The sequence below is a fragment of the Domibacillus robiginosus genome, from assembly GCF_000966195.1.
Lineage (GTDB): Bacteria > Bacillota > Bacilli > Bacillales > Domibacillaceae > Domibacillus > Domibacillus robiginosus.
Genome location: NZ_LAHL01000023.1, coordinates 1 through 57,671, shown reverse-complemented (window position 1 = coordinate 57,671; position 57,671 = coordinate 1). Strand labels below are relative to the sequence as shown.

Below are 57,671 nucleotides of genomic sequence, written 5' to 3'. Positions count from 1 at the left end.
ATGGTCTTTTCCGAAATTGATAAATTACGCAATTGACGGAGTTGTTTCTTTTAACCATAAACCTCTTCGGGCCTGCTTTTACACAGGCGCGCTTGTTTTACTTTTGTCACTTGTTTATATATCCATTACATTTGTTCAAATTATGCAGACAGGTGTAGCTGTCCCAGGTTACTTTACGCTTATCTCGGCTGTTCTGTTTTTAGGCGGTGTTCAGCTTGTATGCATGGGGATCATTGGAGAATATATTGGAAGAATTTACAATGAAACAAAAAAACGGCCGCATTATTTAATTCAGCATACTAGTATTGGTGCACCGAAAGAAAAGAGAGAAAAACATGCCATCTATTCCTAATGAATTTTTGAAATTTATCATTGTTGGTGTCATTAACACTGGTCATTACTATGCGGTGTACATACTCATGCTTCATGTATGGGGGCTGAACTTTTTTGCCGCGCATATGATTGGGTTTACCAGCAGTTTAATCGGTTCTTTTTTCTTGAATACACTTTACACGTACAAAGTAAAGCCAACATGGTCTGCTTTTGTTCGCTTTCCATTAACGCAGCTGTTTAATACAGGAATGACAGCTGTGTTATTATATCTTTTTGTTGAACAGTTCCATATGAATAGCAGCATTGCACCGCTTGCGGCTGTTTTCTTTACACTGCCCGTTACGTTTATTCTGACAGGGAGAATTTTAAAAAAACCATGCAAAAAAGAGAAGCCACCCGTACATTCTTACATAAAATAAGCTCTTCAAGAAACAAGAATTCTTTTTTCTTTTTGTTTTTGGGAAGCTTATTCATTGCTCTTTTAAGCCACCTGTATTTTATTATACATTGGTTTGACGGACAATATATGACAGGCATAAACGATGGCCTGTCACAAATGCAGCCATTTAAAGAGCTGCTTTATAACGAGTTTAAAAAGGGGGAGTTTTTTTATTCTCCTGATCTTGGATTTGGTGGGAGTATATACACACAGCTTAGTTACTACTTTTTTAACTCAATCATTTTCCTGGTTACAGTAGGTGTCACGTTTGGATTGGAGAATTTAGGGGTTATTGGAAAGCCGGATGTTTTTTATTGGGCAGAGGCGATTTTAGTTGTTAGTATACTGCGGTTAACAGCTATTTTAATGATTACAACATTTTACTTTCGGTATATGACACTTCCAGCGTTGCCTGCTTTTGTCGGTGCAGTCGTATATGGTACAAGCATTATTTACTTTCGGTATGTAACCTATTGGGAATTTTTTTCAGATGCGATGATTTGGCTTCCACTGCTTTTAATTGGTATTGAAAAAGTGGTGCGGGAAGCAAAGCCCTGGATGTTTCTTTTAGCTGTTTCCATTAGTTTATTTGATAATTTCTATTTTGCTTATGTGAACTTTTTGCTTGCAGGGATTTATATCTTGTTTCGCTGGCTATTCAAGCTTGATGAGCAGGAAACACCGGTTAAAAAACAAATTACATTATTTTTGTCAAGCGGTATTGCAGGGTTTGGTATTAGTGCTTTTTCTTTTGTACCGGCTGTTTATGGATTTCTGAACAATTATCGGCCTCCCTATACCGAATCAGTCCCTCTTATCGGTTTTACGGATAATTTTTTAATTAACGGCTTAATTGTTTATATACCAGCATTTGTTGTTTTTTGTCTTATGCTTGTTTCCTTGTATCAAAACCCGCTGTTCCGCTTTTTTGCTTTTATAACCATGCTTCTTATTCTTTTGCACATGAGTCCATTCGCTGCCAGTGTTTTTAATGGATTTTCGGCTCCACAATATCGGTGGGAACATCTTTTATCTCTTACGGCAGGTGGTACAGCAGCAGCTTCACTTTCCATGTCGATTCAAATCAAACGAAAAAAGCTGATGGTTGCTTTTGCATGTGCAGTTGTTTTGTACGTTCTTTTTTATGTGCTGGATCCTGTATTAACTTTTCAACGCGTAAAAGATGCCTGGATGGGTGTTTCTGCTTTTGTGATTGTGGCAGCTTTTTTCATTCTTGTCTTACGAAAAAGCCGGCATACAAAACTGATAATGGCTTTGCTTATTCTCGTCACAAGTATTGGGATTGCTAATGCTTATCAAGAAAATCGCTTGTCGTCTACAGGAGCGGATAGTAAAGTATCGAAAGAATTTATGGAGAGCAATGGATATCGTGGTGCCGATCAACAAAAGGTGATTACTTCCATTCAAGAGCAGGAAAAGGACCCGCTTGCTCGTATTGATTGGACAATTAAGCGGCGGAATAATACCCCAATCGTTCATGGATTTAAAGGAATGAGCGCTTATTCAAGTATTTTAAATGAACACCTTTTATTTTTTTACTTACAGGATTTACATATTGATATGGGATGGGAAAGTGTCAGCCGGTATGGAACGCTTGGTGATCGCGCCAATTTACACAGCATGCTAATGGGGAAGTACTACGTTATGGAAAAGGGAGAGAGAAACGTACCGTACGGCTTTAAAAAATCAGCTTCTGCAGGAGAATACGCGGGTTATCGGAATGACAACATGCTTCCGTTTGTTCGTACGACCAGTACAGTGTTTTCAGAACGAGAATTACAGCATGCTTCGTCTTTATCAAAAGAGCACGCTATGCTTTCGGGTATTGTCCTTGATCGTAAAGAGCCAGGAGCTCCTATACCAGAAAGTGTTTCAATCATGAAACAGACCTCGCTTGAACTTGTTCAAGCTGATTACCATGGCGGTGTACTCGAAGTAAAAGAGAAAAGAGGCGGCATTGATATAGTGGTCGAGCAAGCGAACCCGGCGGCGAAGGATTACTATCTCTCCTTTTCTTTAAAAGGCTTGAACAACAAAGATCCGTATGTGCTTGAAGTAAATGATTACAAAACAACCCGAAAAGCAGCTGACTCTATATATAAGACGAATGTAGATCAGCTGGTTATCAGAGTAGAAGCGGAAAATCGTCTTTCTCTTCGGGTTCCTAAAGGCACGTATGAACTAAAGAATCTCAAGTTGTATGAAGAAACCTATGACGTGCTTCAAAGAGCAAAAGAAGAAAGTGCTCAGTTATCTGTTAAAGGACTACGCTGGGAAGGTAACCAGCTTTCTTTTACACTCGAGAATACAAAAAACGATCAATACGCGGCCATTCCGCTCCCTTATGAAAAAGGCTGGCAATTAACTGTAAATGGGCAAAAACAGGATATTGAGCAAGCTAACTATGCATTTACAGGGTTTAAACTGGAAAAAGGTAAAAACGTGGTTAAGCTCGTTTATTATCCGCCATTCTTTTTTCCTCTACTGTTTTTATCAGGCTTCACAATGTTTATTGTTGTTTTTTTGTGGAAACGAAAAAAACGATCTGCCTTTTAAATGGGTGGATCGTTTTTTCGTATAAAAGAAAGAACGAATGGCAATGAACAAGAATGAAGATTTATTAAAGAAGGGGAGAAGGAGATGAAACTACTTAGCCTGGCACTGGCTATTGGCTTTGCCATTATACACTTTTGGGCAAAATATATGTCTTTTCCAAAGCGTATTTCAAAAAGCCGTTTTTTATCGTTTGCAGGCGGCATCGCGGTATCTTACGTGTTTGTGCACCTTCTTCCGGATTTAAGCACGCATCAGCAAGTATTAGAGGAGGCTGATAACGGTATACTTCGGTTTGTTGAAAATCACGCATATTTAATGGCATTGGTGGGGCTTGCTCTTTTTTATGGCTTGGAAGAAGCAGTAGCGCATTCGACCCGAAAAAAACAATCAAAAGCAAGCTCAGGCATTTTTTGGCTGCACATAGGTGTTTTCTTTTTTTACAACATGCTGATCGGCTATTTGCTTGTTCAAGAGAACTTTAACCAGGTAATAGGGATGTTATTATATTTTCTAGCCCTAGCTGTACATTTTCTAACAGTTGATCAAAGCATGCGGGAAGCTCATCAGCATGTGTATGACCAATATGGACGCTGGCTTTTAATTTTTGCTGTATTAATAGGCTGGGTAATAGGCGTTTTTACAGAATTCAAAGAAACCATACTTTCTGCCATGGTCGCTTTTCTGTCAGGTGCTCTTATTTTAAATGTATTAAAGGAAGAGCTGCCGAAGGAAAGTGAAAGCAGCTTTGGGGCGTTTGCTGCCGGACTGATTATTTATTCAGCTCTCCTGCTGGCCGTTTAATGTATGTTTTACAAAGTCGAGTCGGCTCTCAACTGTTTAAAAAAAGAAGTAAAGGGAAAGATAAACAAAAAGAAAAGTGGGATGAGTATGCCAAGTATTGTATCCGCTAGTACGTATCACCCGCCGCATATTGTTGAGCAAGGTCAAACCGCAGCTTTTGCCCGGGAATTATTTAAGGATGACTTTCGGGACATTGAACGGCTTTTAACTGTTTTTCAAAATGGTCAAATTCAAAAACGGCATTTTGCTATGCCGTTACATTGGTTTAAGCATGATCATACTTTGCAGGAGCGCAACGATTTATATATTGAAAAAGCGGTCGAATATGGAACGGAAGCAGTTAAGCAGTGCTTAAAGGATGATCGTTTTTTACGATATTCACAGCCGGCGGAAGAAATTGATGCGATTTTTTTTGTGTCCAGCTCGGGTATGGCGACGCCTAGTATCGAAGCGAGAATTATGAACCAGCTGCCGTTTTCTGATGGAGCAAAACGAATACCGATTTGGGGGCTCGGATGTGCTGGCGGGGCAGCGGGGATCAGCCGTGCTTATGAGTACTGCCTTGCTTTCCCGAAAGCAAAGGTTCTCGTATTAGCAGTTGAATTGTGCAGCTTAACGTTTCAACGGAATGACCGTTCCAAAAGTAATTTGGTCGGGACTTCATTATTTGCTGATGGGATCGCCTGTGTATTAATGGTGGGGGATGATGCACAGGTAGAAACGAAGCGGCCAGTACCATCTATTTTAAAATCGGCATCCAAGTTAATGCCTGATTCAGAGGATGTAATGGGCTGGGAGATGAAAAACAGTGGACTTCATGTTGTATTCTCACGAGATATTCCAGTTATTGTCCGTACGTGGCTCGGAGAATTTGTAGATGCTTTTTTGGGGAAAGAAGGAATATCTATGAAAGAAATTAACCATTTTGTTGCCCACCCAGGTGGAAAAAAAGTGCTGGATGCCTACGAGGAAACATTAAACATATCCTCAGAAAAAACGGTTCATGCAAGGGAAATTCTTTCATCATTCGGTAATATGTCATCTCCAACTGTTTTGTATGTGTTAGAGCAGTTTATGCTGGACGATGTGAAAAAAGGGGATTATGGATTAATGACTGCATTAGGCCCCGGGTTTTCGGGAGAATTAGTGCTTTTAAAATGGGGGGAAACAGCGTGACTAACCTTTTTTGGATATTCATTCTTTTTCTTTGCGTGCAGCGGGTATCGGAACTCTTTATTGCTAAACGAAATGAAAAATGGATGCTCAGCCAGGGGGCATATGAAGCGGGAGAACGTCACTATCCCTTTATTGTTGCTCTTCATATTCTTTTTTTCATTAGCTTCATTGCCGAGGTAACGATCATGGAGAAGTCTCTCAGTTCGGACTGGCCGCTTTGGCTGACATTGTTTTTCGTTACACAGCTTGGCCGAATTTGGACGCTTCGCTCGCTGGGCTCTTTTTGGAATACAAAAATCATCGTACTTCCTGGAGCGAAAGTCGTTAAAAAAGGACCATATCGATGGGTCCGGCATCCAAATTATATGATTGTGACAATCGAATTTATTGTCATTCCTTTGCTGTTTCAAGCGTACTATACAGCAGTTATTTTTACACTTTTGAATGCATGGATGCTTTCTGTACGCATTGCAGCTGAAGAACAAGCATTAATGCATGCAACTGATTTTAAGAAAGAGTATTGAGAGGCGGGTGGACCGTTAATCGGCTCCACCACCACCTCCTCCGCCATCGCCTCCGCCTCCATCACTGCTGCTATCCCCAAAAAAGCCGCTGCTGTCAGATGAGGAAGCAGAAGAACTTGCCGGAGGATTGGTCCATTTCCAAGTTTGCGCCATGTAATGAACAGGTTCTTGATCAGTCAATATTAAATAAGCCAGCGGAAAGGCAGCCGACATTGCAAGTTCGTGTGCTTTCTTGGAATCTGGCAGCCTGGCCCGCAGCAGCAGCATACGCAGCAGCCGCTTTTCTATATGCTCATCTGCAGCAAACTTCATTTTCCGAAATTTCTTTATATCTGATTTTACAATAGCCGCTTCGCTTGAAAGCAAAAAGCGCGGTGTCAGTGCATACAGCAAGGCATTCATCATAATAAATAAGAAAAGACTGTGTGCTGCATCCGTATCGTATAACATCGCAACAGAAAGAATGGATAAGATATAAAAAAGAACAGCCGGCCAGCGCTTTTTTTGCTTTCGCCATATGACTAGAAGAAGAACAAAGCCAATCGCCCCGTAAGCAATTATTGTTGAAACATCTAAAGAGTCTATAGTGTAAGTATATAAAATAAAAGCGTAGGCGGATAAGAGCATAAGTATTTTTAAAAACGAATTGAAGCCACTGCTGAAAAAACCTTCGTTTTTCATTTCCTCTGTAACGCTGTTTATCCATTCTTCTTGCTGCTTCTGATAATAATGAACTCTTCTATATAAATGAGTACCTCTTTTTGATTTTTTTTCAAGGCGCGTTACACCGGCTAGATCATGCATAGTAAATGTTTTTCGATCTTTAAACACTAGCTCTATCAATTGCTGATCATATGACAGCACTTTTCTTCGCTTAATAGTCAAAGTAAATTGAAGTGTTTCTTTCGGTGCATCAGGGTCTTTTTTAAAACGGCCTGTTGACTGTACGGTCTGTACGGTAACCATCCCTCGTTCTACGAGTGAATAAAGACCGGCCAATAAAGCATATTCATCTGTTCTTCCACTGCGGTCAATCATGTATAAATGAAGGGGGTCGTGCTGCATCGCAGAGGAAGCATCGCCTAGTCCTCCGCGAAAACGAAGCAGAAAAACGGCGAGAATACCAAGAGCTGTAGCAACGGATAGAACGACCAAAATCGTTTTAAGCTGCTGTTTTTGATCTTCTTTTTTATCTAAAGACTGAGCCAACTTGTTTTCCTCTTTCACCGCCTCAGTCAATACCATAGGTGCAGCTTGTTTTTCCTGTAAGGTCATAACAGAGGAGGGAAACAAGACACGTATCTCTGTTAAAGAATAAAGAGGGGACTCAGGTGTTGTAAATCGAACTACCTCTGCCCCTTTTTCTGTTACAGCACCGAGCCGATCGTGCATAAATGCATAATAACGGGAAGGTTCAACAGGCTCTGGAAAAACAACATCAATTGTGACGTTTTGGAGCGTCTTGTCATGGTGTCCGTCCGTTCCAAAAAAAGGAATAGTCAAATCACTATACATTTCATAAGAACGAACCGCATTTGTAAGTTCGTACGTATAAAAAATAGCTCTTTTTTCATTTTTCGATCCAAGATCCGCACTGTATGTGTTTTCATCCTGGCTGACAGTGAGTGGCTGCAAATCATTTCGATTGATGAATCCAGGCTCTGCTAATTTGTTCGTCAGCTCATAAGCTTCAAAATTTCGCACGCCGCTATGTCCATCTGTATGAATGGAACGAATCACATGATCATATTGACCGTTAAATGTATAATGAAAGGTTTCGTTTACCTGCACGTCGCCATCTGCTTCAATCCAAGTGCGAATGTGCACATCATCAATGCTGTAAGATCGCGCCAAAGCGGGTGCTGCAAAAGAAAAAAAGAAAAAAAGCAACAGGACTACTTGTTTTTTCATCGTAGCACCTCCTTGCTCTTCCATACGAGTGGAAAAAGGAAAAGATTCGGAAAATAGAAAAATCATACAAAAGACCCGCCGTTTATCGAATAACGGCGAGTCTCTCATAAACTTGAGATAGGGTAGTAATGTTCATCGCTTGAAGCTTTTCGACATAAACAGCCCAAAGTGCTGCGGTCAAGCGTGCATCACCGAGTGCATGGTGACGGCCAGTAATGGGTATTTGATGATGTTCGCAGCAATCTTCAAGGCGGACATAAGGGTTGTCCGGGTCGGCAATCCGGTACATAAATGATGTATCGATCAGCCGGTGGGCAAATGGAGTGCGAAAGTATTTTCGGCTTGCATAGGTCATAAATGCTTTTTCGTGGCTCGCATGATGAGCAACGAGCGGAGAAGCACCACTAAATTTAAAAAATTGCTCAAGTGCTTCGGCGGGATCGGGTGCCTCGATCAGCTGAGCTTCCTCAAGTCCGGTCAATTCTTTGACAAGAGGCGGAAGCGGTTCAGTAAAGCGGACCAGTGAGTAAAATTCATCTTCAACATGGCGGCCGGTTACTTTGACAGCACCAATCGATAAAATTTTATCCCCTTTATCCGGATGAAATCCTGTTGTCTCTAAGTCAAAGACAATGACCTGCAATTCGTCTAATGGAATAGACGTTGCTTGCTTTGTTTTTAAATCCCGCTGCAGACTTCTCATAAAAGCCATGTCCTGCCGACCGCCTTGAAGTCCGGTAAATCGGTTTCCGCTTAAATTTTTCATAAAATCATTAAAGCCCATTATGCATCATCCTTTTGCAGTAAATCGCTGTACGTAATGATGAAGAGAATCTGCGGTTTTTAAAATGTGGCGCAGTTCCCGCTTGCGGACCGGCCCTAGTGAATCAATGTTTATATAATGGGAGCTGTCATAATCGGGTGCATTTTTAAGTGCGCGAAGCCTGAATTCAAGCAGCATCCGGAATGCTTCTTCATATTCCTGAATGCGGCTATTATGAGCAGGCACATCCATTAAAGCTTTCATACGTAGCAATGTAGAAGAAGCAACAATATCTTCTTTGATTGCAAGTACTCGAATCGCATTTACATATGGAAGAAAAGCAGACTGTTTTAAATTTAGGGACCCAGCATGCGAGCCGTTTTGCTCGGTGAAGATTTGACCAAACAGACCGACCGATTTTTTCATAAATTGAATGTTCTCAAAAAAGCGCTTCAGTTTATGGGGGTCCTTTTTCATGCTAGCGGAAATTTGTTTCTTTAATGAGATAACAGGTGTTTTTTTTCCGTGAAGAACACGGGCGTCGCATATCATATGAACAGAGCGCATTGTGTCAAGTGTTTCTGAATCAATCCAGGAAGCGATCTGCTGCTTCCAGTTTTCTGCGGAACGGCACCAGACAGGATTGGAGCTCATCACATTTCCCTCGCAATACGGATAACCGGCCGCGTTTAATCCCTCTGAAAAAGTACGGCCCAAGGTTAAAAAATATTCAGTGGCTTCCTCTGTATCTGCCTGAAACACGATTCCGTGATCCTGGTCACTAATGGTACCTTGCTCAGAACGACCGGCACTGCCGAGTAAAAAAAGAGAATAAGGGCATGGAGGAGATCCATATTGATGTTCATGAATATGCAGAGCGATCGTGAGGACCTGTTTCATAATCTCATCGTGAAAAGCGTTTAGGCGTTGTGTTGAATGAAGATGCTTCTCCATCATTTTTTCTTTTTCATGACGAATATTTGCGTAGGATTGCGCTCTTGTTGTCATGGTTTCTCACATCCTTTTAAACAATAATACGCAAAGCGCCGCCGCTTTGCGTATTATTTATCTTATTTATCTCCTACAGCTTTTGATTTTGTATCAGCAAATACTTCTGGATAACCGTACGATCCGTGTTCGCTAATATCAAGACCCATAATTTCTTCTTCTTCAGAAACGCGAAGTCCGCCGAGTAGCTTTTTGATAACAAAAAGAATAGCGAAGGATACGACAAATGCGAATGCGCCAGAAACGAATACCCCCATTGCCTGAACACCAAGCTGTTCAAAACCGCCACCGTAGAAAAGGCCCGGACGTCCAACTGTTGCAAGTTCAGGTGTAGCGAAGAATCCTGTTGATAATGTACCCCAAATACCTGGAATACCGTGAACAGAAAGAGCGAAAATCGGATCATCTATGCCCATTTTTTCCATCCATTTCGCTCCATAGAATACAAGGACGCCGGCAATCAATCCAATGACAACAGCTGCCCACGTATTAACGAACGCACAGGATGCTGTAATAGCTACGAGGCCTGCTAGAGCTCCATTTAAGATAGTTGGAATATCCGACTTGCCAAGTACAACCCAGGAAATAATAAGAGCTGCCACAGCGCCAGCGCCAGCTGCAAGCTGTGTATTGAGTGCAACAAAGCCGAAGAATCCAGCATCAACTGATACCGTACTTCCTGCGTTAAAGCCAAACCACCCTACCCATAGAATCAATACACCGAGTGATGTAAATACCTGGTTATGTCCATGAATTGCATTAGCGGAACCGTCTTTGTTAAAACGGCCAATACGTGGTTTAAGCAAGATTGTCGCTGCAAGAGCTGCCATCGCACCAGTCAAGTGAACAACTGTTGAGCCTGCAAAATCCTGCTTACCGTGTTCCGCAAGCCAGCCGCCGCCCCAGATCCAATGTGCAACAACTGGGTATACAATAGCGGAGAAAAGAATAGTGAACAAAACGTATACCGATAGCTTTGCACGTTCCGCGAAACCACCAAGGGCAATTGTAATCGAGATTCCTGCAAATGCCAGCTGGAACACAAAGAATACAGTAGAAGAAAGACCTAAATCTAAGTCAGCACCTGAATAGAAAAAGTTCGATAAACCAACAAAAAAGTTTGCGTTATCCCCGAAAATAAAAGCGAATCCGACAGCCCAGAAAACGAGGGATGCGAGTCCGAATGTGAAAGCTGTTTTTCCGGCAATATGGCCGGCGTTTTTCATACGAGTTGATCCAGCCTCAAGCATAATAAATCCGGCAATCATGAAAATAACTAAAATAGCACTAACCATGACCCAGAGGCTGTTCATTAAGTACAACATATCTTCCATGTTAAAACCCTCCCGAACGTTATTTTTCTTAACTTATGATGTTACTTTTTATAACATGTAACTATCTTATGCGGAAATTAAAGATTCGTCAATAGGTTTTTTAGGATTTTTTTCACTTGTGTAATAAAATATGACATATTAAAAACGGATAATTTTCAAAAAGTGTGGATATATATACGGGAAAAAAGAATGTACGAGTCTTATGTACAGGTGGGTATGCTTCAAGAATTTCTTTCATATAAATAAAAAAGAAAAAGCAAATGACAAAAAAAGGATTATATAGACAATGTATGATAAACTGAATTGAAAAAGGAGGCGTAACGATGGGCTGGTTTAGCGGAAGCTATCAAAACTATGACTTTTCGATGTTTTCAGGAAGCCATTTTACTGTTATAGCAGTCGTTACTACAGCATTTGTCGGTTTATACCTCTTTCGCCAGCAGCTTGGCAGCTTGATCGGAAGAAAAACAGAAATTGGGACAGCTTTTTTCTTGCTGGTCATAGAAATGCTCTACCATGTATGGATGGTGGCAACGAACAGCTGGAGGATCAGTCACGCTATCCCATTGGAGCTATGCAGCATCAGTTTATTTCTAGCTGTTCTACTCCTATTGACGCATAAAAAAAATATATATGATATTTTGCTGTTTACCGGGCTGCTGGGAGCGTCCCAGGCTTTATTAACACCCTATTTAAATTTTGACTTTCCACATTTTCGTTTTTTTCACTTTTTTACTGTTCATGCTTTTTTAATGATCGTGCCGCTTTACTTTACATGGGTGAAAGGCTACAGGCCTACACTTTATTCGGTCGGAAAAACAGTACTGTTTTTAAATATACTTATACCGCCTGTGATGCTGATCAATATATGGACAGGTGGAAATTATCTTTATTTAAGCCACAAGCCGTCAAGCGCCAGCTTACTGGATTTGCTTGGACCATATCCGTGGTATATTTTGTCTCTTGAGGCGCTGGCACTTGTGCTCAGTTTATTTATCTGGATGCTGTTTCGGGAAAAGCCAGCTGGTCATCAAACGGAAAAGTTATTTCGGCGTAAAACAGCAAAAAGAGCGGAATCATCGTGATCCGCTCTTTTTGCTCGTTTTAGGCTGTTGTTTAACTAAAAAGAAAAAAACACCGACTAAAATCAATAGACCGCCTGCCGCCTGCCAGCCTGTCAGCCGTTCATTCAACAGAAGAACGGCAAGAAGAGTGGCGCCGACCGGTTCGCCTAAAATGCTCATTGAAATGGTTGTAGCCGTTACATAGTTCATCAGCCAATTGTTAATCACATGAGCAATGGTTGGAACAATAGCGAGAAGAAGAAATATACCCCACTCTTGCTGGCTGTAGCCGGTCAGGGGAACACTGGATAATACGTTATAAAGAAATAAAAAAAGCGCGGCAAAAGAAAAAACACAAAAGCTGTAAATCCAGTGAGAAACTTTACGAACAGTCTGCTGCCCAATGAGCAGATAACCGACAACAGCAATCACACTTAAGAAAGAAAGAACATCTCCTAAAATCGCCTGCCCGCTTAGCCCGAGGTCTCCCCAGCCAATCATTACTGCTCCCACAATGGCAATGCCCATGACAGCAAGAGAAGAGGCGGTCGTCCGTTCTTTAAACAATAAAAAGCCGCCCGCCAGCGATACAAGCGGCTGCAGCGCTAAAATAATCGTTGAACTGGCAACAGTAGTCAGCTTTAAAGAGCCAAACCATAAAACGAAATGAAGAGCTAAAAACAACCCAGACAGGAGCAGAAGCGTCCAGTCTTTTCTTTCAATGCGTTCAAATTCGGTTCTTTTTTGCCAGACAACAGGCAGTAAGAAAAAGCTCGCAAGAATCATGCGGTACATACTTAAAATGGAAGCTGGGGCGTCTGACCATTTTACAAAAATCGCCGAAAAAGAAATGGCGACAATCGCAACCAAAAGGGGGAGCCCAATTGATCTTTTTTCCATTACCGCTCGAACAGCTCAATCCACTCGCCATCCGGTCCATAGAAGAAGACGTATTTTGCTCCATTTGGAAGAGTTGTAACAGCTTCATCCACAAACACAACATGATGTTCCTTTACACGAGCGATCTCTTCTGTAATATTGTCCACCGTAAAAGCAATATGGTGCACCTTTCCTTCAGCCGGCAGATCTGGATTATATCCTTCGATAATTTCAATTAACGTTTCATCTGACTGCTTAAAGCCAAGAAACGCAATGCGTAGATTTGGATCGGGATGACCCTGCTTCTCAAGCAATTCAAGCCCAAGAACCTTTGTGTAAAACTCAATTGTTGCTTCTAAATTTTTTACTTGAATCCCAACGTGCTCCAATTTTGAAATACCCATATGTATACCTCCCGTTTTCTCCATTATCCTCCTGCTTTAGTAAATACGCCAGCAAAAATAATAATAAAAGAAAACAGAAAGAAGGATTTTTTGATTTATATATGGATCGGATTTGTCGCATGATTGTTGCATTGCTGCGTTATGGTATATTGGCGGCGATGGATTCTGAAGATAGAGGAGGATTTCCATTTGCGACTTTGTTTGTGAACAGTCTTGACTACTTTTGCTACTGTTTTTAACAGAAAAATAAAAGACATATTTCGATAGCAGTGCAAAAAGGTTCTACTACCAGACTGTAGACAAATGATTGATAACCGTCACATGAATGGGATAGATCGGCGGCGTCCGGGCAGCTCCGCTTTCCGTGGCGCAGGCGCTGAGCCCGACGGCGCCTGGCGGCTCCACCGGTCTCAGCTGCCCGCTCGTCCCACAGGAGTCTACACTGCCCTCCTGCCGCCAAGTGGCTTGCAACAAAATTGTATAGAACGAATAAGGTCTTGTTTTTTCTTTTAAAAAAGAGGGATGTACACCCAATCCCGGGCTCATTGATCTTCAACACCATTTAGTGAAGCTGGGCGGACGAAGCCTCCTGCGGAACGCGAAGTCCGAACAGCTTCACTTATCGGGTCTTTTTTTGAAAGAGAAAGACTTTGTCTACACAATGACTACGTTTTCTGTTTTTAATGTAGAAACGATGATACTCATCGAAGCAGGAAGGGCAGCATCAGCTGTTCTCTACATGGCTGTTTGAAGCGGATACATATCTCTTACATGCGCGGCCTGGACTGCAAGTCGTTTAAAAGGAAATCTCTATAACGGCTATGCTATACTTTCAGCGTGAATAATTTATTGATGAAGGGATGCGGAAACATGCAATTTGTAACGCTAAATAATGGCCTCCAAATGCCACAGCTTGGATATGGTGTCTGGCAGGTTGAAGATGAACAAGCAACACCAGCTGTATTAAAAGCAATTGAAACAGGCTACCGCTCTATTGATACAGCTGCTGTATACGGAAACGAGCGCGGCGTTGGCAAGGCAATCAAGGAATGCGGTGTACCTCGCGAGGAGCTGTTTATCACAACAAAAGTGTGGAATTCCGATCAAGGATACGATACTACATTAAAAGCGTTTGAAACAAGCCTTGAAAAATTAGGTCTTGATTATGTGGATCTATACTTGATCCATTGGCCGATGCCACAGGAAGACACCTATGTGGAAACCTATAAAGCACTTGAAAAGCTGTATGCCGACGGGCGTGTAAAAGCAATCGGTGTCTGCAACTTTGATATTGACCATTTGCAACGCCTGTTAGATGAGTGTGATGTAAAGCCAGTCGTAAACCAGGTGGAGTGCCATCCACACCTTGTTCAAAAAGAACTGAAAGCATTTTGTAAAGAGCAGGACATTTATGTGGAAGCATGGAGCCCGCTTATGCAGGGTGGTATTGTGCTTGAAAACGAGGTTGTGAAGGGCATTGCCAATAAACATAGCAAAACACCAGCACAAGTTATTTTGCGCTGGCATCTGCAAAACGGCTCAATCGTCATTCCAAAATCTGTTACACCATCTCGTATCGAAGAAAACTTCAATGTGTTTGACTTTGAACTCACACAGGAAGAAATCGATCAAATTGAGGCGCTTGACCGTGGCGAGCGTACAGGTCCGGTACCAGCAGAATTTAATCGTAAATAATACGTATATGAGCATCAAAAAAAGACCGGCGGGTTGGTTCGCTGGTCTTTTTTATTTATACACTGTTTCGATCGACAAGGCGAAATGGCACTTCCAGGTGGGAAACGTCTAAAGAAATCACTTGTTCAAATGCTGTTTCTCCGAGCAGATGCAAGGGAAGTTCAACGCTTGTAATGTCAAGTGCACTTGCAATAGGATGATTGTCAAAGCCAATAATGGAGACATCCTCCGGCACGGAGAAACCAAGCTTTCTGCATTCAAGCAAAAAGCCGGCAGCCACAAAATCGTTTGTGATCACCATCGCATCCGGCCGATCACGCATCTCCGCCCATTCGCGGGCAATTCTCGTTCCGTCCTCAACTGTCAATGCATTGTTAAATAACCAGTCAGACTTTGCTTCACTGAATTGTTCTTGATATGCTTTTTTTCTTGCCAGACTGCTTTTTCCTTCTGGCCGTAAAAGAGTATATCCCACGCGTGTCCGGCTTTTTTGCTTTAAAAAAGCCAGAGCAGCCTGAAACGCTTTATACTGGTCGACAAATACAGAAGAAAGCGAAGAATCAGCCGGCGCCTCGCATAAAATAATTTTTCCGTATTCACTGTAGTCCTTCACGATATCAATAGGACACTCGCGTGAAGCGATAATGACTCCATCAACTTGTTTTCTCTTCAGCATATCCAGCGCCTCTATTTCCTGGCTCACCTGATAATTGCTTTGCGTAATCATCAATTTGTAGCCGCCTTTTTCGGCAGCTGAAGCAATTCCGCCCAAAATCACACCGAAGTAAGGGTGGCTGAAAAATGGGAGAATCACTCCAATGATCTTTGTTTTCCCGAGTGAAAGGTGAACAGCATTAATGTTTTTTACGTAACGAAGCTGCTCGGCTGCCTGCAAAACTGCCCTTCTTTTTTCTTCCTTTACGTAAGGATGGTTATTTAACACTCTTGAAACTGTAGCGGCAGAAACACCAGCCATTCGAGCGATATCATGAATATTTCCTATTTTGATCCCTCTTCCAAAAAAGTACTTGTTCTGAAACGCGTTTCATCCTTTACATTGTAAAAAAGAAGAGAAGGGGTGGCAACGATGTGGGGAATGTTATCGATACTTTTTTTATGCACGATAGAATTGTTGTTCGTAAGTGCAGCCGCAAAGGAGCGGGAAAAGAATTTTACTGGAGAATAAGATGGTTTTGATTAGCAAAAGGGAGGGAAGGAAATCATTAATAAAAAGTATCCGGCTTTTAAAAGCCGGATTTTTCTTGCCAAATAAAAAATTCTTTTATATAATTAGTAATTATATAATTAATAATTAGAAAGAAGGTGGAGCGATGCATCTATATGACTCCTCCAAATACCGGACACCAGACGGTTATACAGCAGACATTGCGATCTTTACCATTTTATCGAAAAAAAGAGAAGAAAAAGCGCCACCTGACATGAAGCTTTATATGATGCTTATTCAGCGCGCGGCAACAGACAGTGAAGGAAACCCCAATATCGAAGCGCTCAAGTGGGCCATTCCCGGCGGGTTTATTCAGCCGGAAGAAACAGGCATCCAGGCTGCACGGCGGGAGCTGCTAGAAGAAACAGGCGTCAGCGGCCTTCATATGCGGCATTTTGGCATATACGATACGCCAGGGCGCGACCCGCGCGGCTGGATTCTTTCAAATGCCTTTTATGCCATTGTGCCGGAAGCATCTCTTGTAAACCGATCGGCGTCAGATGATGCGGCAGATGTGCAGCTGTTTCCGATCGAAGAAGTACTAAGTTTGGACCTAGCTTTTGACCACAGACAGATTGTTCAGGACGCGCTTGCGTTGATCCGCTCAGATATGATGAGAACAACGCTGGCGAAAAACTTTTTACCGAAGGAATTTACACTTTCTGAATTGCAGAGGGTGCTCCTGACTGTAACCGATGATACGAAAATTTCGTCTGACCCGGTTTTCTTCGCTCGTGCACCGAAGCTTCCCTTTTTAGAGCTGGCACTGGATGAAGACGGACAGCCGAAAAAAACAACCCGTCACTCGTACCGGCCGTCCCGATTGTATACTTTTAATGATCTAGATGTAATTGAATCCATTTACGGATAAGAAAGGCGGATGTGTATGAAAGCATTGCTGAATATTGATTATACGTATGATTTTGTTGCAGATGATGGAAAATTAACGTGTGGAAAGCCGGGTCAGGCCCTTGAAGGAGCGATTGTTGATATAACAGAGCAATTTATTCAAAACGGTGATTACGTTGTTTTTGCGATTGATGTGCATGATGAGCGCGACCCTTATCACCCGGAAACAGGGCTGTTCCCGCCGCATAATATTCGCGGTACGAAAGGGCGCGACCTGTACGGCTCTCTTCAATCCGTATACGATCAAAACAAAGACTGGGATAATGTTTATTACATGGATAAAACGCGTTACTCTGCTTTTGCCGGAACAGACCTTGATATGAGATTGAAAGCGCGGGGAGTTACAGAGGTGCATCTTGTCGGCGTATGTACAGATATATGTATTTTGCATACAGCAGTAGATGCGTACAATAAAGGATACAAAATTGTTGTGTATGATCACGCAGTAGCATCTTTTAATCAGGCAGGCCATGAATGGGCACTTGGACATTTTGTAGATACGCTCGGCGCCAAAAGGAGGAAGGAATTATGATGAAGCATCCAGACGACAGTTTTATGCTGCATACCGATTTGTATCAAATTAATATGGCGGAAACCTATTGGAGAGACGGCATTCACGATCGGAATTCGGTTTTTGATCTTTATTTTCGCCGGCTTCCATTTGGGAACGGCTATGGTGTTTTCGCTGGTCTCGAGCGCATTGTTTCGTTTATTCAAAAATTTGGCTTCACAGACAGCGATATCAATTATTTGAGCAAACTGGGCTATGGAGAAGATTATTTAGCTTTTTTAAAAAATATGACGTTTACGGGAACGATCCGCTCCATGCAGGAAGGAGAAATTGTTTTCGGAAACGAACCAATTATGCGGATTGAAGCGCCGCTTGCTCAGGCACAGCTGCTTGAAACCCTTCTGTTAAATGTGGTGAACTACCAAACACTAATTGCCACGAAAGCATCACGTATGATGCAGGTTGTCGGTGACGGAACAGCGCTTGAGTTTGGAACGCGACGGGCGCAGGAAACCGATGCCGCTATTTGGGGAGCACGGGCGGCTTATCTAACTGGTTTTTCAGGTACCAGCAATGTGCGGGCAGGCAAACTGTTCGATATTCCGGTATCCGGCACGCATGCTCACGCTATGGTACAGGCATATCAGGATGAATATGTAGCCTTTACAAAGTATGCTGAGACGCATGAGGATTGTGTATTTCTCGTTGATACGTATGATACGCTGCGTTCAGGTGTGCCGAATGCGATTCGGGTTGCCAAGGAATTTGGCGATGCCATTAACTTTATTGGTATCCGTCTTGACAGCGGCGATCTTGCGTATTTATCTAAAAAAGCCCGTGCGATGCTTGATGAAGCGGGCTTCCCAGATGCGAAAATTATCGCTTCCAATGATCTTGATGAAGAAACGATCATGAGCTTGAACGCACAGGGTGCCAAAATCGATGTATGGGGTATTGGTACAAAGCTTATTACGGCATTTGATCAGCCGGCTCTTGGGGCAGTATTTAAATTAGTGGCAATCGAAAACGACAAAGGAGAAATGGTTGATACGATCAAAATCTCCGGTAACCCGGAAAAAGTAACAACACCGGGAAAAAAGAATGTGTACCGCATCATCAATAACGCGAACGGAAAAGCCGAAGGTGATTATATAGCGCTCCAGGAAGAAAAGCCGCAGGAACAGGAAAAGCTGAAAATGTTTCATCCTGTCCATACGTATATCAGCAAATTTGTTACAGATTTCACAGCTGTCGACCTGCATAAAGACATTTTTGTAAATGGAAAGTTTGTATATCACCAGCCATCGCTTGCTGACATTCGTGAACATGTGGAGAAAGGGCTGTCTGTTTTATGGGATGAATACAAACGTCCAATTAATCCAGAGCAGTATCCAGTAGATTTAAGCCCGGCTTGCTGGGAACATAAAATGAAGAAAATAGAAGAAATGATGCCGCCGTCTGCGCGTTAAAAAAGTCTGCTTTAGGCCTGCTCCTGAGCGGGCTTTTTTTTGAGAGAATAGCTCGCTATGTGAATACCCCGTCAGTATATGTTGTTGAATATTTCTTTTTACCTATTAACTGTTACTATTAATAGAAAAGGAGAAAAAAATAATGACAAATAGCCTGATGATTATTGCCTGTGATTGCGTTCGTACTTATTTTAAAGAATCCTATTTACAAGAAAAAACGGTTACATACATAAAGTATGCGTTACGGCAAACTGGTTTTTTTGCCAGGCTGACGGGCCTTCATTATGATGTGTTCCGAAAAGAAAAAAAAGGTGGGGAAAAAGAGCGCCTGATGGTGATTGTTGAACTGCTTTTTTTGGCACTGGATATAATGGATGATATTCAAGACGAGGACGGGATGGAACACCCGTGGGGGTCAGTGGACACGGCTCAAAATATAAATATTCTGACGGGCCTATTAATGATTTGTTTTCTTGAAGTGAGCCGTCTGCAAACGGATGAAAATCTCCAAAATGAGTTTGGGCAGATGATTCAAACGAACGTAATCAGGGCCATTAATGGCCAGTCGGCTGATTTGCAGAATAAACTTGAAACGGAAGAAGACTATCTGCGGATGGTGTCTTTGAAGTCTGGCTCTTTGATTGGAATGGCCTGCCTGCTCGGGGTAGGAAAAACAGAGCCAGCAATAAAAAAAGAGGTCGAACGATATGCTGATTACTTTGGCATTGTAGAGCAGCTTCGGAATGATGTACACGACTTGTTTCAGACGGAACGGAAAAACGATCTTTTTCATAAGAAAAAAACATTACCAGTTTTGTTTTGTTTAAACAGTGAAAATCCAAAATACAAAAAAGTACAGCAATATTATAGGATGGGGGAACGGAAAGGATCAACAGAAGAAGAAAGGGCGATGGTGCAGAAGGTGCTTGCTGAAGGAGACGCCCTTTCCTATTGCAGTGTAATAGAAAAGCTTTATCTTTATAAGATTCGTACTTGTATTAGCAAGATGCCTATCAAGGAAGAGCAAAAAAAACAGCTATTAGCCGATTTGTTTTAAGCCGTTATCGCCAGGCTTGAGGATGGATAGGTTGATGCTCGATTGATTCAAAGATCACTGCCAACTCTGATTCTGAATATGGCTCAAGTAAACGACGTTCTTCTTCGCTCCATTCCGAAAGCGACGGTTTTGCCAGAAGAAGCTCAACTAGTTTCATTGCCATAATTCTCTTTCCTCTCCTTTCTTGGTGTATAATGATATATATTACAAAAAATTGAAGTGATCGTCACTTATTAAGCAGTATGGGGAGAAAAAACATATGTTAAAACGTTATTGGCAGCTTGGTATTACTCTTGTCATTTACGCGGTGAGTCATGCTTACCTTGTTATTAAAATGGCAGGAGAGGACCAAAATTTTTCAGCAGATCTGGTTCAATTGTATATACCGGGCCTGTTCTCATTGCTGTCTGTTATTTTAATTTTGCCTATTATCGACCGGCAAACAAAGTCTGCCCGCCGGTTTATTTTATTTCTGCTGACAGTGTCTCTTAGCTTGTTCGCATCAAAAGAGTCAGGAGCTGGAGATCCTGTGGCAGTCAGTATTTTAACAGTCGCTTTTCAACTGGCAGCCTTGTACTTCCTTTTGTTTGTACAAGCTATTTTAGTGGAAAAACAGCTGGATCTTCGCTCTGTCTCGCTGTGGCTATCCATTTTTACATGGGGGACCCTTTTATTTATCAGTTTTAATATTGGTAACTACTTTGCATCATGGATTGCATCTTCTATCGTAAATAACGCAATGCTTATTCATTTTAGTGCCTCTATTTTTGCTGCTCTTGGCATGATTGCCTGGCAGTATAACCATGCCCAGAACCTACAGCATAAAAGCTTTTTAAAATGGATGATGATTGTACCAGCTATTGCATTTGCTCCGTTTATTGTGCTTTACGTCCTTCCGTATGTAGCAGCGGGGGTAGATGGGCTGGACCGGATCGCGGTATTTTCCCTTTTTGCGCTTCCTTACGGATATACACGCCTGCTCATGAATCGCCAGCTGTTTGATTTCGATTTTGTTCTTAACCGCTTTTTCTATTACAGTATACAGTCTATTATTCCTGCTTTTTTGCTGGCGATCATCGTATACAGTGTAGCCCAAACATTTATCGTTCCATTTATTGCTGCGCTTGTTATTATGGCCCTTTCCTTTTTAGTGAAGGAACAGTTTGATTTCTTTATTCGAAACAGCTTGTTTCAAGATAAGAAAAACATGGTGCAGGGCATTGAGCTTTTAGCGGGCAAGCTCTCTACGGTTATGAAAACGGATGAGCTCGAGAAAATGTTTGTGCTAGAAGCATGTCAGGCTCTTCACCCATCTGTTCTGTTTATTACCGAAAAAAGAAAGGGAGAGTGGCTGTTCCGCCATGCTGAAGGAGCTGAATCGGTCATTTTGTCAGAGGCACAGCGCCTACTCATGGCAAGAGATCGTGATAAAGGGCTGCTCGTCTCTCAGCAATGGCTTGGCATTCAACTATTTGAACGGTCGGAACAAAAGGTTTATCTCTGGATTGGTCCGAAAAAAAACGGCTTGAAATGGAATGTCAGTGAAAAAGCATGGCTGCTTGCTGCTGTACCCTATGTTCGGCTTGTAGCAGATAACCTTCAGGTAGTCGAAAAGAAAATAGAAGAGTTGGAAGTGCAGGCGCTGAATCACTCCCCTGGCACCATTCGACTTCTTTTAGCTATCTCTGAAAAAGAAAGACGGAGACTTGCTGCCGATCTCCATGATTCAGTACTGCAGGAGCAATTTGTTGTACAACGAAAACTGGAACGCCTTGTCCAGTCGAAGCGTTTAGAAGATACAATTTTAAAAGAAGTAAGAGATATACAAAAAGACATTAAGAAAGTAACCCGGCATATCCGGGAAACATGCCAGGAACTGCGCCCCGTTTTTTTTCAGGAGGAGGGGCTGCGCGGGACGTTAGAAGAACTGTTTTCTCGTTTTAAATTGATATCCGATATTTATTTGCAATGTGATATTGATTTGCCTGACCATTACAGATTGGACCAGGATAAGGAGCTGGCTGTTTATCGAATTGTACAAGAGCTTTTGCATAATGCCCGTAAACATTCAAAAGCAACCAGGCTGTCTGTTTCGGTTTGGGAAGAACAGGAAACACTGTTTTTAGATTATCTAGATAATGGAGTTGGATTTGATATTAGCCGAATTGATGAGCAGGGAGATCAAATGGGTATATCCGGAATAAAGGAGAGAGTGGCCATGCTTTCAGGACATGTAGAATGGAGGTCATCGCCTAATCATGGTGTACAGGTGCGAATGACGCTGCCAGGATGGCGGGAATGACACCGGTTTTACTGCTGAATGACCATCAAGCAGCTGCTGAGCCGGATGAAAAAGAGCCATTTGATTTGTATACGCTTGATGTAAATATTTCCAAAAAAAGTGTGCGGCTTAATATAGCCGAACGATCGAATGGGGGAGGTGTCCAGGCTATCAATCAACATGCAGGTGCAAACAGGCTCTCAGGCTGTCACTGAAGCCCTTCGTCACAACCCCATCAGTCTACAATTCGTACATTTTCTTTATAGAAGCGTTTCTTTCCTTAACAAACAAAAGGCCCACAAAACCGGCCTTTTGTTTGGAGTATTAGGTTTGCTCGATTGTTTCTTCTTGTTTGATTGGAAAACGAAGCGTAATCGTTGTTCCTTCTCCTTTTCTGCTTTGCACATCAATGGAGCCGCCGTGCTGTTTTAAAATCCGCTGTATAATCATAAACCCAAGCCCTGTACCGTCTTTTTTTGTTGTGTAAAAAGGATTACCAAGCTGTCCCAGCTGCTCATCCGTCATGCCGGCCCCTTTATCAGAAACAACTGCCACAGCTTCTCCATGTAGGTTCGCATAAACATCAACTGAAAGTGTCCCGCCATCTGGCATAGCATCCATTCCATTTTTAAACAAGTTAATAAATACTTGCTTCAATTGATTCCCGTCCCCATGAATAAAGAGATCAGAGCTATCATAGAAGTGCTTTACAATTTGCACATTGCCCATGCTTGCCTGGGGCTGTGACAAAGCAATCGTATCATGAAGAATTTGTATAAGGTTTTGGTTCCCGAAACAAGTGGCCTGCGGCTTTGATAAGATAAGAAATTCGCTAATAATCAAGTTAATTCGATCGATTTCTTCTAGAACAAGATTGAAATGTCCCTGATCGGAGAATGATGGCTGTAACAGCTGAATAAAACCGCGAATAGTTGTTAAAGGGTTACGGATTTCATGCGCAGCGCTGGCGGCCATTTGACCGACAGCGGCTAGCTTTTCAGTGTTAAGCAGCATTTGTTCTGTTTCTTTTCGCTGGGTAATATCACGCAGCTGCGCGAAGGCACCGACCAGCTTTTCGGTTTGGTCAAAAATCGGCAGTGCGTCCAGTAAGTACGTTGTTTCACGTTCTGATGTGCTTTTAAATGTTCTTTCAATGTCTGTAGAAGGAAGTCCTTCCGATAACGCTCGCTCAAGATAATCGCCAACGAACGGGCAGTCTGCGGCCGTTTTGGAGAGCAGTGACTGTTTATCTTGCTTCATCATCTGTTCTGCGGCCTCGTTAACGTTAATAATATTACCTTCCTTATCGGAAATAATCATGCCGCTTGTTGTTGTGTCCATAATAAGCTCGTTAAGCAGGCGCAGTGTTTCATTCTGCTTCATTAACTGAAGTTCACGCTCAATGGATTCCTTCATCGTCATCAGCAATGATAGAAAAAGAGGGTGGGCAAAACCAGCAGCTGTCATAAATGAAAGTGTACCGACGATTTCCTCACTGTGAGTTCTGTTCCGGATAGGAATGCTGTAGCATGCTGCATGATAAAGATAATGGTGATAATGCTGGGAGCCGACTATACCAACTGGCTGTTGATAATCCAGCGCCAGGCAAGCAGAATTAATGCCGTTGTATTCCTTTGTCATTTGAACCCCATTTCGAATGCCCAGCTTCGCAACCATTTCTTTAATACCGCTGTCTCCAATCATATGAAGAACATAGCCATGTTTATCCGTTGCTGTTGCAAGAACAGGGATACCCGGCAGCGAAGCAATAAATTTATCAAAAAAATAGGTAACCGCACCGATAAATTCAGCATGCTTGCGTTGTCTTGCTGTTAATGCCTCTGTATCTAATATATGTTTAAAAGAAGGAATACTCGCTGGGTCAAGCCCCCTTGTCGCACATTCCTTTTTTAATGTATCGAAACAAATATTGTTTTGCTTCATTTGTTGTTATCTCCTCGCTATTTTCCTTCTTATTCCCATCTATTTCTATTATAAACGAAATAAGCCTATACGAGAGGAGACATTGCTCTAGGAAAATTGTTTTTCTTAAAGCCTGTGATACGCTTGTTCATCGCAGATAATAAACAAGGGAGCATATTGAGGAAGATGCTCGTCCAGTTTTTCCATAATGGAAAGGTCATGGCGGGAGGCAACAAGAAGAATCCCTTTTTCATCTAATGCCTGCTTAGCTTCACGGTACGTCTGCCAGCCAAAAGTGTTTTCAATCCGGTAAAGATCGTATCCATCACTGCATGTTAACTGACGGATAATTTCACTGGAGCCGTTAAACAAAATGGAACGTGCAGCTAAATGAGCTGCTGTATCATTTGGTGTAATAAACTCTTCTACGTTTGCATGTGAAAAAGCAGGCAGGTTACCTGAATCCGCCACTTCGCAAATTGTGTACACATTTTGCTTCTGTTTTTGGGCAGCAGCTTCAATACTTGAAGCGATCAATAGAGTCAGGCCGTCTGCTGTCGAGGCGTTTGGTGCTTGATCAGGTGAAAAAATCATAATAGATTTAGCTTTTAAAAAGTTCGCCTGCCGCAGCATTTGCTCAGAAGCGGGAGCACCTTTTACAAAATCGACGCGTTCATGGAGGAAAGGCGTTTTTGCTTCTGTTTCATCCATGATGACGATGCAGATGTCGGGAAAGGTGTCGAGCAATTCTAGTAAAGTAATCCGTGCCCGGTTCGTCCAGTTGATCAATATAATGTGCTGTTCACGTGTAATCGTCAATCGTCCTTCCTCCTTCAATCGTTTTCGCGCACTCAGTGTATCAATGGCTTTTCCGATCAATACGGTCATGAGACCAATGCCGAATACGTACAGCAGCATGGCGAAAATCTTTCCAGGGACCGATACCGGCGATAAGTCGCCGTAGCCGACCGTCGCAACAGTTGTCATCGTCCACCATAGCCCGTTAAAAGGGGAAGTAAACGTTTCAGGTTCTATGTAATACATAAAAAAGCTGCTGAACAGTACAAGGGACATGGTGGCGAAAAAAAGTGTCCAGCTGCTCATGTGCATGGCTTTAAAGAAAAGTCTTCGAAAAAAAATCATCTGCAGGTTCCTCCTTTCAGAGTAAATCTTCTGTATAAGACACAAGTGGAAATAGGGCGGACTTATTATAAATGGTTTATTTCGCCAGTGTTCAAGGTATTCCTTCAAATTCGGTCTATTAACCGATTTACATTTGCGCAAATAGCCGGTATTTTGAACATAATCCAGTGAAGCGGGAGGGTGGGAAACGCTGTTTCGAAAAGGGAGGTTATCTGTGCGCAGGCTGGAAAAAAGGGATGAATCTAAACTGGTTAAATGGCTGTCAGATCCGGTTGTGCTGACCTTTTATGAAGGCAGGGATAATCCTTTTGACGCTGAAAAGGTCCGCAAAGAATTTTACACAGAAGGAGCTGGGGTAGTCCGGGGCATTATTGAGTTTGACCAAATTGAGATCGGTTACATTCAATATTATCCCATTGAAGAAGAGGAACGAATACTGTATGGCTGCCGGGCAGATCAAATCGTTTATGGAACAGACCAGCTTATTGGAGAAGTGAATTATTGGAATAAAGGAATTGGTAAGGTACTCGTAAAAGCGGCGGTAGAACACTTAATTTATACGAAGCAGGCACAAAAGGTAGTAATGGATCCGCAGGAATGGAATGCACGGGCGATCCGCTGCTATGAAAAATGCGGATTTCAAAAAGTGAAGCTGCTGTCGGAGCGGGAATGGCATGAAGGAGCGTACCGCAATTGCTGGCTTATGGAATATACAAAATAAAAAGCGGAGCCAGAAGGCTCTGCTTTTTAATTGATCATTTTGTTTGGAGGCGGTGTGATAGTAAGGTCAGCCGGCGGGTGGAATTCTTTTTCCATTTTAGATACAACCACTGTTGCCACACCGTTTCCAATTAGGTTTGTAATAGCACGTGCTTCTGACATAAACCGGTCTACACCAAGAAGAAGGGCAATTCCTTCAACCGGAATCATCGGGAATGCAGCCAGTGTTGCTGCGAGTGTGATAAAACCGGAGCCAGTAACACCTGCTGCTCCTTTAGATGTCAGCATAAGAACGCCTAACAGCGTAAGCTCCTGCCAGATTGTTAAGTCTACACCGTAAGCCTGGGCAATGAAGATAGCGGCCATTGAAAGGTAAATAGACGTTCCATCAAGATTAAATGAATAGCCTGTTGGAACAACAAGTCCTACAACTGGTTTTGAACATCCGTAGTCTTCCAGCTTTTTCATCAATTTCGGAAGTGCTGATTCTGAAGAAGATGTTCCTAAAACAAGCAAAATCTCTTCTTTAATAAATGCGATAAATTTAAAAATGTTAAATCCATAAAGCTTTGCAATACCGCCAAGAATGACGATAACGAAAAGAGCACATGTAATGTAAACGCCGGCCATTAACTGACCAAGTGATACGAGCGAGCCAAGACCAAATTTTCCGATTGTGTATGCCATGGCGCCGAATGCGGCAACAGGAGACACCTTCATAATCATGTTTACGATGCCGAAGAAAATATCAGCTAATCGCTCAAACAAGTCGACAACCGGTTTTCCTCGCTCTCCAAGAGCGGCAAGAGAGGCTCCGAAGAAAATGGCGAAGAATAAAATAGGAAGCAAGTCGCCGCCTGCAAGTGCCGCCATTGCGTTATCTGGAACAACACCGAGGATAAATTCCATAAATCCGTGGCTTGATTCTTCAGCACCTTTTGTGTACTCTGAAACATCGCCGCCTTCAACGGAGCCTGTATTAAATCCTGCCCCTGGCTTAAGAACATTGACAACTAAAATACCGATAGCAAGTGCGAATGTTGTAACAATTTCAAAATAAAGAAGTGCTTTACCGCCGATCCGGCCGACTTTCTTTAAATCACCCATGCTGCCGATTCCAATCACGACAGTCAGGAAAATAATTGGAGCAATGACCATTTTGATCATTTTGATGAAGATATCAGCCAGCACTTTCAATTGCTCTCCAAACGCCGGAAAAGCAAGACCAACTGCAATACCTAAAAGAATCCCTATGATGACACGAACAGTTAAATTATTTAAAGCTTTCTTCATATGAAAACCTCCTTTAACGTATTTGATAGCGTTTTCATTTCTTTGATAGAATCATATCAGACTCCAGCAGGAATAAATATTTTTGGTTTTAATGGTTTTTTTGGTCTTTTTGGTCAAAAAAAAGAACGCTTATTCAGCGTTCTTCATCAGGAGGAAATTGAATTTGTTTGATTAAGTCAGAACCGACTTCGTTTTCAACCTGTTGATACAAAGGCCTGAACAGGCGAAGCCACTTTTTCTGCTGTTCGACTGTTAAGGAATGAATAGTAATCGGAGAAGTCCGCTTAATTTCTTCGAGCTGCTCCGCATTCATCTGGCCTGCTTTTTTCATATTCCATTCGGTCGTTTCGTTCATCGCCTCTGTGATCTTTTCTTGAATTTCTTGTGGAAGCTCGTCCCAGAATTTCTGATTAATCATGACTGCATAGCCAAGATAGCCGTGGTTGCTGACGGTCAGATGGTTTTGTACTTTGTAAAGACGTTTGGAATAAATGTTTGAGATGGTATTTTCCTGCCCGTCAATTTGTCCGGATTCAAGCGCCTGATACACATCATTAAAGGACATAACCGCAGTATTCGCCTTCAAAAGACGAAACTGTTCCGCGATAATTGGCCCTGGCATAACACGAAACGTCTGACCCTGAAAATCATCTGGCTCAAGCAGCGCATTTTGGCTGCTTGTCATCTGTTTAAACCCGTTCAGCCAGAAGCTAAGTCCTTTTACATGCGGATCTTGTATCATGGAAAGGAGCTCTTTACTCGTTTGTCCGGTAAACACTGCTTCCACCTGACTTTCACGCTTGAAAATAAACGGGAGATCAAGTACCTTCCACTGAGGGACCGTATCAATCAGCTTCGGAAATGAAGCCGCTATCATTTCTACTTTTCCATTTTGCAGCGCTTCATATTCATTGCCATCTGAATAAAGAATACCGTTCGGATAAATTTCGACTTTTACCTGGCCTTTAGTTTTTTCTTCTACAAGATCGGCAAACTTCCGGACAGTCAAGCCTTTTGGCGTGTTTTCGGCTACCACGTGTGAAAAGCGAATTGTAATGCTTGATCCGAGGCTTTCCTGTTCATCATCATAGGAAAGCAATTGTGTTTTGGCGGCTTCATTGTATTGGTAAAAATAATAGCCGGTCAGTATAAGGAGCGTAAAAAGGCAGAAGCTGATGTATTTAGCCACAGGCATCACCTCTGTTAAACATTTTTTTCTTATCATATCACGTTTTGACTGGCCGGCTTGTTTTCTTTAACATGGTAAAATAAATAGATACGAGAATCTTTTAGAATGGCGGCGTTATGAATGGTACGTATTCCAATTCAGTGGAAAATAACAGGGCTGATCGTATTTATACTCCTTTTCTCTTTTTTCGCACTTGGCATTGCTCTGACCGGCAATTATCTGCAAACAAAAGAGAGCGAACTGCGGGACCGAGCTATTTTAACGGCACGTACAGTCGCTGAATTGCCAGGTGTACCGGGCGAACTCGCTTCATCGAGCAGTGTAACAAAAGAAGCAGTGGAGGCAGTGGAAGAACTGCGGGTGATTAATGGAGCGGATTATATCGTTATTTTAAATATGAACCACATCAGGCTTACCCATCCGATCAACAGCCAGATTGGTAAAGTATCGAAAGGGGAAGATGAAGGGCCAGCTTTTGCCGAGCATGCGTATGTATCACGAGGAAAAGGAGAAACAGGTACAATCATTCGTGCCTTCGTGCCAATCATGGATGCCTCATACAATCAAGTTGGTGTTGTAATCGCAGGATTCAAACTGCCGGAAATTATAGAGATGCTGCTGTCTGTAAAAAAAGAGATATTTATTGCGACGGGTATCGCATTGTTCATTGCTCTATGGGGAGCGTATATGATGGCACGAGATATCAAACGGCAGATGTTTCAGCTTGAGCCGCATGAAATCGCGCAGCTCGTTGTAGAAAGAACCGAAGCATTCAATGCGATGCATGAAGGGATCATCGCAATTGACAGGGATGAACGGATTACCATCTTTAATCATAAAGCAAAAGAAATGCTTGGTATCAGTGGAGAAGTGATCGGCCGGAAGATCAGAGACGTGCTTCCGGATACGTACTTGCCGGAAATCCTTATGCTGGACCGCCCCATTTTAAATAAGCAGCTGCATATACGCGATAGAGTCATTGTTTCCAACCGAATTCCAATTCGGGTGAAAAACGTTACGGTTGGGGCGATTGCGATTTTTCAAGATCGAACACAGGTCACAAAGCTTGCAGAAGAGCTGACCGGAGTAAAAGCTTTTGTAAGTGCTCTGCGCGTACAGAACCATGAGCATATGAATAAGCTTCACACGATTGCCGGCTTGATTCAGCTCGGGAACCGGGAAAAAGCGCTGGAATATGTGTTTCAAGTATCGGAGGAGCAGGAAGAATTAACCCGCTTTTTAACAAAGAATATTCGCGATGACAGTGTGTCGGGGCTGCTGCTCAGCAAAGTAAGCCGCGGAAAAGAACTCGGGGTTCAGGTGACCATTGACCGAAACAGCTCGCTGCATACATTTCCGCCTCATATGGATCATCATGATTTTGTACTCATACTGGGCAATTTGGTTGAAAATGCGTTTGACTCGTTTGAAGACCCTAAGGAAGACAACGAAATTTATATCAGTATTCAGCAAACAAGTGATATTGTTTCGCTTTTGGTTGAAGACAACGGGGCAGGGATCAAGGAAGAGGATCAGCCATTCATTTTTAAACAGGGCTTTTCAACGAAAGCGCATACAGGAAGAGGGATTGGTCTGCATTTAGTGAACGAAATCACTGCTAAAGGAAGCGGGCGCATTCACCTTGAATCTGTGCCGGGCGAAGGGACAACCTTTTCTCTTGTATTTCCAATGAAGCCAAAAAAGGATAGGGGGAATGAAGCGTGATAAGGGTGCTGCTTATTGAAGATGATTTAATGGTTCAGGAAGTAAACAAGGAGTTTATCAACAAAGTAGACGGATTTGAGGTAATCGGCATTGCCGGCAACGGAAAAGAAGGAATGGAGCTGATCCGCCGCCTCTCCCCGGATCTTATTGTGATTGATTTATATATGCCATTAATGGGAGGGCTTGAGACACTTCATTTATTACGGCAGGAAAACATTCAAGTAGACGTAATCGTGATCACGGCCGCAAGTGATATTGATACCGTACGCCAGGTGATCCAGCATGGCGCATTTGATTATATTATGAAGCCGTTTAAATTTGAGCGGATGAAGCAGGCGCTTGAACACTATCAATCTGTTCAAAATCGTTTAAGGGAAAAAGGAAGAATCAGCCAGGAAGAGCTTGACAGCCTTTTGTTTCAAAAAGCAGGAGGGCCGGATGAAGCGGAGCAGCTTCCAAAAGGGCTGAATGCTGTTACACTGCAAAAAATTGTTTCACATCTGCAGAAAACAGATAGGCCTTTGTCAGCAGAAGAAGTTGCAGAAGGAGTCGGCGCCGCCAGAGTTACCGTGCGTCGCTACTTGGATTATTTAGAAAAAAATGGAAGAGTAAAAATCGATATTCAATACGGTGTGATCGGCCGGCCTATCAACCGTTATAAGCTGGCATAACCGGAGGCGCCGAATTCTTTTCGTAATGATACAATAGAAGCAAACAAAAAGAATGGAGTTCCTTTGTATGCTTCGAGCAATAAACATATTTTTAACGCGGTGGATGCCGCTTTTAACACCTATGAGTGTTCTTGCCGGCGTTTTATTAGCAGAATGGATTCACTCATGGGCGTTTATTGTGCCATGGGTCTTTGCGTTTATGACGTTTACCGGCAGTTTAAATTCGAATTTTCGGATGCTGCATCATACGATGACCCATCCGTTTCCTGTTTTTCTCGCGCTTGTGATTCTTCACATTGTTACGCCGCTGTTTGCCTGGACGGCCGGACATCTTTTGTTTCCCGATGATCCACTCATTGTTACAGGCTTTACACTGGCGCTTGTGATTCCGACCGGCATTACCAGTGTGATCTGGGTAACGATGTACCGGGGCAGTGTACCGCTTGCGCTTGTAATTATTTTACTTGATACGATTCTGTCACCTGTTGTTGTGCCGTTCAGCATGTCTGTGCTGGCCGGAAGCAAAGTGGAGATGGATGTTTTGGAAATGATGAGCGGGCTGTTTTGGATGATTGTGCTGCCGTCATTGCTTGGCATGCTTGTGAACGAGTGGGTGAAAGCGGAAAAAGCAAGCCGGATCAGCCAGACACTGTCGCCTTTTTCAAAGCTGTCGCTTCCGCTCGTTATTGCGATTAACAGTGCTGTGGTCGCTCCTTATTTACGCGATATTGATTTGAAATTTATTCAGATTCTCACGACTATTTTATTTGTTGTGTTGTGCGGCTATCTGCTTTCCTGGGCCCTTGCAGTGGCTTGCAAACAGCCGCATGAAACCATCGTGACGCTTATTTATACAGGCGGTATGCGCAATATTAGCGCGGGTGCCGTCATCGCCGTTAACTTTTTTCCGCCACAGGCAGCAGTGCCGGTTGTGGTGTGCATGCTCTTTCAGCAAATGCTTGCGGCATTTCATGGGTTTCTGCTTAAAAAAGCGTACCCGAGGGAGGTCAGTGCATGAGAAAAGGAAAATGGAAGCTGCAGACCGTTATTATTGCTTTTGTTTGTGCAGTCGTTGCTTTTTCTCTGCTTGTGACAGATATTTTAGTTACAAAAACGGTTACCGATTCGGTTGAAGCAGGACAAGCAGAAAAAGCCCAGAACGCTTCGCGCATGGTAGCACATACCCCTCTAGTGGCCCAAGTGCTTGCAGGAGCCAGGGATGAAAAAGAACTTCAATTGTTTACAAACGACATTCGCAAAGTGACAGGTGTTCAATTTGTAGTCGTCATGGATATGAAGGGAATTCGAAAATCGCATCCGGACCCTGACGAAGTCGGAAAGCCATTTGCCGGCGGTGACGAAGAGCATGTACTGGCTGGCGAAGACTATATATCCACAGCAGAAGGCACGCTTGGTCCATCTGTACGGTCATTTACACCTGTGCTAGATGAAAAAGGTGTACAAGTCGGCGCCGTGGCAGTCGGCATTTCACTGGAAAGTGTTGAAAATGCAGTCGTAAGCAGCCGAAACAATATTCTGGCCGGAACAGCTGCCGGTATTTTAGCCGGTATTCTCGGCGCTGTGCTGCTCGCTCGTTACATTAAAAAAGTGCTGCTTGGCCTGGAGCCTTTTGCGATTGCCCGACTCGTTGAAGAACGTGATGCCATCCTTCAATCCGTCCATGAAGGCATTATTGCGGTGGACCGCGATTCAACAATTACACTTACGAACAGAGCAGCCGTCTCCTTGTTCAGGCAAGGAGAAAAAGAGTCGATTCCGCTTCATTCTCTGCAGCGCGTAATGGAAACAGAGCAGCAGGAAATTGACCGTGAGCAGCGGATCAATGGCGTTGAGCTGCTCGTGAACAGCGTGCCGATTCACGTGGATGGAGTGGTTGTCGGGGCGGTGGCCACCTATCGTGACAAAACAGAAGTGAAACTGCTGGCTGAACAGCTGACGGGAGTCCGTTTATACGCGGATGCACTTCGGGCTCAGACCCATGAATTTATGAACAAGCTTCATGTAATTTTGGGCATGGTGCAAATGAAGTCGTATGAGGAGCTTGCCTTATTTATTCAAGAGACGGTTGATTTTAAAAGTAATGAGATTCAAACGATGACAGAAAAAATAAAAGATCCGGTACTGGCCGGCTTTCTTGTTGGCAAGCTAAGCTATGCGCGTGAATCAGGTGCTTCCTTGCATCTGAAAAGTGATTTTCCGATCCCGCAGCCGGAAGATCCAGCGCTCACTCATGATTTGATTACGGTTGTTGGCAATTTAATTGATAATGCGATCGATGCGGTGCAAAAAAGCCGGAAAAAAATTATTCATGTTGCATTCAGCTATGGGGATGATATCCTAACAGTCGAAGTCGCCGACTCCGGCTGCGGCATTGAAGAAGAAAAACAGCACCGGTTATTCCAAAAAGGGTTTTCCACGAAAGGAACCGGCCGCGGCATTGGATTGTCACTGGTACACGATATTCTTGCCCAGCGGGACGGTGAGTTTGATTTATTATCAGAACCAGGCAAAGGAACAAAACTAACCGTTTATATACCATTTCCTGAGAAGGGGGAGAAAAGGAAAGCATGATACGCGTTTTGTTAGTAGAAGACGAACAGCGTGTAGCTGCTCTGCACGCAAAATATGTAGAAAGCATCAGCGGATTTTCATTGTCCGCATCAGCTGGAACGGTGGAAGAAGCTATTTCAGTTATAGAAAGCCAGGGAATTGACCTTATTCTGCTCGATATTTTCATGCCGGGTCCGCATGGATTATCGCTGCTGACTTATGTAAGGGAAAGAGAAAAAGAAGTGGATGTAATCGTCATATCTGCTGCTTCTGATATGGAACGGGTCCAAAAAGCAATTCGCTATGGCGCCGTTGATTATTTAATTAAACCATTTCAATTTGACCGGTTTGAAGAAGCATTAAAAGAATATCGTGATAAACGGGCATTTACGGCACAAACCCGCCAGGTCAGCCAGGAAGAATTGGATCGCCAGCTGCTTGGCAGGAGAGAGCAGGATATGCCGAAGGATATTCCAAAAGGGCTGACAAAAGCTACGCTCAATCAAGTGTGGGGAGAGATTGAAGAAATAGAAGGTGCTTTTTCAACAGAAGACATTGTGAAAAGAGTCGGCATTTCCGGTGTTTCTGCACGCAAGTATTTAAAGTTTCTCACCGACATCGAGGTGCTGGATGTAAGAGTGGTTTATGGTACGGTAGGACGCCCGGTTTATCAGCATACACGCAACCTTTCCAAGGAGTATATTATGAAAAACTTTCTGTAAGCAGTTTGAAACTGCTTACTTTTTTTAGTTAAAAAACAATTTAAAAAAATAAATAATATATGATAACGCTTTAATTCCAGATAAGATGAAGCAAGAAACAAACAGGAGGTTATCAATATGGGAGCAGAAAGAAAGTTGGAAACGTTTCCTTCTAACGATCAAAAGCCATCTTTTTTCCAAAAATTAAATAGTATTACTGTAGGACCAGTTCCACTGCCACTTTATATTGTGCTGGCAGCTGTCATTTATGCAGCATCAGTATACAATCAGCTGCCGCCGGATATGATTGGCGGATTTGCCGTAATTATGATTATGGGGATGCTGCTGGGCGATCTTGGTATGAAAATCCCTATTTTAAAAGATATTGGCGGTCCGGCAATTCTGGCGCTGCTTGTTCCATCCATTTTAGTTTTCTTTGACTTAATTAATCCAAGTGCAACAGAAGCTGTTACAACGCTTATGAAAACATCGAACTTTTTATACTTATATATTTCGGTGCTTGTTGCCGGAAGTATTCTTGGTATGAACCGCAAAGTATTGATTCAAGGGTTTACACGCATGTTTATCCCGCTTGTATTAGGGACGCTGGCATCTGTTGTGGCAGGCTGCCTTGTCGGCTTGTTATTCGGCTACAGCATTAAACACACATTCTTTTATATTGTTGTGCCAATTATTGGCGGCGGTATTGGTGAAGGTATTCTACCATTGTCACTTGCTTATGCGCAGATTTCTGGCGGTGCAGCAGAATCCTTTGTTTCTCAAATGATCCCGGCTGCAGTTATCGGTAATATTGTTGCTGTTGTATGTGCAGGCCTTATGATGCGTCTGGGTGAGAAAAAACCTGAATTAACAGGAAATGGAGTTCTTGTTAAATCAAAAGAAGGGGACCAGATTTCCTCAGAAACAACGATTAACAAACCGGTTGATTTCTCGTTAATGGGTGCGGGGTTGTTAATTGCTTGCAGCTTCTTTATCTTCGGAAGCTTTGCTCATTTGTTCCTTGGTATTCCGGGTCCAGTCTTGATGATTGTCGGTGCAACCCTTGTTAAAGTATGTCAAATGATGCCTGCACGTATGGAGCAGGGTGCGTATCACTTGTACAAATTCGTTTCAACAAGCTTAACGTGGCCGTTAATGGTCGGGCTTGGCATGCTGTATATTCCGCTTGAAGATGTAGTGAAAATTGTAACACCGGGGTACGTGGTTGTCTGTGCAGCCGTTGTAATTTCGATGGTTGCAACAGGATACTTTGTCGGAAAGTTCATGAAAATGCATCCGATTGATGCAGCAATCGTAACAGGCTGCCATAGCGGCCTTGGTGGAACGGGTGACGTGGCGATCCTGTCTGCTTCGAACCGTATGTCACTAATGCCATTCGCGCAGGTAGCAACACGCCTGGGCGGTGCCTCTACGGTTATTTTAGCAACATTGCTAATGAAAATGTTTGGGTAAGGAAAGAAAAACGCTTGTCTCAATCGAGACAAGCGTTTTTTACTTTTTACTCCTGCTCTGGCGATCCCGGTGGGCGGCAGCTAGCTCTTCTGCATCACCTTTTAGCAGGAAAAATGAAATCAAACCGGAAAAAAGGGCCGCCCCGGCGGAAATAAGCAGGCGGGTATCGCGTGCAATCATGGCATAATCCTTGTTCAACATCCAGGTGGCAATGGAGAAAACAATTACCATAACAGGAATGACAAAAACAAAGCGCTTTAGCATTCTGGCCGTATCCTTTCCACTTTTTTTCTTAGTGTAGCACATTCTTTTCCAAAAAGCGGGACGTATTAAGCTGTATTAAAAAAGGGAAAGCCGAGCTGACATTTCGTGACACGAAGTTTTTTGTTATAATAGGGAACAGATTAAATAGAAATCAGGTGTAAGAACGTGGAAGAAAAAAAAGAAACGGCTTTTTGGTCGATTATTTTTGCTGTTTTTTTCGGGAATTTTCTAGCAGTGATGAATACATCTACTGTCAACGTAGCCGTTCCAGCATTTATGAGTGAGTTTCACGCAGATCTGCCGGCAGCACAGTGGACAGTAACAGGGTTTATGCTGGCAGCCGGGGCGGTAGCACCGGCTGCAGGCTGGTTTGGCGCACGTTTTGGCTTTAAGCGTGTGTATTTAGCGGCGCTCATTGGCTTTTTTGTTTGCTCGCTAATCAGTGTGTTTGCCTGGAGTATGGAAAGCTTAATTGTACTGCGTATTTTGCAGGGGACATTCAGCGGCATGATAATGCCATCTACCATGACACTCGTATATAAAACGATAGAAAAAAGAAAACAGGCGTACGGCATCAGCTTGTGGAGTTTGTCGGCGGTACTTGCGCCAGCTCTCGGTCCGGTGCTTGCCGGCTTTTTTATCGATGTTGCGGGCTGGCCGGCATTATTTTATTTAAATCTTCCGATTGCAGCAGCGGCCATTTGGGCAGCAGCGGTATTTATTCCCGGGACAGACGCAGGGGCGAAAATGCCGTTTGATCTGCCGGGGCTTTTATTGTCCTTTATAGGCAGTATTCTTCTTTTGACTGCTTTTGCAGAAGCAGAGTCGTGGGGATTCACAAATGTGAAAAAATTAGCCGTCGCGGGTACAGCACTCATTTTGCTGTTTTTATTTGTACGGCGCGAACTCCGTGTCCAGTTTCCGCTGCTGAACTTTGAAGTACTGACGCACCGCCGTTATGCTTACAGTCTTTTGCTTAGTGCCGTTATGTCTGTTGGGCTGTACGCGGGGGCATTTTTAGTACCGATTTTTCTGCAAAGCTCACTCGAATTCGGTGCGCTTGAAACAGGACTTATTATGATGCCGGGGGCGCTCGTGATGGCGCTGTTTACACCGGTAACTGGCAAGCTGTATGATAAAACGGGGCCGGCACCGCTTATTTTCTCAGGGCTGTTTATTATGATTATCGGCAGTTACATGATGGGGCACTTAAGTATTCAGACGACCATGAGCTATGTGATCATTTGGACGTCGGTGCGCTACCTTGGCATTGCTCTTTGCAATATGCCAATTACGAATGCAGGTATGTCGGCTATACCGGTGGAATTAGCTGGCTACGCATCTGCACTCAATAACTGGACGCGCCAATCGATTGCTTCCCTATCCATCGCTTTGTTTTCAGCGCTGCTGGCGTTTCGTTCCTCGGTTTACACGGAAGGAGGAACAGAAGCTCATGCTTCCTCTGCAACAGCAGCAGGTGACGTGTTTTTATATTCACTTACCCCACTCGTTGTGGCGCTTCCGCTTGCTTTTTTGCTGAGGAAAAAGCAGTCCGTAAAGACAATATTTCAGAAAAACGAATACTGAGTCTGAAAAAATAAAGGCTGGAAGATGAGATATAACGGCCGAAATAAAAAATGGCAGTTATCATTGATCGTTCGATCGGTAAATAAGAAAAGAGTCGTTCCTTCAGGGAAGCCGGCTCTTTTTTTATTGAAAATATATAAAAGAATGATAATATATCGCTAGTTGATATATCGTGGTGCGATATAATTGGGGTGAAGAAATGAGCGAACAACCAGAAGTATTTTTGCCGCTTTCACAAGCGACCTATTACATCTTATTAGCTTTGCGTGAATGCCGGCATGGCTATGCGGTGATGCAGGATGTTGAAAAAATAAGTGAAGGAAGCGTGGCATTAGGGCCGGGAACTCTTTATGGTGCGCTTGGAAAGCTGCAGAAGCAAGGCATCATTCAACAAGTAAAGGTTATAGATGCTGATCGGCGGAAATATTATGTGCTGACGGATTTAGGAAGAGAAGTATTAGACCTGGAATACAAGCGGATTTTATCTGTTGTTTCTCATACCAAACGAGTAATGGGGGAAGAAAAAAGATGACTATAAAAAAAATAAGGCTTTTTCTGGCATCTAACATTGAAAAAGAAGAAAAGTGGCTGACTGATATGTCGTCAAAAGGATTCCATTTTCAGAAGTACTATTTTGGCGTATATAATTTTAACCAAAATCCAGAGGAAGAATACATTTACCAAATTGATTTTAATGAAGCGAGTCAAGAATACTTTTCTTTTTATAAGGAAGCAGGGTGGAAGCATGTTGACAGCAGCATGGGCAGGTTCCACTATTTTAAAAAAAGAGCTGATCAGCCAGGAGTAAAAAAACTTTATACAGATTTGGAATCAATGAAAGAATCCGTACAGAGAATGCTTCAGTTTTATCTTATGATGTTTCTTTTGCTTATTTGCAGCCAGGCCGGCCTTTTCCTTACGTGGCATGGCCATCCTGTACAAAAAGCCGTTGCAGCGCTTGCTGCGTTTGGAGTTGTATTATATCTGTGTTTGTTTGTCTCACTTAAAAAGAAATTACAATTCTATAAATAAAAAATTGCGGCAACACCTAGCCGCAATTTTTTGTTTATTGGAAATACTGATAATACACCCGCTTGCTCTCTTCAACAGAAGACACGCCCTGGATAAACACCCGGCCGTCCTTAAAAGCGGTCACTGTGTAAGGTGCATGCTGAAATGAAAGCAAAAAGCCGTTCTGATGAGTAATATCTGCTGTCTGCTGAATATGCCCGGCGAGCTCAGACAGATTTCTCTCCGTTACATCAGCTGGGCGGATCTGCACGGTATCACGTCCGCACAGGACAGCAAATTTAGTCGTCCGCTCGTATGAGAGAAATGGATAAACAGGTTTTGTGCCGCAGGAAGGGCAGTCGTTTTTTTTCATACGCTGTACATCTACCGATGAAAATTGATTTTTCCATAAATCAAAGGAAAAAATAGTTCCTCGCAGTGCATCTGTCCTTCCTGAAAGCCATTTGAGCGCCTCCGCGGTTTGAACCGACGCAGTCATTTGCACAGCGGGTGAAATAATGCCGGCGGTGTCACAGGTAGCACCTGCTCCCGGCATTGTATCCATTAAGCAATGCAGGCACGGTGTTTTACCAGGCACAATCAGCATCGACAAGCCGCCTGAAGCAACGCAGGCTCCGTACACCCACGGGATCCGATATTTTTGAGCGGTATCATTTAAAATAAAACGCACATCAAAATTATCGGTCCCATCCACAATCAAATCAATATTATTTCTTGTGAGGATAGATTCTAAAAAAGCGGCATCAACATCTTGTGTGAGAGCAGTTACACGAACATCTGAATTAATGGCGTTTAGTCTTTTTCCTGCTGCTTCGGCTTTTGGCATCCTGTCTATGGCATCTTGCTCAGTGTATAAGTTCTGCCGCTGTAAGTTAGAAAAATCTACGTAATCCCGGTCTACAATAGTAATATGCCCGACACCGGCCCGGGCGATCATTTCTGCGTTGGCCGCACCGAGAGCCCCAGCGCCAATGATCAGCACATGTTTTGTTCGCAGCAAATCCTGTCCGCTTCGTCCAATGCCTGGAAACAGCACCTGCCTTGAGTAGCGGTCTATCAAAGCACGCTCATTCCTTCAAGCGGACTTGAGGCATTCGCATGAAGCTTTTTCGGAATCCGTCCTGCTTCAAATCCACTCCGTCCGGCAAGCACAGCGTATTTCATTGCTTCTGCCATTTGAACCGGGTTTTGTGCGCCAGAAACAGCTGTGTTAAGCAGTACACCATCTGCACCCAGCTCCATTGCTTTCGCAGCATCAGATGGAGTGCCGATGCCTGCATCTACAATGACCGGGACATTCGCCTGTTCAATAATGTAATGAATATTAAGCGGGTTGACAATCCCAAGACCAGTGCCGATTGGAGACGCACCAGGCATAATCGCATGACAGCCAAGGTCTTCAAGCCGCTTGGCTAAAAGAACATCATCCGATGTATATGGAAGAACGATAAATCCTTCTTCTAACAGCATTTCAGAAGCACGCAGCGTTTCTACCGGGTCTGGAAGCAGTGTTTTATCGCAGCCGATGACCTCTACCTTAATCATGTCACATAAACCGGATGCCTTGGCAAGCCTGGCAATCCGCACTGCTTCTTCCGCCGTTTTAGCACCGGCTGTGTTTGGCAGCAGAGTATACTTTTTTGCTTCTATTTTTTCTAAAAAGTTTGGCTGGTTCGGCTCGAAGATATTCATCCGGCGCACGGCAAACGTTAAAATTTCCGTTTGTGAAGCTTCCACTGCCGCTTTTTGCACATCAAAATCAGGGAATTTGCCTGTACCGAGCAATAGCCGGGATTCAAATGAATAAGGTCCAATCTTTAACATATTTATCCGCCTCCTACAAATTGTACAATTTCTATGCGGTCGCCATTCGTCAGTTTTTGATCATCCCGCGTTGTTTTATCTAAAATAGACTGATTCAATTCCACAATGGCAAGATCTTTATTTAAATTAAAGTGGTCAAGCAGGTCACGTACCGTCCTTACATTTTCCGGTACATCTACTTCGCGTCCATTTACCGTCATTTTCATACAGGGACTGCCTCCTTTTGTGATAAAAAGCGTGCTGGAGAAAACGGCGCAAGACGTGCTGCAGTCTTTGAACAGCCGCTCAAATATTTTTCCATTAACAATCCAGTGATAGGACTCAGCAGAATGCCATTTCGATAATGTCCGGTGCATATGTATAAGCCGTCAACAAACGGGTGGGCACCGATAACAGGGAGGTGGTCTGCCGCTTGAGGGCGGACTCCGGACCAGGTTCGCTCAATGGTACCTGTATCTAAAATGGGAAGCAGGCGCGCTGCCCGGTTTAAAAGTGAACGAATACCGCCAGCCGATACAGACGGATCAAACGAATGTGGTGTAGATGTCGCGCCGATCAGCATCTCATTGTTTCTTTTTGGCACAATATAACAACCGTCAACTGCGAATATCGTTTTAACTGGTGCTTCTTTTGAGAGTTTAATGGACACACATTCACCTTTCACAGGAATAACAGGCGGCGTGAAGCCTGTACCTTCTAGAAGGGCTGAACTCCAGGCACCAGCTGTATTGATCACCCGGCTTGCATATACATTGCTTGATTTTGTTTTCACCCCGAGAACTTGTCCGTTTTGTATGATCAGCTCGTGAATGGCTGTATGCTCGTAAACATGAACTCCTGCATTGACCGCTGATCGAAGCAGGGCAAACGCAAGCAAAGGTGCTTTCACCTGATTGTCTTTTTCTAAATAAATGGCACCGGCTGTAAGACTTGTTAACTGCGGTTCTTTTTTTGGCACATCTTGAGGCTCAAGCCAGGAAACAGTCGCATCTTTTCCTGCTAAAAAACGATATTGAGCTAGTAAAGAGTCGCGGTCTTCTTCAGATGCGGCTACTTTTAAAAGGCCGGCTTTTCGAAATTCGATGTCGATGCCTGACTCTTCAAAAAGCTCATCACGCAGATCGGGGAATAAATCCCGGCTTTCGAGTGCGATTTCCATGAGCGGGTTTTCACATTCAAATTCATTTTGCGCCCCGAGCATTCCGCCCGCTGCCATTGAAGCTTTACCGGCAGAGTCCGAATCAAACAGCGCAACAGAAAAACCCGATTTTGCGAGGCGATAAGCGATGGAACAGCCAATGACACCGCCTCCAATTAAAATATATTCGTACTTGTTCATGTACTGCTTCACACCTTTCTATTGAAAAAAGCAGAAATCATCGCGGCACCGGAAGCTCCTGCCTGCCGAACCTGAGCTATATTGCCTTCATGAATGCCGCCAATCGCAATAACTGGAATGGTAACTGCCTGGGTTACTTGATGCAGGACATCAAGTCCTCGTCCGGGCAGGTTTTTTTTGGAGTTTGTAGCAAAGACGTGACCAAAATAAAGATAGTCAGCTCCCTGGGATTCCGCTTTTCGAGCAGAAGAAATACAATGAACTGATCGACCGGCAAGCTTGTCAGGATACTTCTGTTTAAAATCTGTCAGCTGCTCATCAAATTCAGAAAAATGAACGCCTAATACCGGCAGAAAGGGCACTAGATCGGGTGATGAGTGAAGAATCAGTTTTTCGGGCGGCATTCCCCGCTCAATCAAGCCGGTCAGGCGAGTGAAAAGCTGTTGTGCAGACAATTCTTTTTCTCGGATACAAACGGCATCGATTTCAGGGACAAGAGAAAGCAGCTTTGTTTGCACGAAATCCGGCAGACCGGCTCCATCAGTTACAGCATGAATCAGCTGCCTCACCTCCTAAAACAAAATAAAAAGCGCTGCTTTCTTATGAAAGAAAGCAGCGCTGAATGCACATAGATTGACTGGTATAAAGGTCTTCGCCACTTTCCTACGCCAGTATGAACTGGATCAGGTTCCAGGAATCCCAAAGTCATTCACTTTGATCTCAGCCTTTTTAAAAGGCACCTCCAGTGGAAGAATATTCAGTTTTTTTAAGAATATCACAAACAAGAAGCAGTGTCACGGTAATTTCGTAAATTAAGAAGGACTGTCTTTTTTTCTTGTCTTTATTTGTCGCGAAGTATGTTTCATAAAGTTCGGCTCGGGGGAATAAAATAAGAGTAACAAGAAAAAAGGGGAAAAACACCATGCATACAGCAGAAAATGAACAAATGATCTGGATTGAAAAGCTTATGGCACAAGGGATTTTTAAGCATGGCGACCGCCAGCTTTACGAATTGTCAACGGAAGAATTAATGTATTTAAGCGATCAAAGTGAAACGATAAATAATTAAAAAACCGCCCAGGCGCTTTCGTGCGCCTGGGCGGTTTTTTCTATATACACCAACGGAATAATTTTGCTGAAAGGAGAAAAAATAATAAGATGGTATTCATTTTAAACAAAACGCCAGAGCGCTTTTACCCATGCAAAAGAGTTGTCAGCACAAAAATAGTCGTGCAGTGATACGAGGCTGACCTGTTTAAATAGTATAAGCCGAATTCGTTGAATAAAATTACAGCCGTCAGGTATGAAAAAGAAAAAGACGGGGTAATAAGAAAAAATAAACCGAAACGCAAATGGGAGGGATTGACTGGTGAACCATACACTCTGGATAGGAAGCTACGCAAAAAAGGAAGAGCCGGGTATTTACAAAGTAATCGTTGACACAGAAGCGGAAACGCTCACTGTCACAAACCGCTTTAGCGGTGTGGAAAATCCGTCGTTTTTAGCAGAAGCAGACGGTTTTTTATATGCAGCCTCTGAATCGATGGATGGAAAAGCAGCTCTTTTCAGTATTGAATCCGAACAACTTGTACTAAAAGGAACAGCCGATTCGGGAGAAATGGCACCGTGTCATATTTACGCAGAAAATACATATGCGTGGACAGCGAATTACGGAGGATCAGTAACGAAATATGAGCGAAACGGTGATTCTATACAAAAAGTTGCTTTTTCCAAGCATGAAGGAAGCGGGCCCAATGAAGAAAGACAGGATGCTCCGCATGTTCACTCGGTTACACCTTTTCCAGATGGCCGCCACCTGCTCGTCTGCGACCTTGGGACGGACACGCTTGTTGTGTACGACAAACAAAATCTGGAGATTATAAAAGAAGTAAAGGCCGCACCAGGAGCCGGACCTCGTATGGCTCTTTTTCACCCAAAGCACCCGGTCGTTTATGTGATGAATGAACTTGATTCTACTGTTTCTATTTACAAGGTTGGAGATGGAGGCAGCATTACTCATTTGGATACACTGGCCGGACTGCCGGCAGGCTACAGTGGTGAGCATACAGGCGCAGATGTGCAAATAAGCTCGGACCATCGCTTTTTATATGCGGCGATTCGCGGGTGGAATGGCCTGGCTGTTTTTGATATCGGGCCGGACGGCAGTTTGTCTGAACCGCGTCACGTCAAAGTAGATGGAAAAACACCCCGCAGCTTTTATGCACTCACAGAGGAGCCTTTTTTAATTGTTGCATTTCAGGATTCTGATGAAATTTGCTTGTTTAAAATCCAGCCAAATGGCCTGCCTGTTTTTACGGGTGGAAAAACAGCCGCTACCCAGCCAGTTTGTGTAATTAAGAGAGGAGAGGATTAATATGAATACATCTTTATCAGGAAAAACAGCGCTGGTGACAGGAGCAGGATCAGGAATTGGCCGAGCAGCCGTCATTAAAATGGCAGAAGCCGGCGCAAACGTCATTCTGCTGGACCGAAGCCCGGAAGATTCAGACCAGCTTGTTCGTGAAATTGGTGAGAACCGCGCTATCCATGTAACTGCAGATGTATCAAAAGCAGACCAGATGGAAAAAGCAATTAAGGAAGGTGCGGAGAGGTTCGGCGGTATCGATATTGTATTTGCAAATGCAGGTCAGAACGGTACCTTTACGCCGCTTGAGCATTTAGATCCAGAAGATTGGAATTCGGTCATGATGACAAATTTAAGCGGAACTTTTTTAACGCTCAAATACACCATTCCTTATTTAAAAAAGCAGGGCGGAAGTATTATTATTACCTCGTCCATTAATGGCACACGTACGTTTAAAAACTTTGGATTCTCAGCTTATGCAACAACAAAAGCTGGCCAGGTCGGTCTTGGCAAAATGGCCGCCGTAGAGCTTGCACAATTTAAAATACGTGTAAATATTGTTTGCCCGGGGGCCATTGATACAAATATTGATGACAGCACAAATAAAGAAGAGGAAAAGCTGAAGGAAATTACAATCCCAATTGAATACCCAGAAGGCAATCAGCCGCTGGCAGGAGGTTCCGGACAACCAGAGCAAGTGGCGGACCTTGTTCATTACCTTGCCAGTGATGCTGCAAGTCATGTAACAGGATCTGTTGTATACGTTGATGGGATTGAATCACTTCTTTAAATAGCGGAAGATCAAAAACCGGATTATCCGGTTTTTTCTTTTTGTAGGCCCATTTTCCTTATTGAAATTTGGTTGAAACTTTGACGCTTTTGATCCGTATAGTCTAGTAGAATCCAAAAAAGGAGAGAATTCAAACATGAAAAAATGGGCTCAGCTGACAGCAGCAGGTTTCCTCACAATGGGTCTCGCAGCATGCGGACAAACAGCGGAACCAACGCCAGAAACGACTAAAGAACAAACAAGCGAGATAACGCTCGGTGAAGTATTTGACAAGTCGATGGAAGTGTCAAATGAAACAAAAAGCTTAAGTGCAAAAGTAGATATGACACAAAAAATGGAACAGCCATCCCAGAATTTAAAAATGGAAACCGACTCAGTAATGGACATGGATATTACAATGGAACCGCTCGCTATTTACCAAAAAGGCACGACGACTGTGGCAGCGGACGGCTCTGAAGAAAGTCAGCAGATGGATATGGAAATGTACATGACCGAGCAGGGATTTTTCATGAAAAATCCAGAGGGTGGCGGCTGGATCAAAATGCCGTCCGAAATGTATGATCAAATCGCTCAAATGACTGAGCAGCAGTCAGACCCGTCCCAGCAATTGAAGCAGCTTGAATCATTTAAAGATGACTTTACCTTTGAGCAGACCGAGGATGCTTACGTATTAAAGCTGGAGGCATCCGGAAGCAAATTCAATAAACTGATTCAAGATCAAATGGAGCAATTTTTGCCGCAAGTGGAAGGGCAGGACAATCAAGCTGCGATGGACGAAATGATGCAAGGCATCGACATTAAAAAAGTCGATTACACGATCAATATTGATAAAGAAACGTTCCAAACAACAGCGGTTGATATGATAATGGATATGACGATGGAAATGGAAGGCCAATCGATGACAATGAATCAGGTCATGAATGCCGACTACAGTAATTACAATGAAGTAGAAGCGATCACTGTTCCGGATGATGTCGTGAATAATGCGCAGGAAATGCAAATGTAAAAAAAAACCCCGCTTTTGAAAAAGTGGGGTTTCAGTGTGTAGACAAAGTCTTTCTCTTTCAAAAAAAGAGCCGATAAGTGAAGACTGCCGGACTGCGCGCCCCTTAGGGCAGTGCGGGAGCTTCCTCGGCTTGCGCCTGCGGGATCTCCCGACTCACTGTACTTCCCGCAGGAGCCTTCGTCCGGCCGGCTTCACTAAGTAGTCTTGAAGATCAATCAGCTAGGAACTGGATAGACATTCTCTCTTTTTTTAAAAAGAAAAAATACAACTTTATTCGCTCTATACCCTCTTGTCGCAAGCCACTTGGCGGCGTCCGGGTCAGCGCAGACTCCTATGGGACGAGCTGGCAGCAGAGACCGTTGGAGCCGCCAGGCGAAGTCGGGCTCGGCGTCTGCCCCATGGAAAGCGGAGCTGCCCGGACGCCGCCGATCTATCCTATTCTCATGTGCACGGTTATCAATCATTTGTCTATAGTCTGAAACCCCGCTTTTAAAAGCGGGGTTTTTCATGTGAAGGAAAGGGAAAGATGAGTAAAAAAGAAGGAAGCGATTTTATGAAAATTCCGGAAGAGCTTGCCGAGCTTGGTAAAAAAAGAATTGAACCTTATCCTGTAGAAGGTTTTGTATATGGCAGCGGGCCGAAGCAGCCGAAGCTGATGCTTGTTGGCGAAGCACCCGGTGAAACTGAAATTGGAAATGGCATTCCATTCAGCGGACGGGCAGGAAAAGAGTTAATGAAGTTTTTAGAAATGGCTGGAGTCAGCCGGGAAGAAGTATATATTACCAGTGCAGTTCGAAGCCGTCCTTATAAATGGGGAGAAAAAAGGGGGCCGGACGGCACTAAAATTAAGAGGAAGTATAACCGTGCCCCGACCAGCCGGGAAATTCTGGCCCATGCACCTCTCCTGGATTATGAGATTGAGCACGTGCAGGCGCCGATTATCGTCACACTCGGCAATATTGGTTTAAAGCGGCTGGTCGGAAACGACAAAAAAGTATCAGATCTTCATGGTGAACTGCTGGTGCAGCCAGTGCTGCAGCTAAAGGAAGAGCGATTTCAATGGACCGATAAAGCCTATCGTATTTTTCCTACCTTTCACCCAGCCTCTATCTTTTATAATCGCCGTTTGCTTGAGCTCATTCATGAAGATATGGAAAAGCTTCTTCTATTACGCAGGAATCTTTCGGTGAACGATCAATCCGATTAAAACAAACAGCATTAGTGACGAAAGGGCGGCACGGCTGGCAATATCTCCATAGTCAGCCAGCAGGAGGGTGATGGTGCCGTACATAAGCGGTCCGACGATCGCGGATAATTTTCCAGAAAACGCAAACAGACCGAAAAACTGGCCGCGTTTGTTTTCCGGTGACAGCTCGATAATCAATACACGGGAAGTGACCCAGACGGCGCCGAGCGCAACACCAAACAAGCTGCCGGTTACCCAGAACATTGGCTGGTTAACGGCAAATGTGCCAAGCAAAAGAGCAGCAAACAAAATGATGCCGACATAAAATACGGATTTTTTTGCCCCAGCGGCCCTCGTAATATAGCCGAAAACAAATGAACCGGCGATGCTTGAAACAGTTGACACAAGGTAAAGCAAAATAAATTCTCCGGAGGTAAAGCCGACAATTGCTTTTGCATAAACGGCCATCATGGCAATGGCAGTAGCGATGGCATCATTAAGAAAAAAATAAACAATCATAAACAAAAAGATAGGCCGGTACTTTTTCATGTCTTTAAATGTCGCCCAAATGTCGCGATAACCGGCAAAAAAAGGCCGCTTCGCCTGTACAGGACCCGGCACTTCTTTGTAGAAAAAAATCAGCGGCAGCGTAAAAAGAAAAAACAAGGCAGCAGTCGGCAAAAATGCGTTTGAAGAAGAGCCGCTGGCCACAAGCGGATAAACAGCCAGACCAACAAGAGTACCCATGTAACCGACTGCGACGCCAAAGCCGGAAAGTAGCGGCAGAGTTTCTTTCGTCCCAATGTCGCCCAGCATAACGTCGTAAAAAACCAGGCTGGACTGGTAGAAAAACTTAGCCGCCACAAACAGGATTACCACAATGACAAACGCCGCTGGAAGCCCGCTCCATTCACCAAAATCCTTGGGTGCCGTCAGCCCCATCAAAGCGGTGAATAAAATGGCTGCAAGAGCAAATATGACGACGTATCGCTTTTTATGGCCGCTCCGATCAATCCATACACCAAACAGCGGTGAAAAAATAACGAGAAAAAAGCTGGCGACTGCATTTGCATACGATAAAAAGGTGCTGGCGATTTGATCAAGTCGTTCGCTTCCTCCGGCGACTTCCTGTACATAAAAAGGAAAAAAGATTGTTGTAATGTTAGATGAAAAAATGGTATTTGCAAAGTCATACAGCGCCCATGACAAAACGGGCATTGTGAAAAACAGCTTCCATCCATGTTTTTTCGGCATAGAGGCACCTCCATATTAGTACAATTCGAATCGGTTGAACTGGTTTCCTGCCCTTTACAATAATTTAATATTTAAACCTATTAATCTTATGGGAATTTATGATCAATTTCGCTATACTGAAATTAAAGAAGGAAACTTTTTTCGTTTTGCGTTAAAATGAAACGGAATACTCTACATAAAGCGAGGGAAAACCATTGGGAAAAACATTTATTTTTGGTCACAAAAATCCGGATACGGACTCTATCTGCTCAGCGATCGTATATGCTGACTTGAAAACAAAGCTTGGACTTGACGTGGAAGCCGTTCGTCTTGGAGATATCAATGATGAGACAGCATTTGCTTTACAAACGTTTAATGCAGAAGCCCCGCGCTTCATTGAAAAAGCTTCACCGGAAGTGGATTCAGTCATTTTAGTTGATCATAACGAGCGTCAGCAAAGCGTAGACGATATTGATGATGTACATGTTCTTGAAGTTATTGACCATCACCGTATTGCTAACTTTGAAACAGCAGATCCGCTTTACTACCGGGCTGAACCGGTGGGCTGTACAACAACAATTTTAAACAAGCTGTACAAAGAACATGGTGTGGAAATTGAAAAGAATATTGCGGGCTTAATGCTGTCAGCGATCATTTCCGATTCTCTTTTGTTTAAATCACCGACATGCACAGAGCAGGATGTAAAAGCAGCACAGGAATTGGCTGAAATCGCAGGAGTAGATGCGAATGAGTATGGTCTTAGCATGCTGAAAGCCGGCGCAGATTTAAGCGGCAAAACAGCTGAAGAGCTGATCGGTATCGACGCCAAAGTATTCCCGATGGGCAGCAAAAAAGTAGAAATCGCACAAATTAACGCGATTGACCCGGCAGATGTGCTAGCGCTCAAAGCAGAGCTGGAAGAAGCCGTAACAAATGCGATCGTGGAAAAAACGCTTGATTTATTCCTTGTTGTCATTACAGACATCTTAAACAGTGACTCTGTAGCCATTGCTATTGGAGCAGAAACATCGGCTGTAGAAGAAGCATTTAATGTAAAACTTGAAAGTAATCAGGCCCTTTTAAAAGGCGTGGTTTCCCGTAAAAAACAAATCGTTCCTGTATTAACAGAAATTCTTCAAGAACGTTAATCGTGAAAAAGCTGTCTCTTCATCCCGAAGAGACAGCTTTTTTCTTAATTCATGACCCATTTATCTTTTAAGAACAGCAGACGGCCCAACGTAATGAATAAAACAATTATAAGAAGGTTCGTGCCTACCATCAGCGCTAGATGCTCGTAATTAATGACACCTGCCAGCAATTCCTTTAAAATGCTAAACAAGTTTAAAATGGGAATGGCAAAATGTTTTACAGTCAATTCGTTGACTCCAAGGTTCGTAATAAACATTGCTGGAAAAACAGACAGCATCATAACAGGTGCACTGTAGCTTTGAGATTCTTTAATTGTTTTACCGACGATGCTTGTCAGCATTAAAAGAGCACCGTTAAACATTGAGTACACAACGGTTACAAGAAGAGCAAAACCGATGATCAAAGGGAATTGATCGCCAAATTGTATTGCTTCCCGCAAGTTTTCTGTTAAAAAGGCTACTTCAAGACAAACAACTAACAGTGTTACCAAACCGATTACAATCCCAACTGTGGAGATGACAAGCCACTTTGCCATAAGCATAGTCGTCCGATTTACTGGCGTCATTAAAAGTGCTTCCATTGTTTTACGCTCTTTTTCTCCGGCAAACAAATCAGCAGCCGCCGGTCCAGCACCAACACCAATAGCCAGTGCTAAAATAAGCGGAATGAGCAGCGATAGCATCATCATGGCGCCGCCTTCAGAGGAAATCTCTTTTTGCTCAACCGTAAAAGGCTGTATAAGGGATTGATCAATGCCTTCTGCCTGTAGCCGCTCTGCAACGATTGTGTTCTCAAAGGCAGACAGGGCTGCGTTGGCTGCACTCATCACATAAGCTGAATTTTCACTAAATGAGTTACCGATAATGGAGATAGAAGCAGGTATACCATTTTCAATGTTTTCCGCAAATGATTCGCCGGTCACAAGTGCGGCCTGGGCATCCCCATCTGCTACTGCCTGCTCAGGATTTGCTGCTGTACGGACCTCGATGTTAGGTGTTTGAGCGAATAGCTGCTCCGCTTCCGGCTTAAAAGCTTGTTCAACAGCTAAAGTATAAGTATTATCATCGTCATTTGAAAGCATGCTGTCGTAAAACAACGTTAGTCCGGTCATCATCACAATTGGAAGGAAAACTGTTAAAAGAAGTGTCCGGCGGTCGCGGAAGCAGTCCTTTAATTCTTTTAAATAAATGTTAAGAAGCATAAGAAGATCCTCCTCGTACAAGTTTGGACATGAAAATGTAGTTTAAATCCCGACTGCCCTCAAGTGTGTATAGCATTTCTAAATCCTCGTGGCAGACAAGCTCGCCTTTATGAATCATTGCGACAGAATCACATAACATGGCGACTTCCTCCATGATATGGCTTGAAAACAAAATTGTTTTCCCTTCGCGCTTAAGCTGATGTACAAGCTGGCGGAAAACATTTGATGAAGTAATATCGAGCCCCGTTGTCGGTTCATCAAATAAAATAATCTCAGGGTTGTGAATTAAGGTCCGGGCAATAGCGACTTTTTGACGCATTCCTTTGGAAAATCCGCTGACTTTCCGGTCAAGATAATCCCGCATGCCGAATTTTAGGGCAAGGTCGTCAATCCGTACCTTTGTTTCATGCTTGCTTAACCCGTATAAAGAAGCAAAATACATTAAATTCTCCCGTGCTGTAAGACGGTCATACAGTCCGGTTTCGCCGCCGAACAGGACACCGATCCGCTTTTTAATTTCGTCTGGCTTGCGGACCGTATCAAACCCGGCCACTTCAATCGAGCCGTCTGTCGGTGTTAAAAGTGTCGCAATCGAGCGGAGCAGCGTTGTTTTTCCTGCGCCATTTTCACCAAGAAGCCCGACAACCTGGCCTTCCTTTACCGTAAAGGATACGTGTTTAAGGGCTGTCACGGACTTTTTCTTGTCCTGAAACTTTTTCGTTACTTCTTGAATATGGATCACATTATTTTCCTCCCGCTCTGTTTGATTTCTTGTCCTTATCATATTAAAAGTGCGGATAGGAATCTTCCTTTTTGTCGCGAATCGTCCGTTTCCTGTCGCGAAAAGATCTATTCCCTGCCAAAAAATGATAAAATAAAAACAACATAACATAGTGGGGGAGCGTTATGAGAGTTGGACTAGTAGATGACCGTACCATCGATTTGGACAAGCTAAAGGCAATTGTATCTACTGTTGCAGATGTGGAAGTGGTATTTGCCACGCAGTCCGCAGAGGAAGCCTATGACCATATCAAAAAAGAAACAATTGACGTGCTGATTGCTGATATTGAAATGCCTAATTTATCCGGCTATGAGCTTGCTGATATTATTCATTCACATGCGCTGAATATTGCTGTTATCTTTGTAACAGGCACAAGCGGCTACGCTGTTCATGCGTTTGAGCTGAATGTGCATGATTATATTATGAAGCCGTACACAAAAGAAAGGCTCACCCAGTCGATCGAGCGGCTGGTAGAAAAATCAAAGTCAGCTGAGATGACGGGCCGGCTTTATTTAAAGCAAAAAAATGATATTCATATTGTTCAAAAAAAAGATATTGTACTGATTGAACGCTCAGGGCGCTCAACGACGATTTATACAAAGTCCGGACCGATCAAAACATACATGACATTAAATGAGCTGGAGGGCGAGCTGCGGGAACGGGATTTTCTGCGGTCGCATCGTTCGTTTATTATCAATATTCATTATGTGAAAAACTTTTCTTTGTATGCAAAAAATTCCTATACGGTCACTTTTGACGGACTGGATGAAAAAGCGATGATTACAAAAGAAAAGGTAGAGTTTCTGCAGCGGAATTATTTTTAATACGGAGGTATAGAACGTGGGGGTTTTGTTTTTATTATTATTCGTATGTGCAGCAGCTGCCGGTTTTTACTGGTACAGGCGGCTGGGAGACTGTCAGCGCCAGATCAGCCGGCTTGAGCAGGAGCGGGAAAAAATGAACAAAACCTTTTTGTTAGTACGAAGTGAAAGGCACGATTTTTTAAAGCATATTTCAGCGCTTCAGTATATGTTTGAAAAAGGACAGTATTTGGAAGCAAAAACGTATATGGACGGCCTGATTGGCAGCTATGAGGAAACGAACTTGTCCATTAAAGGAGAATCCGGCGCAGTTGCGGGTATTCTGCATGACATGTATAGGCGTGCTAAAGAGGCAGGGGTCGATCTGATCTACGATTTGGATGTTCCGCTTTCGTCTCTGCCGCTGTCTGATCAGAGTATTGTCGAGCTGACGGGTAATTTAATCTCTAACAGCATCGAGGCAAGCAAGGAGTGGCAAAAAGAAAAGGGCCGCTGTGGCACAGTTGTTCTTCAGCTTTCGAAACGAAGCGGCTTATTTTTACTTTCCTGCAAAAATGAGTCACTGCCACTGCCCAATGAGATAGTTGATCGCTTATTTATAAAGCCCGGTCTTTCTACAAAGGGAGAGGGGCATGCCGGTCTCGGAACCAAAATCATTAAGGAATCTGTTCAGGCAGCTCACGGTTATCTTGATTTTATACATAAAGACGAGAGCTTTACAGTGAAAATTAAAATCCCTTCCATTGTAACTAAATAAATAAATGTAAAAAGGAAGTCAATTCTGAAAAGATTGACTTTTTTATTTTCCTTGAATAATAAATAGAAATCTGATATCCTGTTGAACACCTGCTATTTAAAAGGTGTAATCATTCTGAAAATTTTGATAGGATAATTATTAACGGAAGGATATGGAAACATGGATAAAAAAGCAATTGTTGACAGTGTGCCGCAGCGAGGCTTTTTTGGTCATCCAAAGGGGCTTTTTACGCTGTTTTTCACAGAATTTTGGGAGCGTTTTTCATATTACGGTATGCGGGCGATCCTTCTTTACTATATGTACTATGAAGTGTCAAAAGGCGGCCTTGGCTTAAGTGAAACAACCGCTGCTTCTATTATGGCCATTTATGGCTCTCTTGTTTATATGTCCGGGATTATCGGAGGCTGGATTGCGGACCGGTTAATCGGAACCGCCAAAACCGTTTTTTACGGCGGCGTACTTATTATGATTGGACACATTGTGCTGGCACTACCGTTTGGCGCATCCGGCTTGTTTGCATCCATGGCGTTTATCGTGATCGGTACGGGTCTTTTAAAACCAAATGTTTCAAGTATTGTCGGTGACCTGTACGCAGAAACAGATGCACGCCGTGATTCAGGCTTCAGCATTTTTTACATGGGAATTAATATGGGAGCACTTATTGCCCCGCTTATTGTCGGAACGATCGGCCAGGAATACAATTTTCATCTAGGCTTTAGTATTGCGGCATTTGGTATGCTTCTAGGCCTTGTTGTTTATATGAAGACACAGAAAAACAACCTTGGTTTAGCCGGTTCATATGTACCAAACCCGTTGGCTCCGGCAGAAAAAAAACGAGTTTTTACTCAATTAGCAATTGGAGCTGCTGTTATTGCCCTGCTGGTCGCGGCTGGACTGATTACAGGTTTTCTAACACTTGCAGTTTTCACAATGACAATCAGTGTACTGGGCATTTTAATTCCGGCGGCTTACTTTTTTGTTATGTACCGCAGTGCCAAAACATCTGAACAAGAAAAGTCACGCCTGCTTGCGTACATTCCATTGTTTGTAGCAGCCGTTATGTTCTGGGCGATCCAAGAGCAGGGTGCGATCATTTTAGCCCAATATGCAGATAAACGGACTGAGCTTGCTTTTATGGGCATGGAACTGCAATCTTCCTGGTTTCAATCATTGAACCCGCTGTTTGTTGTGGCGCTTGCACCGGTATTTGCCTGGCTGTGGGTAAAGCTTGGCAGCCGCCAGCCTTCTACGCCTGTTAAGTTTTCATTGGGCTTATTTTTTGCCGGGCTGTCTTTTTTAGTGATGATTATTCCGGCATTGGGCGGTTCTGACACGCTCGTGAGCCCAATGTGGCTTGTTCTCAGCTTTTTCCTTGTTGTTCTCGGCGAGCTTTGCCTGTCACCGGTCGGCTTATCGGTTACAACAAAGCTTGCACCTGCGGCTTTTAGTGCACAGACGATGAGTCTTTGGTTTTTAACAAATGCATCTGCCCAGGCAATCAATGCGCAGCTTGTTCGGTTGTATAGCGCAGATACAGAGCTTGTTTATTTCGGTGTAGTCGGCAGCGTTTCGGTTCTTCTGGGCCTTGTGCTGCTGTTTGTATCACCAATGATTCGACGTGCAATGCGCGGTGTAAACTAACTAAGAAAAGCGCCTCTTTTTAAAGGGCGCTTTTTTTGTTTTTCAGAACTTGCTATAATGAAAAAAGAGATGGGATAAAGGGGTGAGCGGGTGGAACAGCTGCAAGCAGCATCACAAAAAATAAATCATCAAAAACAGCATCAAAAAGCAAGTGCAAGACGATTGCTGAAGCGGACATTGTTTCTTTTTATCGGCGCTGTTTTAATGGCTGTCGGCATTGAAATCTTTCTTGTGCCTAACTCGATTATGGACGGCGGGATTGTAGGAATCTCCATTATTTTATCCAGTTTAACCGGTATTAAAATTGGTCTTTTTTTATTTTTTCTGAATATTCCGTTCTTTTTCCTCGGCTACAAACAAATCGGGAAAACCTTTGCCCTTTCCACTGTTTTTGGCATTGCCGTTTTGGCCATCTTTTCTACTCTCCTTCATCCAGTAGCAGCTTTCACAAGTGATATTCTTTTAGCTTCTGTTTTTGGCGGTATTGCGCTCGGAGCAGGGGTAGGGATAGTGATTCGATATGGAGGTTCCCTTGATGGGACGGAGATCCTGGCTATTTTGATCAACAAAAAACTGCCATTTTCAGTTGGCGAAATTGTGATGTTTTTTAATCTTTTTATTTTTTTATGGGGCGGCTTTGTATTCGGCTGGGATCGAGCTATGTATTCCGTGCTGGCATATTTCGTGGCATTTAAAACAATTGACGTTGTTATTCAGGGACTGGACGAGTCAAAGTCAGCATGGATTATTTCAGATCAGTATAAAGAAATTGGAGAAGCGATCATTGCCCGTCTTGGCCGCGGTGTTACGTATTTAAACGGAGAAGGTGCTTATACCGGTGAAGATAAAAAAGTGATTTTCTGTGTGATTACCCGGCTGGAAGAAGCGAAACTAAAATCAATTGTAGAAGACCTGGATGAAGGAGCGTTTCTGGCGGTGGCAGATATTGCAGAAGTAAGAGGCGGCCGTTTCAAGAAAAAAGATATTCACTAATTGAAAAGCTTCGGTGTGATGCCGGGGCTTTTTTTATTTTGGAATCGATGAATATTTATCTTGAATTCGAAATAATTATAATGTATACTTAAGTTATTAAGTTACTTTTAGAAAACAAGGGGGAATTTAAAATGGCAGTATTGACATTTGACCAAGTACACAGCGGAATTGCTTTTCAAGTAAAACACATGATGGTATCAAAAACAAAAGGGGAATTTACAAGCTTCGATGTACAAATTGACGGCGATGTAAACCAGTTAGAAACAGCGAAATGGACTGTATCGATTGACACAGCATCTATTGATACAAACAATGAAGATCGGGATAACCATCTTCGCTCAGGAGACTTTTTTGATGCTGAACAGTATCCTAAAATTACATTTGTCAGTGATTCTATTCAAAAAGTATCCGATGATGAATATGAAGTAACAGGACAGCTGACATTAAAAGGTGTTACAAATACAGAAACGTTTACAGTTGAGTTCAATGGTACATCAAAAAGTCCAATGGATGGCAGTACCATTGCCGGTTTTGATGCAGAAGGCAAGATAAATCGTGAGGCATACGGTTTAACATGGAATGCTCCGCTTGAAACAGGCGGCGTTCTTGTAGGGAAAGACGTAAAATTCAGCGCGAATTTTGAATTTGTTGTTGGAGAATAATAATAAATAAAAGCCGGTACCAGTTTTCTTCTGGTCCCGGCTTTTTTTGATTTTTTTCGCATTGCTATTTTTACGGCTGCGGTTCCAGCTGCCTTAAATATTTTTAAAATAGTAGTATGTGATTCTTTGATCAAATTATATAGTTTGTTTTCTTCAAATTCATTATAATGTGACGGGAAAGAAAGGAATGTTACTTGAATATGTAGTACCAGAGGAAGGATCGAATCTTTGGTTTGATAATATGGTTATCCCGAAAACGGCTCAAAATATCGACGGGGCACATGCTTTATCAATTTTGTGCTTGATCCTCAAACAGCTGCGCAGAATACAGAATATGCTGGCTATTCTACACCTAATAAAAAAGCGCTGGAGTTTATACCGGAGGAAACGACGTCCGACGAGCAGTTTTATCCACCGGCGCACATTACAAATCGATTAGAAGTATATGAAAATCTTGGCCCGGACATGCTCGCTCGCTACAATGAATTGTTTTTAGAATTTAAAATGCACCGCCACTGAATAACAGGCCGCCTGCTTGAGTAAGAATAATGTGTTTTGAAAAGATGTTTTTTAAAAGTTGAAACTTTTAGCAAATGATAAACGTATATGTAGTCATACTTGAGGAAAAAGGAGATGGAATAATGTTTGGAAAAGTAGCGGCAGACGTATTAGGGCTAAGTGATGTGGGAGCAGTTATTAAACCTTCAGATTATGATAAGGTGGATGCAGATGATTACATCATGCATGAAGATAATGAAAAAATTTATTTCCTTATTAAATCAAAAGCAGATGAGTACTGCTTTACCAATCTTGGTCTTGTTCACGTAGATGGCGCGAACGCTGTCAGTAAGAAGCGCATGCTTCGCCGCTTCAATTATGTAAATAACCGTGTTTCAAATGTGTACCTTGAAACAGCGGGCACCGTCGACCTGGATGTAGAAATCAAATTTACACTAGGCAATGAAACGTATTCCATTGATGTTCATAAAAAGCATCTTGAAGAATTGAAGGATTTGTATAAAGCATTATTAAAAATCGCGGAAATGCAGCGGGAGAATGAGATGCACCTTGGCTATGCACAGCAAAGTTTAGAGATGTCTGCGAATTCCATTAAAAACATTACCAAAACCCAGATTGATTTGGCTTCTGAATTTGAGAAAGTAAATGCTTACGCATTTGACTGGCTGAAAAAATCAAGTGATGAATATCGTGTCAAAGACTTCGGTGCTGTATTTGAAAAATATATTAACAATTAAAAAATATCCCGCCGG

General features: G+C 43.1%; 58 protein-coding genes, 1 pseudogene and 1 riboswitch (1 of these 60 running past the window's edge). Of the genes and pseudogenes, 37 read left to right on the top strand and 22 right to left on the bottom strand.

Features of this window, described 5'->3' with window-relative positions; all coding sequences use genetic code 11:
* From VP97_RS13400 to VP97_RS13375, 6 genes are all read left to right on the top strand, one after another.
* A protein-coding gene (locus VP97_RS13400; RefSeq protein WP_050182363.1) for a glycosyltransferase family 2 protein crosses the window boundary here: on the top strand, positions 1-352 show its 3' end. 617 nt of this gene lie to the left of the window's left edge; the window shows 352 of its 969 coding nt (coding positions 618-969); the start codon falls outside the window, past its left edge; it ends in the stop codon at positions 350-352.
* Positions 336-752 carry a GtrA family protein gene (locus VP97_RS13395; protein WP_050182362.1) on the top strand — a complete coding sequence of 139 codons (417 nt, stop codon included), beginning with the start codon at positions 336-338 and terminating at the stop codon, positions 750-752. Before VP97_RS13400 ends, VP97_RS13395 begins: the two co-directional genes overlap by 17 nt.
* Positions 710-3,349: a YfhO family protein gene (locus VP97_RS13390; RefSeq protein ID WP_050182361.1), complete on the top strand. Its 2,640-nt coding sequence runs from the start codon at positions 710-712 to the stop codon at positions 3,347-3,349. Before VP97_RS13395 ends, VP97_RS13390 begins: the two co-directional genes overlap by 43 nt.
* An 84-nt stretch (positions 3,350-3,433) precedes the next feature.
* Entirely contained in the window at positions 3,434-4,150 is a 717-nt protein-coding gene (locus tag VP97_RS13385; protein WP_050182360.1) for a hypothetical protein, read from the top strand.
* 87 nt (positions 4,151-4,237) lie between these two features.
* Entirely contained in the window at positions 4,238-5,326 is a 1,089-nt protein-coding gene (locus VP97_RS13380) for a type III polyketide synthase (RefSeq protein ID WP_050182359.1), read from the top strand.
* Positions 5,323-5,850 carry an isoprenylcysteine carboxyl methyltransferase family protein gene (locus tag VP97_RS13375; RefSeq protein ID WP_245629890.1) on the top strand — a complete coding sequence of 176 codons (528 nt, stop codon included), beginning with the start codon at positions 5,323-5,325 and terminating at the stop codon, positions 5,848-5,850. The genes VP97_RS13380 and VP97_RS13375 overlap by 4 nt, the downstream gene beginning before the upstream one ends.
* 15 nt (positions 5,851-5,865) lie before the next feature.
* On the opposite strand, the gene VP97_RS13370 is transcribed toward VP97_RS13375, so the two are convergent.
* From VP97_RS13370 to VP97_RS13355, 4 genes are all read right to left on the bottom strand, one after another.
* The gene (locus tag VP97_RS13370) at positions 5,866-7,761 is read right to left on the bottom strand and encodes a DUF2207 domain-containing protein (RefSeq protein ID WP_050182357.1); all 1,896 of its coding nucleotides are present in this window, start codon (positions 7,759-7,761) and stop codon (positions 5,866-5,868) included.
* An 82-nt stretch (positions 7,762-7,843) separates the two neighbouring features.
* Entirely contained in the window at positions 7,844-8,545 is a 702-nt protein-coding gene (locus tag VP97_RS13365) for an exonuclease domain-containing protein (protein WP_050182356.1), read from the bottom strand.
* A 6-nt stretch (positions 8,546-8,551) separates the two neighbouring features.
* A complete protein-coding gene (locus tag VP97_RS13360; protein ID WP_050182355.1) occupies positions 8,552-9,532 on the bottom strand; it encodes a DUF294 nucleotidyltransferase-like domain-containing protein in 981 nt (326 codons plus the stop codon).
* Positions 9,533-9,594: 62 nt separating this feature from the next.
* A complete protein-coding gene (locus VP97_RS13355; RefSeq protein ID WP_050182354.1) occupies positions 9,595-10,866 on the bottom strand; it encodes an ammonium transporter in 1,272 nt (423 codons plus the stop codon).
* 323 nt (positions 10,867-11,189) lie between these two features.
* Between VP97_RS13355 and VP97_RS13350 the strand changes: the two genes are divergently transcribed.
* Positions 11,190-11,951, top strand: a complete 762-nt coding sequence (locus VP97_RS13350) for a YwaF family protein (RefSeq protein WP_050182353.1) — start codon at positions 11,190-11,192, stop codon at positions 11,949-11,951.
* Here VP97_RS13350 and VP97_RS13345 read toward each other — a convergent pair.
* The 3 genes from VP97_RS13345 to VP97_RS13335 form a co-directional block, all read right to left on the bottom strand.
* On the bottom strand, positions 11,943-12,830 hold the full coding sequence (locus VP97_RS13345; protein WP_050182352.1) for a DMT family transporter: 888 nt from the start codon (positions 12,828-12,830) through the stop codon (positions 11,943-11,945). The two genes, VP97_RS13350 and VP97_RS13345, sit on opposite strands and share 9 nt — an antisense overlap.
* Positions 12,830-13,213: a VOC family protein gene (locus VP97_RS13340; RefSeq protein ID WP_050182351.1), complete on the bottom strand. Its 384-nt coding sequence runs from the start codon at positions 13,211-13,213 to the stop codon at positions 12,830-12,832. The genes VP97_RS13345 and VP97_RS13340 overlap by 1 nt, the downstream gene beginning before the upstream one ends.
* 285 nt (positions 13,214-13,498) lie before the next feature.
* On the bottom strand, positions 13,499-13,759 hold the full coding sequence (locus VP97_RS13335) for a hypothetical protein (RefSeq protein ID WP_050182350.1): 261 nt from the start codon (positions 13,757-13,759) through the stop codon (positions 13,499-13,501).
* A gap of 324 nt (positions 13,760-14,083) precedes the next feature.
* On the opposite strand from VP97_RS13335, the gene VP97_RS13330 reads away from it, so the two are divergent.
* Positions 14,084-14,908 (top strand): aldo/keto reductase, encoded by an 825-nt coding sequence (locus VP97_RS13330; RefSeq protein ID WP_050182349.1) that lies wholly within the window; start codon positions 14,084-14,086, stop codon positions 14,906-14,908.
* Positions 14,909-14,963: 55 nt separating this feature from the next.
* Here VP97_RS13330 and VP97_RS13325 read toward each other — a convergent pair whose 3' ends face one another.
* Positions 14,964-15,902, bottom strand: a complete 939-nt coding sequence (locus VP97_RS13325) for a LacI family DNA-binding transcriptional regulator (protein WP_281175098.1) — start codon at positions 15,900-15,902, stop codon at positions 14,964-14,966.
* 337 nt (positions 15,903-16,239) lie between these two features.
* Here VP97_RS13325 and VP97_RS13320 point away from each other — a divergent pair, with 337 nt between their 5' ends.
* The 4 genes from VP97_RS13320 to VP97_RS13305 all read left to right on the top strand — a co-directional run bounded on the left by VP97_RS13320 (position 16,240) and on the right by VP97_RS13305 (position 20,079).
* Positions 16,240-17,004 carry an NUDIX domain-containing protein gene (locus tag VP97_RS13320; protein WP_050182347.1) on the top strand — a complete coding sequence of 255 codons (765 nt, stop codon included), beginning with the start codon at positions 16,240-16,242 and terminating at the stop codon, positions 17,002-17,004.
* Between the two features lie 9 nt (positions 17,005-17,013).
* On the top strand, positions 17,014-17,574 hold the full coding sequence (locus VP97_RS13315; RefSeq protein WP_050182346.1) for a cysteine hydrolase family protein: 561 nt from the start codon (positions 17,014-17,016) through the stop codon (positions 17,572-17,574).
* Positions 17,571-19,022 (top strand): nicotinate phosphoribosyltransferase, encoded by a 1,452-nt coding sequence (locus VP97_RS13310; protein ID WP_050182345.1) that lies wholly within the window; start codon positions 17,571-17,573, stop codon positions 19,020-19,022. Before VP97_RS13315 ends, VP97_RS13310 begins: the two co-directional genes overlap by 4 nt.
* A gap of 142 nt (positions 19,023-19,164) precedes the next feature.
* Positions 19,165-20,079 carry a polyprenyl synthetase family protein gene (locus VP97_RS13305; RefSeq protein WP_050182344.1) on the top strand — a complete coding sequence of 305 codons (915 nt, stop codon included), beginning with the start codon at positions 19,165-19,167 and terminating at the stop codon, positions 20,077-20,079.
* Between the two features lie 4 nt (positions 20,080-20,083).
* Here the strand turns inward: VP97_RS13305 and VP97_RS23885 are convergent, their stop codons facing one another.
* On the bottom strand, positions 20,084-20,242 hold the full coding sequence (locus tag VP97_RS23885; protein WP_156153498.1) for a hypothetical protein: 159 nt from the start codon (positions 20,240-20,242) through the stop codon (positions 20,084-20,086).
* A gap of 96 nt (positions 20,243-20,338) precedes the next feature.
* Between VP97_RS23885 and VP97_RS13300 the strand changes: the two genes are divergently transcribed.
* Both VP97_RS13300 and VP97_RS13295 read left to right on the top strand, forming a co-directional pair.
* Entirely contained in the window at positions 20,339-22,381 is a 2,043-nt protein-coding gene (locus VP97_RS13300; protein WP_050182343.1) for a sensor histidine kinase, read from the top strand.
* Positions 22,378-22,575, top strand: coding sequence for a hypothetical protein (locus tag VP97_RS13295; protein ID WP_050182342.1), 198 nt, complete (start codon positions 22,378-22,380; stop codon positions 22,573-22,575). Before VP97_RS13300 ends, VP97_RS13295 begins: the two co-directional genes overlap by 4 nt.
* 109 nt (positions 22,576-22,684) lie before the next feature.
* Here VP97_RS13295 and VP97_RS13290 read toward each other — a convergent pair whose 3' ends face one another.
* A complete protein-coding gene (locus tag VP97_RS13290; protein WP_050182341.1) occupies positions 22,685-24,304 on the bottom strand; it encodes an ATP-binding protein in 1,620 nt (539 codons plus the stop codon).
* A gap of 105 nt (positions 24,305-24,409) precedes the next feature.
* Positions 24,410-25,426 carry a potassium channel family protein gene (locus VP97_RS13285; protein ID WP_050182340.1) on the bottom strand — a complete coding sequence of 339 codons (1,017 nt, stop codon included), beginning with the start codon at positions 25,424-25,426 and terminating at the stop codon, positions 24,410-24,412.
* A gap of 214 nt (positions 25,427-25,640) precedes the next feature.
* On the opposite strand from VP97_RS13285, the gene VP97_RS13280 reads away from it, so the two are divergent.
* Positions 25,641-26,147, top strand: coding sequence for a GNAT family N-acetyltransferase (locus VP97_RS13280; RefSeq protein ID WP_245629889.1), 507 nt, complete (start codon positions 25,641-25,643; stop codon positions 26,145-26,147).
* 26 nt (positions 26,148-26,173) lie between these two features.
* Here VP97_RS13280 and VP97_RS13275 read toward each other — a convergent pair whose 3' ends face one another.
* Together VP97_RS13275 and VP97_RS13270 are read right to left on the bottom strand one after the other, a co-directional pair.
* Positions 26,174-27,439: a dicarboxylate/amino acid:cation symporter gene (locus VP97_RS13275; RefSeq protein WP_050182338.1), complete on the bottom strand. Its 1,266-nt coding sequence runs from the start codon at positions 27,437-27,439 to the stop codon at positions 26,174-26,176.
* Between the two features lie 133 nt (positions 27,440-27,572).
* Positions 27,573-28,628, bottom strand: coding sequence for a DctP family TRAP transporter solute-binding subunit (locus tag VP97_RS13270; RefSeq protein ID WP_245629888.1), 1,056 nt, complete (start codon positions 28,626-28,628; stop codon positions 27,573-27,575).
* A 120-nt stretch (positions 28,629-28,748) separates the two neighbouring features.
* On the opposite strand from VP97_RS13270, the gene VP97_RS13265 reads away from it, so the two are divergent.
* From VP97_RS13265 to VP97_RS13240, 6 genes are all read left to right on the top strand, one after another.
* On the top strand, positions 28,749-30,353 hold the full coding sequence (locus VP97_RS13265) for an ATP-binding protein (RefSeq protein WP_050182337.1): 1,605 nt from the start codon (positions 28,749-28,751) through the stop codon (positions 30,351-30,353).
* Positions 30,350-31,024 carry a response regulator gene (locus VP97_RS13260; protein ID WP_050182336.1) on the top strand — a complete coding sequence of 225 codons (675 nt, stop codon included), beginning with the start codon at positions 30,350-30,352 and terminating at the stop codon, positions 31,022-31,024. The genes VP97_RS13265 and VP97_RS13260 overlap by 4 nt, the downstream gene beginning before the upstream one ends.
* 67 nt (positions 31,025-31,091) lie before the next feature.
* Entirely contained in the window at positions 31,092-32,042 is a 951-nt protein-coding gene (locus VP97_RS13255) for a bile acid:sodium symporter family protein (RefSeq protein WP_050182335.1), read from the top strand.
* Positions 32,039-33,616, top strand: coding sequence for a DcuS/MalK family sensor histidine kinase (gene dcuS, locus VP97_RS13250; protein ID WP_050182334.1), 1,578 nt, complete (start codon positions 32,039-32,041; stop codon positions 33,614-33,616). The genes VP97_RS13255 and dcuS overlap by 4 nt, the downstream gene beginning before the upstream one ends.
* A complete protein-coding gene (locus VP97_RS13245) occupies positions 33,613-34,317 on the top strand; it encodes a response regulator (RefSeq protein ID WP_050182333.1) in 705 nt (234 codons plus the stop codon). Before dcuS ends, VP97_RS13245 begins: the two co-directional genes overlap by 4 nt.
* A 117-nt stretch (positions 34,318-34,434) precedes the next feature.
* Positions 34,435-35,769, top strand: a complete 1,335-nt coding sequence (locus VP97_RS13240) for a 2-hydroxycarboxylate transporter family protein (RefSeq protein WP_050182332.1) — start codon at positions 34,435-34,437, stop codon at positions 35,767-35,769.
* A 39-nt stretch (positions 35,770-35,808) separates the two neighbouring features.
* On the opposite strand, the gene VP97_RS13235 is transcribed toward VP97_RS13240, so the two are convergent.
* Entirely contained in the window at positions 35,809-36,033 is a 225-nt protein-coding gene (locus tag VP97_RS13235; protein ID WP_050182331.1) for a hypothetical protein, read from the bottom strand.
* Positions 36,034-36,198: 165 nt separating this feature from the next.
* On the opposite strand from VP97_RS13235, the gene VP97_RS13230 reads away from it, so the two are divergent.
* The 3 genes from VP97_RS13230 to VP97_RS13220 all read left to right on the top strand — a co-directional run bounded on the left by VP97_RS13230 (position 36,199) and on the right by VP97_RS13220 (position 38,652).
* Positions 36,199-37,620, top strand: a complete 1,422-nt coding sequence (locus tag VP97_RS13230) for a DHA2 family efflux MFS transporter permease subunit (RefSeq protein WP_050182330.1) — start codon at positions 36,199-36,201, stop codon at positions 37,618-37,620.
* A 199-nt stretch (positions 37,621-37,819) separates the two neighbouring features.
* Entirely contained in the window at positions 37,820-38,152 is a 333-nt protein-coding gene (locus tag VP97_RS13225; RefSeq protein WP_050182329.1) for a PadR family transcriptional regulator, read from the top strand.
* Positions 38,149-38,652, top strand: coding sequence for a DUF2812 domain-containing protein (locus tag VP97_RS13220; RefSeq protein WP_050182328.1), 504 nt, complete (start codon positions 38,149-38,151; stop codon positions 38,650-38,652). Before VP97_RS13225 ends, VP97_RS13220 begins: the two co-directional genes overlap by 4 nt.
* A gap of 34 nt (positions 38,653-38,686) precedes the next feature.
* On the opposite strand, the gene VP97_RS13215 is transcribed toward VP97_RS13220, so the two are convergent.
* The 5 genes from VP97_RS13215 to VP97_RS13195 are packed head-to-tail and all read right to left on the bottom strand — an operon-like array spanning position 38,687 to position 42,384.
* A complete protein-coding gene (locus VP97_RS13215) occupies positions 38,687-39,712 on the bottom strand; it encodes a ThiF family adenylyltransferase (protein WP_050182327.1) in 1,026 nt (341 codons plus the stop codon).
* Complete coding sequence (locus tag VP97_RS13210) at positions 39,709-40,476, bottom strand: thiazole synthase (protein ID WP_050182326.1); 768 nt, start codon at positions 40,474-40,476, stop codon at positions 39,709-39,711. The genes VP97_RS13215 and VP97_RS13210 overlap by 4 nt, the downstream gene beginning before the upstream one ends.
* A 2-nt stretch (positions 40,477-40,478) precedes the next feature.
* Positions 40,479-40,682 (bottom strand): sulfur carrier protein ThiS, encoded by a 204-nt coding sequence (gene thiS / locus VP97_RS13205; protein ID WP_050182325.1) that lies wholly within the window; start codon positions 40,680-40,682, stop codon positions 40,479-40,481.
* Positions 40,679-41,815, bottom strand: coding sequence for a glycine oxidase ThiO (gene thiO / locus VP97_RS13200; protein ID WP_050182324.1), 1,137 nt, complete (start codon positions 41,813-41,815; stop codon positions 40,679-40,681). Before thiO ends, thiS begins: the two co-directional genes overlap by 4 nt.
* An 8-nt stretch (positions 41,816-41,823) precedes the next feature.
* Positions 41,824-42,384, bottom strand: a complete 561-nt coding sequence (locus tag VP97_RS13195) for a thiamine phosphate synthase (protein WP_050182323.1) — start codon at positions 42,382-42,384, stop codon at positions 41,824-41,826.
* Between the two features lie 74 nt (positions 42,385-42,458).
* Positions 42,459-42,569, bottom strand: a riboswitch (TPP riboswitch).
* Between the two features lie 168 nt (positions 42,570-42,737).
* On the opposite strand from VP97_RS13195, the gene VP97_RS23315 reads away from it, so the two are divergent.
* The 5 genes from VP97_RS23315 to VP97_RS13170 all read left to right on the top strand — a co-directional run bounded on the left by VP97_RS23315 (position 42,738) and on the right by VP97_RS13170 (position 47,183).
* Positions 42,738-42,884, top strand: coding sequence for a Fur-regulated basic protein FbpA (locus tag VP97_RS23315; RefSeq protein WP_082220350.1), 147 nt, complete (start codon positions 42,738-42,740; stop codon positions 42,882-42,884).
* Positions 42,885-43,184: 300 nt separating this feature from the next.
* Positions 43,185-44,189: a lactonase family protein gene (locus VP97_RS13190; protein ID WP_050182322.1), complete on the top strand. Its 1,005-nt coding sequence runs from the start codon at positions 43,185-43,187 to the stop codon at positions 44,187-44,189.
* Position 44,190: 1 nt separating this feature from the next.
* The gene (locus VP97_RS13185) at positions 44,191-44,970 is read left to right on the top strand and encodes an SDR family oxidoreductase (RefSeq protein ID WP_050182321.1); all 780 of its coding nucleotides are present in this window, start codon (positions 44,191-44,193) and stop codon (positions 44,968-44,970) included.
* 136 nt (positions 44,971-45,106) lie between these two features.
* Positions 45,107-45,976, top strand: a complete 870-nt coding sequence (locus VP97_RS13180; protein WP_050182320.1) for a DUF6612 family protein — start codon at positions 45,107-45,109, stop codon at positions 45,974-45,976.
* A gap of 553 nt (positions 45,977-46,529) precedes the next feature.
* Positions 46,530-47,183, top strand: a complete 654-nt coding sequence (locus VP97_RS13170) for a uracil-DNA glycosylase (protein WP_050182365.1) — start codon at positions 46,530-46,532, stop codon at positions 47,181-47,183.
* Here the strand turns inward: VP97_RS13170 and VP97_RS13165 are convergent.
* Positions 47,145-48,416, bottom strand: a complete 1,272-nt coding sequence (locus VP97_RS13165) for an MFS transporter (protein ID WP_050182318.1) — start codon at positions 48,414-48,416, stop codon at positions 47,145-47,147. The two genes, VP97_RS13170 and VP97_RS13165, sit on opposite strands and share 39 nt — an antisense overlap.
* Positions 48,417-48,610: 194 nt before the next feature.
* Here VP97_RS13165 and VP97_RS13160 point away from each other — a divergent pair, with 194 nt between their 5' ends.
* On the top strand, positions 48,611-49,543 hold the full coding sequence (locus VP97_RS13160) for a manganese-dependent inorganic pyrophosphatase (protein ID WP_050182317.1): 933 nt from the start codon (positions 48,611-48,613) through the stop codon (positions 49,541-49,543).
* Positions 49,544-49,587: 44 nt separating this feature from the next.
* On the opposite strand, the gene VP97_RS13155 is transcribed toward VP97_RS13160, so the two are convergent.
* Positions 49,588-50,745 carry an ABC transporter permease gene (locus tag VP97_RS13155; RefSeq protein WP_050182316.1) on the bottom strand — a complete coding sequence of 386 codons (1,158 nt, stop codon included), beginning with the start codon at positions 50,743-50,745 and terminating at the stop codon, positions 49,588-49,590.
* Positions 50,735-51,487, bottom strand: a complete 753-nt coding sequence (locus tag VP97_RS13150) for an ATP-binding cassette domain-containing protein (RefSeq protein WP_050182315.1) — start codon at positions 51,485-51,487, stop codon at positions 50,735-50,737. The genes VP97_RS13155 and VP97_RS13150 overlap by 11 nt, the downstream gene beginning before the upstream one ends.
* Positions 51,488-51,651: 164 nt before the next feature.
* Here VP97_RS13150 and VP97_RS13145 point away from each other — a divergent pair, with 164 nt between their 5' ends.
* The 7 genes and pseudogenes from VP97_RS13145 to VP97_RS13115 all read left to right on the top strand — a co-directional run bounded on the left by VP97_RS13145 (position 51,652) and on the right by VP97_RS13115 (position 57,656).
* Positions 51,652-52,350 (top strand): LytR/AlgR family response regulator transcription factor, encoded by a 699-nt coding sequence (locus VP97_RS13145; protein ID WP_050182314.1) that lies wholly within the window; start codon positions 51,652-51,654, stop codon positions 52,348-52,350.
* Between the two features lie 16 nt (positions 52,351-52,366).
* A complete protein-coding gene (locus VP97_RS13140; RefSeq protein WP_050182313.1) occupies positions 52,367-53,104 on the top strand; it encodes a sensor histidine kinase in 738 nt (245 codons plus the stop codon).
* A 159-nt stretch (positions 53,105-53,263) separates the two neighbouring features.
* Complete coding sequence (locus VP97_RS13135; protein WP_050182312.1) at positions 53,264-54,745, top strand: peptide MFS transporter; 1,482 nt, start codon at positions 53,264-53,266, stop codon at positions 54,743-54,745.
* Between the two features lie 120 nt (positions 54,746-54,865).
* Positions 54,866-55,738: a YitT family protein gene (locus tag VP97_RS13130; RefSeq protein ID WP_156153499.1), complete on the top strand. Its 873-nt coding sequence runs from the start codon at positions 54,866-54,868 to the stop codon at positions 55,736-55,738.
* A gap of 131 nt (positions 55,739-55,869) precedes the next feature.
* A complete protein-coding gene (locus VP97_RS13125; protein ID WP_050182311.1) occupies positions 55,870-56,400 on the top strand; it encodes a YceI family protein in 531 nt (176 codons plus the stop codon).
* Positions 56,401-56,593: 193 nt separating this feature from the next.
* A pseudogene (locus tag VP97_RS13120) lies at positions 56,594-56,919 on the top strand (ABC transporter substrate-binding protein); the annotation flags it as partial.
* Positions 56,920-57,041: 122 nt separating this feature from the next.
* Positions 57,042-57,656 (top strand): PH domain-containing protein, encoded by a 615-nt coding sequence (locus VP97_RS13115; protein ID WP_050182309.1) that lies wholly within the window; start codon positions 57,042-57,044, stop codon positions 57,654-57,656.
* Positions 57,657-57,671 lie beyond the last annotated feature (15 nt).

Coding starts and splice junctions, on each gene's coding strand:
- dcuS (WP_050182334.1), top strand. CDS start 32,039: ATGAGAAAAGGAAAATGGAAGCTGCAGACCGTTATTATTGCTTTTGTT.
- VP97_RS23885 (WP_156153498.1), bottom strand. CDS start 20,242: ATGGCAATGAAACTAGTTGAGCTTCTTCTGGCAAAACCGTCGCTTTCG.
- VP97_RS13295 (WP_050182342.1), top strand. CDS start 22,378: ATGACACCGGTTTTACTGCTGAATGACCATCAAGCAGCTGCTGAGCCG.
- VP97_RS13360 (WP_050182355.1), bottom strand. CDS start 9,532: ATGACAACAAGAGCGCAATCCTACGCAAATATTCGTCATGAAAAAGAA.
- VP97_RS13340 (WP_050182351.1), bottom strand. CDS start 13,213: ATGGGTATTTCAAAATTGGAGCACGTTGGGATTCAAGTAAAAAATTTA.
- thiS (WP_050182325.1), bottom strand. CDS start 40,682: ATGAAAATGACGGTAAATGGACGCGAAGTAGATGTACCGGAAAATGTA.
- VP97_RS13275 (WP_050182338.1), bottom strand. CDS start 27,439: ATGAAGAAAGCTTTAAATAATTTAACTGTTCGTGTCATCATAGGGATT.
- VP97_RS13300 (WP_050182343.1), top strand. CDS start 20,339: ATGTTAAAACGTTATTGGCAGCTTGGTATTACTCTTGTCATTTACGCG.
- VP97_RS13345 (WP_050182352.1), bottom strand. CDS start 12,830: ATGGAAAAAAGATCAATTGGGCTCCCCCTTTTGGTTGCGATTGTCGCC.
- VP97_RS13170 (WP_050182365.1), top strand. CDS start 46,530: ATGAAAATTCCGGAAGAGCTTGCCGAGCTTGGTAAAAAAAGAATTGAA.
- VP97_RS13335 (WP_050182350.1), bottom strand. CDS start 13,759: ATGAGCCCGGGATTGGGTGTACATCCCTCTTTTTTAAAAGAAAAAACA.
- VP97_RS13115 (WP_050182309.1), top strand. CDS start 57,042: ATGTTTGGAAAAGTAGCGGCAGACGTATTAGGGCTAAGTGATGTGGGA.
- VP97_RS13135 (WP_050182312.1), top strand. CDS start 53,264: ATGGATAAAAAAGCAATTGTTGACAGTGTGCCGCAGCGAGGCTTTTTT.
- VP97_RS13355 (WP_050182354.1), bottom strand. CDS start 10,866: ATGGAAGATATGTTGTACTTAATGAACAGCCTCTGGGTCATGGTTAGT.
- VP97_RS13255 (WP_050182335.1), top strand. CDS start 31,092: ATGCTTCGAGCAATAAACATATTTTTAACGCGGTGGATGCCGCTTTTA.
- VP97_RS13315 (WP_050182346.1), top strand. CDS start 17,014: ATGTGTATGAAAGCATTGCTGAATATTGATTATACGTATGATTTTGTT.
- VP97_RS13390 (WP_050182361.1), top strand. CDS start 710: ATGCAAAAAAGAGAAGCCACCCGTACATTCTTACATAAAATAAGCTCT.
- VP97_RS13155 (WP_050182316.1), bottom strand. CDS start 50,745: ATGCTTCTTAACATTTATTTAAAAGAATTAAAGGACTGCTTCCGCGAC.
- VP97_RS13305 (WP_050182344.1), top strand. CDS start 19,165: ATGACAAATAGCCTGATGATTATTGCCTGTGATTGCGTTCGTACTTAT.
- VP97_RS13165 (WP_050182318.1), bottom strand. CDS start 48,416: ATGCCGAAAAAACATGGATGGAAGCTGTTTTTCACAATGCCCGTTTTG.
- VP97_RS13385 (WP_050182360.1), top strand. CDS start 3,434: ATGAAACTACTTAGCCTGGCACTGGCTATTGGCTTTGCCATTATACAC.
- VP97_RS13185 (WP_050182321.1), top strand. CDS start 44,191: ATGAATACATCTTTATCAGGAAAAACAGCGCTGGTGACAGGAGCAGGA.
- VP97_RS13145 (WP_050182314.1), top strand. CDS start 51,652: ATGAGAGTTGGACTAGTAGATGACCGTACCATCGATTTGGACAAGCTA.
- VP97_RS13380 (WP_050182359.1), top strand. CDS start 4,238: ATGCCAAGTATTGTATCCGCTAGTACGTATCACCCGCCGCATATTGTT.
- VP97_RS13320 (WP_050182347.1), top strand. CDS start 16,240: ATGCATCTATATGACTCCTCCAAATACCGGACACCAGACGGTTATACA.
- VP97_RS13395 (WP_050182362.1), top strand. CDS start 336: ATGCCATCTATTCCTAATGAATTTTTGAAATTTATCATTGTTGGTGTC.
- VP97_RS13265 (WP_050182337.1), top strand. CDS start 28,749: ATGGTACGTATTCCAATTCAGTGGAAAATAACAGGGCTGATCGTATTT.
- VP97_RS13225 (WP_050182329.1), top strand. CDS start 37,820: ATGAGCGAACAACCAGAAGTATTTTTGCCGCTTTCACAAGCGACCTAT.
- VP97_RS13245 (WP_050182333.1), top strand. CDS start 33,613: ATGATACGCGTTTTGTTAGTAGAAGACGAACAGCGTGTAGCTGCTCTG.
- VP97_RS13310 (WP_050182345.1), top strand. CDS start 17,571: ATGATGAAGCATCCAGACGACAGTTTTATGCTGCATACCGATTTGTAT.
- VP97_RS13210 (WP_050182326.1), bottom strand. CDS start 40,476: ATGTTAAAGATTGGACCTTATTCATTTGAATCCCGGCTATTGCTCGGT.
- VP97_RS13285 (WP_050182340.1), bottom strand. CDS start 25,426: ATGATTTTTTTTCGAAGACTTTTCTTTAAAGCCATGCACATGAGCAGC.
- VP97_RS13365 (WP_050182356.1), bottom strand. CDS start 8,545: ATGGGCTTTAATGATTTTATGAAAAATTTAAGCGGAAACCGATTTACC.
- VP97_RS13180 (WP_050182320.1), top strand. CDS start 45,107: ATGAAAAAATGGGCTCAGCTGACAGCAGCAGGTTTCCTCACAATGGGT.
- VP97_RS13235 (WP_050182331.1), bottom strand. CDS start 36,033: ATGCTAAAGCGCTTTGTTTTTGTCATTCCTGTTATGGTAATTGTTTTC.
- VP97_RS13240 (WP_050182332.1), top strand. CDS start 34,435: ATGGGAGCAGAAAGAAAGTTGGAAACGTTTCCTTCTAACGATCAAAAG.
- thiO (WP_050182324.1), bottom strand. CDS start 41,815: ATGAACAAGTACGAATATATTTTAATTGGAGGCGGTGTCATTGGCTGT.
- VP97_RS13370 (WP_050182357.1), bottom strand. CDS start 7,761: ATGAAAAAACAAGTAGTCCTGTTGCTTTTTTTCTTTTTTTCTTTTGCA.
- VP97_RS13350 (WP_050182353.1), top strand. CDS start 11,190: ATGGGCTGGTTTAGCGGAAGCTATCAAAACTATGACTTTTCGATGTTT.
- VP97_RS13290 (WP_050182341.1), bottom strand. CDS start 24,304: ATGAAGCAAAACAATATTTGTTTCGATACATTAAAAAAGGAATGTGCG.
- VP97_RS13125 (WP_050182311.1), top strand. CDS start 55,870: ATGGCAGTATTGACATTTGACCAAGTACACAGCGGAATTGCTTTTCAA.
- VP97_RS13330 (WP_050182349.1), top strand. CDS start 14,084: ATGCAATTTGTAACGCTAAATAATGGCCTCCAAATGCCACAGCTTGGA.
- VP97_RS23315 (WP_082220350.1), top strand. CDS start 42,738: ATGCATACAGCAGAAAATGAACAAATGATCTGGATTGAAAAGCTTATG.
- VP97_RS13220 (WP_050182328.1), top strand. CDS start 38,149: ATGACTATAAAAAAAATAAGGCTTTTTCTGGCATCTAACATTGAAAAA.